This is a genomic window from Mesorhizobium prunaredense, from assembly GCF_900156895.1.
In the GTDB taxonomy this organism is placed as follows: domain Bacteria; phylum Pseudomonadota; class Alphaproteobacteria; order Rhizobiales; family Rhizobiaceae; genus Mesorhizobium; species Mesorhizobium prunaredense.
The window spans coordinates 1-54,537 of sequence record NZ_FTPD01000034.1; the positions used below are offsets into that span (position 1 = coordinate 1).

Consider the following 54,537-nt stretch of genomic DNA (forward strand, 5'->3'; position numbering starts at 1 on the left):
CCTAAATTCATCCCGCTCTAGTGTACCTAATGACGCGCAACTACGGTGAGGCGCGCGTCCATATCGAAAAGGCAGTGGAACTCAACCCAAACGACACCGAGGCAAGGGGCATCTATGGCGATTTTCTGACGTACGTCGGAGAGCCCGAAAAGGGGCTGGAGCAATTCGAGATTGCCAAGCGCCATAATCCCTTCGACATGTCCTGGCTACCTTGGGTGAAAGGCACGGCGTATTTCACAGCCCGCCGATATGTCGAAGCCATTAATACGCTCAACCAGATCCATGAGCCGAACCACGAGATCAATTATTGGCTGGCGGCGAGTTACGCCCACGCGGGCCGCTTCGACGAGGCAAGTGCTAAACTGCGAGAGTTCCTGCGCATCGCGAAGCGCGATATGGCGCAATTTCCTGACCGAGACTCACAAGCATGGATGAATTTCTTCGATCGCTCGGTTCCGTATAAGGACCGGCGGTACCTGGATCATCTCTGTGAGGGTCTTCGAAAGGCTGGCCTCCCCATATAACCGCGCAGGGTATGCGTGTCTGCTGAAGCCCGCTATCGATAGTGGCAGCCGGCACACGCCTGACTTTGCCAGAGAGTGCTTGTCGCCTCCGATTTGGTGCAGCTGCATAAGCGCGACCCATCAGATTGTCCCATTGGACCTGGACCCGCGGCACATTTTCGAAAGCGACGGCCGGCACAAGTCCCGTTTATCGACCAAAAGATCGCGCTTTCTGCACCCGGGTTCAAAGTCGTTGTTTCACAACGACCGGGCGTGGCGCTCTTTGCTCGTTCAGGTGGGTAAAACAAACAGCCGCTTTCCACCCTAAGCGGGCTTACGGCCCCCGGCGTCGGATTACTGGCTCAAAGCGAGCGCGACCAGAGCAACTGCAGCGGGCACGGTCTGGATGTAGAGGATTTTCCTGCCGACCGTCGCCGCGCCGTAGAGGCCGGCGATGGCGACGCAGAGCAGGAAAAACACCTTGATCTGGAAACCGGCCTCGCCGAGGTAAAGCCCCCAGATCAGCCCGGCCGCGAGAAAGCCGTTGTAATGCCCCTGGTTGGCGGCAAGCACTTTCGATGCGCTGGCGAATTCCGGCGTCGCTTGACGCCTTGTGGCCGCGCAGCGTGTCCCACAGCACCATTTCCAGATAGACGATGTAGAGGTGGATCAGCGCCACCAACCCGACCAGCACATTGGCGATCATGCTTCGTCTCCCGTTGCGACACGGCGCCGCCTCGCGATATTGATCACGCACGCCAGCGTTCCCGCAAGAGCCATTGCGGCGTGCATCCTGGCCAGCAACCAATGTGCCCTATCGCCGACGGCCCTTCAGGGTTGCCAATATCAGCGCATTGGTATCTTTTCCCGCCGTTCAAATTCAGCGGAAGCCACAATGTCCTTTCAAAAACTCGACGACCTCGGCCACAAGCTCGAAGCACTGGAGCATGCGCTCGCCATTCTCGGCGCCGACGAGGCGACCCACATGGCCGTCGGCGGCGGCGAAAAGCGCGCTGAGGCGATGTCGGCGCTGGCCGGCATGCATCACGCCAGAGCGACCGCGCCGGAGATCGCCGACTGGATCGCAGCGGCCGAACAGGAAACGCTGAACGAAGAACAGCAGGCAGCGGTCAAGGAGTTCCGGCGGCAATACACCAACCTGACCTGCCTGCCGGTCGAATTCGTCGAACGCCAAACCACCGCCCGGATGCGCTCCGAGCAGTTGTGGCGCGACCTGCGCGCGAAAAACGACTGGGCCGGGTTCTTGCCGGCGCTCGAAGGCGTCGTCGCGCTGGTGCGCGAGGAAGCAGCCCTTCGCGCCGACGTGCTCGGCCTTGATCCGTACGACGCGCTGATGGAGCAATATGATCCCGGCAACCGCGCTGCCGACATCACGCCGGTCTTCGCCGAGTTGAAGACCTTTCTCAGGGATTTCGTGCCGGAGGCACTGGCGGTGCAGGAAAGGCGGCTGGCGAAACATCCGCTGAAGCCGCTTTCGGGCAGCTATGCGATCGAAAAGCAGCGCGAGCTTGGCCTCGCCATGATGGCGGCGGTCGGCTTCGATCTCACCCACGGCTCGCTGTCGGTATCGCATCATCCGTTCTGCGGCGGCGTGCCGAGCGACGTGCGCATCACCACCCGCTACAAGACCTCCGACTTCCTGTCGGCGCTAATGGGCGTGCTGCACGAGACCGGGCACGCGCTTTACGAACAGAACCTGCCGCAGGCGTGGGCGCACTGGCCGCTCGGCAAGGCGCGCGGCATGGCTGTGCATGAAAGCCAGAGCCTGTTCGTCGAGAAGCAGATCGGCCGCAACCCCGAATTCTGGCGCTGGGCGCTGCCGGTGGTCGAAAAGCACCTCGGCGAGGCCTGGTCGATCGAAGACATCCTGCCGCATGTACACCGGGTCGAGCGCGGCCTGATCCGCGTCGACGCCGACGAGGTCACCTATCCGCTGCACGTCATCCTGCGCTACGAACTGGAGCAGGAGCTTGTCTCGGGGCGGCTGGAGGCCGCCGACCTGCCGGAGGCCTGGGACGCCAAGATGCGCGACTATCTCGGCCTGTCGACCATCGACAACCCGGCCGACGGGCCGATGCAGGACGTGCACTGGCCGGGCGCCGCCTTCGGCTATTTCCCGTCTTACACACTGGGCGCGATGATGGCGGCGCAGCAATGGGCGGCGCTGACCAGAGACCATCCTTCGGCCGACGACGACCTCGCCAAGGGAAATTTCGCGGCGATCAACGACTGGCGCCGTGAAAGGATCTGGTCGCAAGGCTCGCGCTGGTCGACGCCCGAACTGCTCGAACGCGCCACCGGCGAGAAGCTCAACGCCACGCATTTCACCGAGCATTTGAGGAGGAGGTATGGGGAGGTGCTGAAGGGCGCCTGACATATCCTCAAGCGCATCGAACGCGGCGGCACTTTCGTCACTGCCGACCAGCGCCATTTGCAAAAGACGAAGCCGTTTGGCAGCGTCGTGCTACTACTCCGCGGCGCCCCTGAAAGCGTTCGCCCCGGTTTCGAACTGCAGCTTGGCCAGCCGCGCATAGATGCCGCCCTTGGCGACGAGGCTCTGGTGGGTCCCTTCCTCGACGATGCAGCCGCCATCCATGACCAGGATCCGGTCCGCCTTCAGCACCGTCGCCAGCCGGTGGGCGATGACGATCGTGGTGCGGTCCTGCATCAGCCGTTCCAGCGCCGTCTGCACCAGCGTCTCGCTTTCGGCGTCGAGGGCCGAGGTCGCCTCGTCAAGCAAAAGGATCGGCGCATCGCGCAGGATCGCGCGGGCAATCGCCACGCGCTGGCGCTGGCCGCCGGACAAGGTCACGCCGCGCTCGCCGACCTGGCTGTCATAGCCTTTCTCGAGTCTTAGGATGAACTCGTCGGCAAGCGCATCCCTGGCCGCCGCCTCGATCTCGGCCTGGCTGGCGTCTGGACGGCCGAAGCCGATATTGTCGCGCGCGCTGGCCGCGAAGATGGTGACGTCCTGCGGCACGATGGCGATGCGTTCTCGGATGGCGACGGGGTCGGCCTCGCGCACATTGACGCCGTCGATCATGATCTTGCCGGTCTCGGGGTCGTAGAAGCGCAGAAGCAGCGAAAAGACGGTGCTCTTGCCGGCGCCCGACGGGCCGACGATCGCTACCGTCTCACCGGGCTTGACCTCGAAGCTCAGACAATGGACCGCAGCACGGTCGGGTCCGGCCGGATAGGAGAAGGACACGCCGTCGAAACTGATTGCGCCTCTGGCCGTCGCCGGCAGCGGTTTCGGATGCGCCGGGGCCTGGATCGCGGGCTTCTCGGCCAGGATCTCGGTCAGCCGTTCGGCAGCGCCCGCCGCCTGGGAAAGCTCGCCCCACACTTCCGACAGCGCGCCGAGCGCGCCGGCGGCGAACACCGAATAGAGCAGGAACTGGCCGAGCGTGCCAGGCGAGAGCGTGCCGTCGAGCACGTCGCGCGAGCCGAACCACAGCACCGCCACCACCGAGGAGAAGATCATGAAGATGGCGAAGAAGGTGAGGAAGGAGCGGGCAAAGATCGAGGACCGCGCCGCCGCGAAAGCGGCTTCCACGGCCGATGAAAAATGCCCGGTGACCAGCTTCTCGTTGGTGAAGGCCTGCAGCGTGCGCACCGCGCCGATCTGCTCGCTGGCATAGGCCGTGGCGTCGGCCAGCGTGTCCTGTGCCAGCCGTGATTTGCGCCGCACCGAGCGGCCGAAGGCGACCAGCGGCAGCACGATCACAGGTATGGCGGCGATGACGAGGCCCGACAGTTTCGGGCTGGTGAAGACCATCATCGCCACGGCGCCGAGGCCAAGAATGGCGTTGCGCAGCGCTACCGACGCGGTGGCACCGACCGCTGACTTGACCTGCGTCGTGTCGGCGGCGAGCCGCGAGACGATCTCGCCCGACTGTGCAGTGTCGAAGAATGATGGCGACAGCGTCGTGACATGGCGGAACACGTCGCTGCGGATGTCGGCGACGACGCGCTCGCCGAGCGTGATGACGAAATAATAGCGGCAGGCCGACGCCGCAGCGAGCAAGGCAGCCATCACCACCAGCATGGCGAAATACTCGGCGATGAAACTGGAATCGGAGGCGGAAAAGCCGTGGTCGATCATGCGCCGCACGGCCAGCGGCAGCGCCAGCGTCGTCGCCGCAGCAATTGTCAGCGAGACAACCGCGCCAACGACCATTTTCCGGTAGCGGGTGATGTACGGAAACAGGCGCCGCAGCGGCTTGAGCGAGCGCCTGCGCTCGTCTGCATCGCCGCTGGTGTGCGCCATGACCGTTTCCTCTGGCCGCCTTCTGGGCATGCGCCTCAATATGCGCTTACCGCGGCCTTGTGATTCAATTCCGGCTGATGTATAGGCTCGCCGACCGTTTTCAAAAGCCGTGGCTCCTCAATAGCTGCGGCTTCGAGTTTTAAAAAGGGGCGCATCGACGCAGGCTTTATGCCCGTCAGTGGCGCCAGCGAACCAGGAATAGCACAATGAAGACCGATATCCATCCCGACTACCACGCCATCAAGGTCGTCATGACCGACGGCACCGAATACATGACCCGTTCGACCTGGGGCAAGGAAGGCGATACGATGAACCTCGACATCGACCCGACCACCCATCCGGCCTGGACCGGCGGCCAGCAGACCCTGCTCGACCGCGGCGGCCGTCTTTCGAAGTTCAAGAAGCGTTTCGAAGGCTTTGGCCTCTAAACTGCAGGCCTTCGCATCAGAAAAAACCCGCCCTCGAGGCGGGTTTTTTGTTCATGGAGCCTCTCGTTCCAGGTCTGCGCTGCCCCTCTCCCCATATAGATACGGGGAGAAGGTGCCGGCAGGCGGATGAGGGGCGGCGCTCGCTTCGGCGATTAGCCAACGTTACATGGGCCGGCCTGCTGGTCGAGCAACTCGCGCAGCGCTATCCGCTTATAGGCGGCGACCAGGTCGTCGCCTTCCTTTCGACCGACCGAGATCGCCAGCCGCATGGTGGCTTCGCCCATCTGCCAGATGAGAAGCGCCGTCGTTTCGAGCGTCGCCGGATCGGCGGCGGGCCGCAGCCGCTTCAGCACCGCGGTGAGGAATTCGGCGTTGGCCCGGCTGTCGGCGAGCTCGAGTTCCCGTAGCGCCTTGTCGGCCTGTGTGCCCGACCAGATGTCGCGCATCACCGGCTCGGCCAGGAACAGCCCGTAATAGATATCCACCAGCTCGGAAAATGCCCGCCGCAGCCCTTCGGCGTCGCTAACCTGTGCAAGCGCTGCCGCGATGCAGGCCTGGCTTTCAGCGGTGTAGCGCTCGGCCAGCGCCCAGATGATCGCCCGCTTGTCCGCGAAGAACTGGTAGAGCGAACCGATCGACACGCCGGCCCGTTCCGCAACCTCGCCCATGCGCATGGCGTCGCTGCCTTGCTCGGCGATCAGCGCAGAGGCGGCGGCCAGCATCCGCTCGACCCGCTCACGGCTGCGTTGCTGGCTTGGCGCCCGGCGCGGCGATGCGATCTGGCCATCCTGTGAACCCGCTACGCTCGAGCCTTCCATCATTGTCTCCCGGCGAATGATCAACAAATTGGCTTGACTCACAAAATACGAGGGTTTATCACGTTTTGCAAATGCGAGGATTACTCATGTTTGTGAGCAAAGGAAAATCACCATGATCGACACAGCAACAAAACCGACTTTGATCCTCGGCGGCACCGGCAAGACCGGCCGTCGTCTCGCAGACAGGCTGATGGCGCAGGGCTTGCCGGTACGGATCGGCTCGCGCTCGGGCACGCCACCGTTCGACTGGGAAAACAAAGCCACCTGGGCCTCCGCGCTTGATGGTGTCGGTGCCGTCTACATCAGCTACTATCCCGATCTTGCGGTTCCCGGTGCGGCCGAAGCGGTCGGCAGCTTCGCCAACCTTGCCGTGGCAAGCGGTGTGCACCGGCTGGTGCTGCTGTCGGGACGTGGCGAAATCGAAGCGCAACGTGCCGAAGAGATGCTCAAAGCCTCAGGCGCCGACTGGACGATCCTGCGCTGCGCCTGGTTTTCCCAGAACTTCAGCGAGAGTTTTTTGCTCGAACCGCTGCTCGCCGGTGAGGTGGCTTTGCCGGTCGGCACTGTCGGAGAACCGTTCGTCGATGCCGACGACATTGCCGACGCCGCCGTTACGGTGCTTACTCAGCAAGGTCATATCGGCCAGCTTTACGAGCTGACCGGGCCGCGGCTGCTGAGCTTCGCCGACGCGGTCGCCGAGATCGGCAAGGCTGCCGGCCGCGACATCCGCTTTATCAGGATTTCGCATGCCGAGTTCACCGCAGCTGTAGCCGGGTACGAGTTGCCGGCCGAGTTCGCCTGGCTGCTCAACGAGCTGTTCACCGAGGTGCTCGACGGCCGCAACGAGGCGCTGACCGACGGCGTCGAGCGCGTGCTCGGCCGCGCGCCAAAGGACTTTTCCGCCTATGCAAACGAAACCGCTGGTACGGGCATCTGGAGTGACTGACATGATCATGAAACTGCTTCCCAGCCTCATCTTCATCGCCGCGCTCGGCTCGGGCGTCGTCGCTGGTGTCTTCTTCGCCTTCTCCAGCTTCGTCATGCCGGGCCTCGCCCGCATGCCGGCTGCGGGCGGCATCGCCGCCATGAATTCGATCAACGTCACTGCGGTGACGCCGATGTTCATGACTGCGCTTTTCGGCACCGGGCTGATCTGCCTTGTCCTCGCCGCCGGCGCTGTCATCGGATGGGGCCAACCGGGCTCGTTGTGGCTTCTCGCCGGCGCCCTGATCTATGTCGTCGGCAACCTGTTCGTGACGATGATCTTCAATGTGCCGCTCAACAACACGCTGGCCGCCGTCGATCCGGCAAGCGCCAATGGCGCCGCTGTGTGGACCACCTATCTCAGGGACTGGGTGATGTGGAACCACGTCCGCACCATTACCGCCATCGTCGCGCTGGCCTGCTTCATCAGGGCGTGGCGGTGAATGCAGGGACCCTGCGTCAGGCAGGGTCTTTTGACGTGGTATCTTTTGACTTGTCGCTCTTGCGATCGGCATGACCGAGATCGCGATCCGGATCGATCACGTCGCGAACCAGCTGCTTGAGCCTTGCGGCATCGGGAAAGCCGCCGTCGCGCTTGCGGTCCCAGACCAGCGTCTCGTTGCAGGAAATGGTGAAGATGCCGCCGGTGCCGGGCACCAGCGTGACCTCGCCCAGATCCGCTGCGAAGGTCGACAGCAGCTCCTGCGCCATCCAGCCGGCACGCAGCAGCCAGTGACACTGTGTGCAATAGGTGATGCGGACCTGGGGCAACGGCTTTTCGGTCATGTCAGATTGAGCTCCGCTCATATCTCGGGCTGAGTGTGCTCATGCAGCGCTGAGTTTCGCCATGGTCTCGTCGTCGACCTCGAAATTGGCGTAGACGCTCTGCACGTCGTCATCGTCCTCAAGCGTCGCGACCAGCTTCATCAGCGACTGTGCCCGCTCCTCGTCGACCGCAATGTTGGTCTGCGGCTTCCAGATCGGCTTCACTGACTCTGCCTCGCCGAGCGCGCCTTCCAGCGCCTTCGACACCTCGCCGAGATTCTCGAAGGCGCAATAGATCGTGTGACCTTCCTCGTCCGACTGGACGTCGTCGGCTCCGGCCTCGATCGCCGCATCCATGACCTTTTCGGCGCTGCCGACCGATGCCGGATAGAAGATCTCGCCGACACGGTCCCACATGAACGACACCGAGCCGGTTTCGCCCATTGCGCCGCCGGCCTTGGTGAAGGCGGCGCGCACATTCGACGCCGAGCGGTTGCGGTTGTCGGTCAGCGCCTCGACGATCAGCGCAACGCCGCCTGGCCCGTAGCCTTCGTAGCGCACGGCTTCGTAAGTCTCGGCGTCACCCATCGACGCCTTGTTGATGGCGCGCTGGATGTTGTCTTTCGGCATCGACACCGCCTTGGCGTTCTGCACGGCAAGACGCAGGCGCGGGTTCATCGACGGATCCGGCGTGCCGCTCTTGGCGGCGACGGTTATTTCGCGCGCCAGCTTGGAAAACATTTTCGACCGCACCGCGTCCTGGCGGCCCTTGCGGTGCATGATATTCTTGAACTGTGAATGGCCAGCCATGGCACCCCTGTCGTCTTCTTGGCAGAGCATCCTGCAGCGAGGTAGTCACCTCGCCTTTGCCAAAATGCTCGAATTCAAAATTTCAGAACGTCCCTGCTGCGTCCGGATGGACGTACGGCGCTCTATCTCGGAATGGCCGGCTTATAGATAAATCGGCTCAATTCGTCCAGCCGCGCCGTAAGGGCGGTGCGGCAACGCAACCGCCAGCTGCTTTCCTGCGAACGCTCACCCCTCCAGATCGGATTTCAGCCGGTCGAGAATGTTGATCGCATGCGTGGCGTACTGGCTGATCCAGCGGTCGTGGATCTGCTTGATCGGCAGCGCATTGAGATGGTTCCAGCGTTCGCGCCCCTCGCGCCGCGCCACCACCAGGTCGGCTTCCTCCAGCACTTTCAGATGCAGCATGACGGTGCAGCGGTCCATGTCGGGAAAGGCGTCGCACAGCATGCCGGTGGTCCGCGGCGCGTCCTTCAGCTCGTCGAGCAGTGCACGTCGGCGCGGATGCGCCAGCGCCTTGAAAACATTGTCATCCTGCGCTTTGCTTGACATGTTATATTTTTATAACATAATATCGATCCGATCAAGGAAGGAGCTGTGGATATGTCTCTTGGATTCAGAGTCTCGGGCCGCATCGGCAAACCGGTTGCCGAAGTTTTCGATGCGGTCGTCAATCCGAACAAGCTCAGTGGCTATTTCACCACCATCGGCGGCGCCAGTGCCCCGCTGGTGGCCGGCGCCAAGGTCGTCTGGTGGGGCAAGGTCCCGGTCGAGGTTGACGAGGTGGAGAAAGACAACCGCATCGTGCTGCGCTGGGACGCCACCGACGCCGACGGCAAGCCGGCTTACAAGACGCGCATCGAGATGAATTTCGAGCCGCTGGACGACGGCGGCACCTTCGTCACCATCGCCGAGGCCGGCTGGCACGAGGACGCGCTCGGCCTGAAGAAGTCCTACCTCAATTGCGAGGGCTGGTCGCAGATGCTGGCCTGCATGAAGGCCTATGTCGAATACGGCATTAATTTGCGCGACGGCTACTATCGCAGCGAGATGAAGGGCGAGCCCGCGAGCGAAGACAATATCTGAGAAGACGGAGGAAAGAATGGCTGCGAAAATCACCGGCGGCATCAACATCGCCATGAAAGTGCCGTCCCACCAACACCAGGAGACGATCGCCTTCTACCGCGATGTGGTCGGCCTAAAACCGTTCACGGCCAAGGCGCCGGCCATCGGTTTCGAACTCGGCCCCAATCGCCTATGGATCGACGAGGCGCCGATGCTGAGCCAGGCCGAGATCTGGCTGGAGCTGTTCACCGATGATTTTCCGGCCGCCGCCGATCATCTCGCCAAGGCCGGCGTTGTGCGCTGTGACGCCATCGAGGCGCTCGGCGAAGGTTTTCGTGGCGGCTGGATCACCAATCCGGCCAACATCATTCACCTGGTGCGCGAACCCGACGCCTGGTGACGGAGACCTGTTCGGAAGGAGGACGAAATGGACATCCGTGAGACACCGGCCGCCGAAGCTGGCATGCTGATCCGGCGGCCGGTCGCAGAAGTGTTCGAAGCCATCGTCGATCCGGCGATCACGACGAAATTCTGGTTCACCCACGGCAGCGGCAGGTTGGACAGCGGCAAGGAAGTTCGCTGGGAGTGGCGCATGTATGGCGTTTCGACGCCGGTTACGGTCAGCGAGTTCGTCAGCAACGAAAAGATCGTCATGCAATGGAGCGATCCGCCGACCACCGTGGTCTGGACTTTTACCGAGATGCCCTGCGGCACGACCTTTGTCGAGGTTCGCAATTTCGGCTTTGCCGGCAGCCCCGATGAACAGGTCAAGCAGGCGATCGGCTCGACCGATGGCTTCGCGCTGGTGCTCGCCGGCGCCAAGGCCTGGTTGGAGCAAGGCTTGACGCTTGGCCTGATCGGCGACCGTCATCCGAAGGGCGTGCCGACCGCTTAAGTCGCCGGGTGCCAAAAGCCATTCTGCAGCGATCCTTCCCACCCCCCTCTGTCCTGCCGGACATCTCCCCCGCAAGGGGGGAGATCGGATGTCGCTGAGGCTTTCGCCAATCTCCAACGCTGCAGGACGAGCGGAGCGCTAAAGACGAGCGGAGCGCTAAAGCTGCCAATCTCCCTCCTTGCGGGGGAGATGTCCGGCAGGACAGAGGGGGGTCCTGTCCCTCCGACGTCTCAAAGGTTCTGCATGGCCGCGACAATTGAGGCAGAGCTCAGGCCTTCGCGCCGTCGCTTCGCTCCGCCAACCTCAGTGCCCCGCGCCGGCCTTTGCCTTCCTCCGACGTCGCGCCAGCATGTTGAGGCCCTCGACAAGGGCGGAAAAACCCATGGCGGCGTAGATGTAGCCCTTCGGCACATGGAAGCCCATGCCGTCGGCGATCAGCGTCATGCCGATCATCAGCAGGAAGCTCAGCGCCAGCATGACGATGCTGGGGTTCTTGGCGATGAAATTGGCGAGCGGCCCGGCCGCCAGCATCATCACGCTGACCGCGACGATCACGGCGATGTACATGATGGCGATCTCGTCAGTCATGCCGACCGCGGTGATGATCGAATCGATCGAAAAGACGAGGTCGAGCAGCAGGATCTGGAAGACGGCGCCGGCCATCGAAAGCTGCAGCGTCTCACCGATCATCGTGTCCTGATGGTCTTCGAGATCGACCGTGTGGTGGATCTCCTTGGTCGCTTTCCAGACGAGGAACAGGCCGCCGGCGATCAGGATCAGATCGCGCCAGGAAAAGCCATGGCCGAAAGCGGTGAACACCGGCGCCGTCAACTGGACGATGATCGAGATGGTGGCAAGCAGCACCAGCCGCATGATCAGCGCCGCAGAAATGCCGATTCGCCGGGCGCGGGCCCTTTGTGCCTCCGGCAATTTGTTGGTCAGGATCGAGATGAAGATCAGATTGTCGATGCCGAGCACGACCTCCAGCACGATCAGCGTCAGCAGCGCTACCCATGCCGTTGGATCGGAGACAAACGCGAAATGCGGCGCCAGGAATTCGATGAGCTGCATGGAGGTCGTCCCCTCTTACGATCTAGAGCAGTGTCGCCGGCAGTTAGGTATCGCAGGCGCTCATATCAATGTCACGACCAGAAAGACGGCGCCGTTTCCTCGAGCCGCGGGCCGCGGCGAAACGGCGCAATCCGCTCGGTCAGGCCGCTGCGATCCGAAATGTCGACGCCGACGCCGCACAATGTCGCCGGGCCGGTCGCCGCCTCGAAGCGTCCTTTCGGCACCTTCGACAGAAACCGGTTGAGCGGCTCCTCCTTGTCCATGCCGAGCGAGGAATCATAGTCGCCGCACATGCCGGCGTCTGAGATATAGCCGGTGCCGCCATTGAGGATATGGTGGTCGCCGGTCGGCTGGTGCGTGTGGGTGCCGACGACCAGGCTGGCGCGGCCGTCGACGAAATGCGCAAAGCACATTTTTTCAGAGGTCGCCTCGGCATGGAAATCGATGACCACCGCATCGGCCTGCTCGCCGAGCGGGCAGGCGGCAAGCTCGCGCTCGCCGGCTTGAAATGGATCGTCGAGTTCGGGATGCATGAACACCCGGCCCATGATGTTGGCGACCAGAACGCGCGCGCCATTCCTGGCGATGTAGACGCCCGAGCCCCGCCCCGGCGTGCCCTTGGGGAAATTGGACGGACGCAGGAAGCGTTCCTCACGCGGCGCGAAAGCCAGCGCATCGCGCTGGTCCCAGACATGGTTGCCGGTGGTGACGACATCGGCGCCCACCGCGATCGTCTCGCGAAAGATCTCTTCGGTGATGCCGAAGCCGCCGGCGGCGTTCTCGCCATTGACGATGACGAAGTCGAGTTTGAAATCCGAGATCAGGCCGGGCAGTTGTTCCCACACCGCCGTGCGTCCCGTCTTGCCGACCATATCGCCGAGGAAGAGAAGTCTCATCTAAAAATGATCCCGAACCGAAGGTCAGCGAAGCAAAAAGCTGCATGACTTCCGGAAAAGACCATGCGTCCAGGAACTTATCTACAATTTCGGCGCGAACCGGCGCAACCCGCTCTCAGTGAGTATTTCCGGAATGGTCACGTCATGCGGCTCGTCCGGCACCAGCGCCACCTCCTGGCAGTCGAAAGCAATGCCGATCAGCCGCGGCGGCTGCCCCTTGTCGACCAGCCGCGCGATGGCACGGTCGTAATAGCCGGCGCCATAGCCGATGCGGTGGCCGCGCGCGTCGAAAGCCGCGAGCGGCACCAGCATCACCTGGGGATCGAGCACCTCGGCCTCCTCATGCGGCCCGACGGTGCCGAACCCCATGTCGACCATCGGTGCGCCGCGCACCAGTTCGCGAAAGACGATGGTGGTCTTGTCGAGGATGGCAGGCAGGCAAAGCCTTGCTCCCTTTTCGCGCAAGGCGAACATCAGCGGCCGGACGTCGACTTCCGAGCGCATCGGCCAGAAGCCGGAGACGATCTGGCCCGGCTCTATCGCAAAGCTGTCCCGCGCCGTCTCGGCCATTTCGAGTGCTGCTTCCACCCGCCAGAACGGATCGAGCGCGTCGCGGCGCCCGAGCGCGTCGCGTCGCAAATGTTTTTTCAGGTCTTTCGAGGATGTCATGCGCCGACGATAGAAAAGGTCAGATTTGGATGGAGTTTTAGGAGCGACGTTTTCCACCGCATGATCCACCGAGGCGTGGACCCTTTGCGTCGAGTGACGATCCACACAACCGGTGGAGAGAGCGATCCCGGGAACCTACAAAGTAGGTGGGCGCCGTATGAGAAAACCCACGGGTCTTCCCAGGGACAGCTCCCTAGGGATCATTAAGGCCCCGGGGAAAATGTTCTCCTGCCGGGAAGCGCAGACCGTCACGCCCAATATAGGCCGATGGCCGGCCAAGCGCCAGAGAGACGGCCATGTTCGGCGGCTTTATTCGTCGTAAGGTCCTGCCCGGGAGCTGCGCGGCACATGGCTTCACCGCGCACTCGCCGCTGCGCCTTGCATGGGCTGGGCTGTCTCCTTACGGTTGCCATGAAAACCCAGGAGCAAAAATGCGTTTCGAAGGCACGGCGGCCTATGTCGCCGACAAGGATCTGATGGTGGCGGTCAATGCGGCGATCGCGCTGGAGCGGCCATTGCTGGTCAAGGGCGAGCCCGGCACCGGCAAGACCGAACTGGCCAGGCAAGTGGCGGCCGCGCTCGGCCTCGAGCTGATCGAATGGCATGTCAAGTCGACGACAAGGGCGCAGCAGGGCCTCTACGAGTATGACGCCGTCTCGCGGCTGCGCGACAGCCAGCTCGGCGACGAGCGCTTCAACGACATCAGGAACTATGTCAAGCGCGGCAAGCTGTGGGACGCCTTTGCGACGACCAAGAAAGTCGTGCTGCTGATCGACGAGATCGATAAGGCCGATATCGAATTCCCAAACGATCTGTTGCAGGAACTCGATCGAATGGAGTTCTTCGTCTACGAGACCGGCGAAACGATCCGCGCCGCCGTGCGCCCGATCGTCATCATCACCTCCAACAACGAGAAGGAACTGCCGGACGCCTTCCTGCGCCGCTGCTTCTTCCACTATATCCGTTTTCCCGACGTCGAGACGCTGCACCGGATCGTCGACGTGCACTATCCCGGCATCAAGCAAAACCTGGTGCGCGCCGCACTGACCCAGTTTTACGAGATCCGCGACGTGCCGGGCCTGAAGAAGAAGCCGTCGACCTCCGAGGCACTGGACTGGATCAGACTCTTGGTCGCCGATGACATCGCGCCCGAGGACCTGCGCGCAGACCCGAAAAACGCACTGCCCAAGCTGCACGGGGCGCTGTTGAAGAACGAACAGGACGTGCATCTGTTCGAGCGGCTGGCTTTCATGGCGAGAAGGCAGGGGTGAGGAGCGGTCGGCCAAAGGCCGACGAAAAGCCAACGATTTGGCTTTTCGAGCGACGAACGCCCGAAGGCATAGCGGAGGGCCGCGCATGCGGCGGACAGCGCTTTCCCGTTGCTGGACCGTTGCCGCCGGCCGGGCGCCGGGGCAGCCTGGGCCCGAAGCTTCGGAAGGAAATGAAATGACCGAGATCACCGTCCGCCCACTGGCACAATCCGACCACGCCGACTGGCAGCGTCTGTGGACCGCTTACCTCACCTTCTACGAAACCAAGCTGCCGGAAGAGGTCTACGCCGTCACCTGGAAGCGGCTGTTCACGGCGGGTGAGTTCGGTGAGTTCGAACCAAAAGGGTTCATCGCCACGCTCGACGGCAAGGCGGTCGGCCTGACGCACTATCTCTACCATCGCTCCTGCTGGTCCGAAAAAAACAACTGCTATCTGCAGGACCTGTTCGCCGACCCGGATGTGCGCGGCAAAGGCGTCGGCGCCGCCCTGATCGAGGCGGTCAAGCAGGAAGCCGGCAAGATCGGCGTCAAGAACGTCTACTGGATGACACACGAGACCAACACCACCGCGCGCAAGCTCTACGACCATGTGGCGCGCAGGACCGGCTTCATCGAATATGATCTGCTATAGATGGTGCCATGTTCATCCCCTTCTTCCTCGAACTGAAGGCTGCGCGGGTCCCCGTGTCGCTCCGGGAGTATCTGTCGCTGCTGGAAGGGCTGGAGGCGGGGCTGGTCGACTATGACGTCGAGGGTTTTTACTACCTCGCCCGCTCGGCACTGATGAAGGACGAGCGCCACATCGACCGTTTCGACCAGGTCTTTTCGCACATCTTCAAGGGCGTTGAAACGCTGGCTGGCGAAAACCCGATCGACGTCGAAAACATTCCGGAGGAATGGCTGCGGCGGCTTGCCGAAAAGCACCTGACCGACGAAGAGAAAAAGCTGATCGAGGCCTTGGGCGGTTTCGAAAAGCTGATGGAGACGCTGAAAGAGCGACTGGAGGAGCAGAAGGGCCGCCACCAGGGCGGGTCGAAATGGATCGGTACCGGCGGCACCTCACCCTTCGGCGCCTATGGCTACAATCCCGAAGGCGTTCGCATCGGCCAGCACGAAAGCCGCAACCGCCGTGCGGTGAAAGTCTGGGACAAGCGCGAATTCAGGAATTTCGACGATGCCGTCGAGCTCGGCACCCGCAACATCAAGATCGCGCTGAAGCGCTTGCGCCGCTGGGTGCGCGAAGGCGCCGAGGAGGAGTTCGACCTGCCCGGCACAATCCACGCCACGGCCGAACATGGCTATCTCGACGTGCAGACACGGCCCGAGCGGCGCAACGCCGTGAAACTGCTGATGTTCTTCGATGTCGGCGGCTCGATGGACGACCACATCAGAAGCGTCGAGGAGCTGTTTTCGGCAGCCCGCGCCGAATTCCGCCAGCTCGAATATTTTTACTTCCACAACTGCCTCTATGAGGGTGTGTGGAAGGACAATCGCCGTCGCCATGCGGAGGTGATTCCGACCTTCGATCTCCTCCACAAATACGGTCCGGACTACAAGGTTATCGTCGTCGGCGATGCCTCGATGAGCCCCTATGAAATCGCGCATCCCGGCGGCTCGGTCGAGCACTGGAATCCGGAGGCCGGCGTCGTCTGGCTCGGCCGTCTGCTGCAGCAATGGCCGAACGCGGTATGGCTCAACCCCGAAAGCGAAAAGCACTGGGGCTTTACCCATTCGATCGCCATGATCCGCGACATCTTTGGCGGCCGCATGTTTCCGCTGACGCTCGCCGGGCTCGAGGCCGCGACGAAGCAGCTTTCAAGGAAGCACTGAATGGATTCACGCAAAACAGGACGGCCGACCTGTTTCCTCTGCCTGCAATGTGGCGTCCAGTTCGCGGCGGCAGCGACGCCGCCGCAACATTGCCCGATCTGCGAGGACGAGCGGCAATATGTGCGCTGGGAGGGCCAGGCCTGGATCACGCCGGAACAGCTCGCCGCCAGGCATCGGGTCGTGATGAAGGACGACGCCGGCGTGCTCGCCTTCGGCATCGAGCCGCGCTTCGCCATCGGTCACCGGGCGCTGCTGGCACAGACGCCGCATGGCAATGTGCTGTGGGACTGCATCTCGATGGTCAGCGACGAGGCGGTGGCCGAAATCAACCGGCGAGGCGGCCTCACCGCGATCGCCATTTCGCACTGCCATTATTATTCGGCGATGATCGAGTGGAGCGAAGCGTTTGGCGGCGTGCCGATCTATCTGCATGCCGATGACCGCAAGTGGATCATGCGGCCGCATCCGGCTGTTGTCAGTTGGCAGGGTGAGACGCGCACCCTGAACCCCTCGCTGACACTTATCCGTTGCGGCGGTCACTTTGCCGGTGGCCAGGTGCTGCACTGGAAGCGCGACGGCGGCGACGCCATCCTGGCCGGCGACATCCTGCAGGTGACGCCAACCCGCCGCCATGTCAGCTTCATGTACAGCTACCCGAACTACATCCCGCTCAATGCGCCGAAGGTACTCCGCATCGCGTCGGCACTGGAGCCTTTCGCGTTCGACCATATCTATGGCGCATGGTGGAACCAGAACGTCATCGGCGATGCAAAGACGGCATTTGCAAGGTCTGTTGCGCGCTATCTCGCAGCGATCGCCTGAGGAATTCTTCGCGGCAACATCGGAAATACGGGCAAACGCCGTAACAAAAGCCTATTTTAGGCGAACTTGGGAAAGCAGCCCAATAGCGGCGTGAACTAAGAGGCAAAAAATGGATAGTCACACCTACCCAGTCACCCGCACCGATGCCGAATGGCGCGCCCGGCTGACGCCGGAGCAATATGCGGTGATGCGCAATCACGGCACCGAGCGGCCGGGCAGCTGCGCGCTGCTCCACGAGAAGCGCGCCGGCACTTTTTCCTGCGTCGGCTGCGACCAGCCTTTGTTCGAATCCAAGCTGAAGTTCGAGAGCGGCACCGGCTGGCCAAGCTTCAACGATCCGGTGCCCGGTTCGGTCGAGACGACCGTCGACCGCAGCTACGGCATGGTCCGCACCGAATGCCACTGCGCCCGCTGCGGCAGCCATCTCGGCCACGTCTTCGAGGACGGCCCGCCGCCGACCGGCCTGCGCTATTGCATCAACGGGGTCGCGCTGAAATTCGAGCCGGCTGCCTGACTGGAATTCAATATTGTCAAAGGACGGCTTCCGCCGGCCTTTGCCGGCACCACTGTCCCGTCAGATCACCACCACCAGTATCAGCCACAGCACAGCCCCCAGCGTCATCAGCGAAGCCTTGATGCCGCCGGATTTCTCTGCGGTCCGCCACACCGCAAAAGTCAGAAAGAAATTGTACGGCACCGGCGCGAAATGCACCGCCAGAACGAGAGCGAGCGGCAGCTTCAGCCCGAGCAGGATCAGCGCCAGCACCGACACTGCGATGTTGATCGCCGTGCCGACAAGGACAAGATCGCGCCAGAACAGCCGGTCTAGCGGCGCCGTGCCTTGCCAGCGCGAGCGGAAGAAACCCGCCGCACGGCCTGCCTTGCCGTCTTCGCCTTCGAAAGTCTCCGGCGCACTCATCGATGCGACTTTCTCTCATTCGACAGCCGCAGAGATTTCCAAAGCAGCAAGCCTGTCAACGCAAATCGATCATCGGCACGCAAGCGTATGATTTGACAAATTGTCATCAAACGGTCGTGAAACCTTTCTACGTCGCCCTTGTCGGCGTCTCGGCAAAGACACCTTGCCGGAATCTGCCGCTCCCATCATCCAGTCGCCTGCCAAGGGAGGTCTTGAGATGAGCGATAATGTCTACAACGTGCTGTTTCTTTGCAACGCCAATTCGGCGCGATCGATCATGGCGGAAGCCCTCCTCAACCGGATCGGTGGCGGCAGGTTCAAGGCCTTTTCCGCCGGTTCGCAGCCGAAGGGCGAGGTCAATCCCTACGCACTGCAGCTGCTCGAAAGCCTCAGCTACGATACGAGCTTCGCCCGTTCGAAAGGCTGGGACGAGTTTGCCGAGCCCGCAGCCCCGGAAATGAATTTCATCTTCACGCTTTGCGACAGCACCGCGAATGAATCCTGTCCGATCTGGCCGGGTCATCCGATGACCGCGCTCTGGTCGATACCGGACCCAGCCAAGGCAGACGGCACTGAAGCCGAACTGCATCTTGCCTTTGCCGATGCCTATCGCATGCTCAACAACCGCATCTCGCTGTTCACCAATCTGCGGGTGGATGCGCTCGACCATCTGGCGCTGCAACAGCATCTCGATCAGATTGGCCGTGACACGGCGAAGCCGAACTAACTCAAGCCACTGCGACGCGAATTGTCGAACCGGCTTCGCCACCCTCGCCCAACACCTCGGCAACGGCGCGCTCGAAACGCGATGCTTCCGTCACCAGCCAGTCGGCCATGGCCGGCCAATTGTCCTCGGCAAAACAGTTCACGCGCCACAGCGAATTGATGCCGAGGCCCTCGCAGCTCTGTTCCGGCCTGAGCTTCAACTTGTCTTCAATCGCCGGCTGGAACGGCTTCAACCGCGACCAGGCTTCCGTGGCACCGAACTTCTCGTTGCGGCCGAAGAAGACGCCGACATGGTTCTGCGCCGGCGCGACATACATGGAAAGGACCAATGCGAAGTCGGGCAGCCCGCGCTGCCAGAACCAGGGTCCGCGCCGCGCCATCAGAGGCCTTTCTTCCGGATGCCGTTCTGCGAACAGCGTCCAGAAGCCGCGTTGGCGGAACTCAGAGGCGCGGCGGCCGCCAAAGTCGAATTCGCTCATGGTTCGACCCGTTGCGGGCGCAACCGGCGCCCAGGGCTGTTACCAGCCTTACACCATGCCGAGTGCGGCTTTGTAGAGGTCGAGGATGGTTTCCTCCTCTTGCCGCTCAGCCTGGTCCTTCTTGCGCAGCCGGATGATCGACCGCATCGCCTTGGTGTCGAAGCCGGTGCCCTTGGCCTCGGCGAACACTTCCTTGATGTCGTCGGCGATCGTCTTCTTCTCTTCCTCGAGCCGCTCGATGCGCTCGATGAAGGCTCGCAGCTGGCCGGCGGCAACAGTCTGGCTGGTCTCGGTGATGTCGTCGGCCATTTTTTCTCCGCGTCGTTTTCCATGCCGCGACTCACGAACCGTCGCGGCGAATTTGCAGCGGTTCGATGCCCGACCGGAGCCGACCGGTCAAGCTGTTATCGATGCGGCATGAAGGGTTAGGCACGCCCCAAGGTGTGTTGAGATTCAGGTCAGGCCGAGCCGAAAACGGCGGCTGCCGAGAACCGGAGCGGAGCGTACTTAAGTACGTGAGCACCGGAAGCGCAGGCAGCCGGCGTTTGCAGGCCGGCATCACCTGAATATCAACACACCTTATCCGAAGGCGATCAGCAAATCCTTCGCGTCGATCTGGTCGCCGGTCTTGACCAGCACTTCGGCGACAACCCCATCACGCTCGGCATGCAATGCCGTCTCCATCTTCATCGCCTCGATCGACAAAAGCACGTCGCCGGCCTTGACCGACTGGCCGGCGGCAACGGCGAGCGCCGAGACGACGCCCGGCATCGGTGCGCCGACATGCGCCTCATTGCCCGGCTCGGCTTTGCGCCGCGCCTTGGCGGCGGAAGCGCCGTGCGCCCGATCCGGCACTTTGACCCGGCGCGGCTGGCCGTTGAGCTCGAAGAACACGGTGACCATACCCTTCTCGTCGACATCGCCGATGGCCAGGCAGCGCACCACCAGCGTCTTGCCCTTCTCGATGTCGACAAAGATCTCGTCCTCCGGCTTCATGCCGTAGAAATAGGTCGGAGTCGGCAGCACGCTGACCGGCCCATAGGTTTCCTGCGCTGCGGTAAAGTCGGAGAAGACCTTCGGGTACATCAGCCACGAGGCGAATTCGAATTCGCTGAGCTTGCGCTCGAGCTTGTCCTCGATCTCCTTGCGGCTGGCCTTGAGATTGGCTGCTTTCAGCAGCGAACCGGGCCGCACGGTGATCGGTTTGTCGCCTTTCAGCACCTTCTTCTGCAGTGCCTCCGGCCAACCGCCGGGCGACTGGCCGAGATCGCCGCGCAGCATCGACACGACCGAGTCCGGGAAGGCGATATCCCTGGCCGGATTTTCGACATCGGCAACCGTCAGGTCCTGGCTCACCATCATCAGCGCCATGTCGCCGACGACCTTGGACGACGGCGTCACCTTGACGATGTCACCGAACATCAGATTGACGTCGTGATAGGTCTGCGCCACTTCGTGCCAGCGCGTCTCCAGCCCGAGTGAGCGCGCCTGCTCCTTGAGGTTGGTGAACTGACCACCCGGCATTTCGTGCAGGTAGACTTCCGAGGCCGGCCCCTTCAGGTCGCTTTCGAAGGCAGCATACTGGTTGCGCACCGCCTCCCAGTAGAACGAGATGTTCCTGATCCATTGCGGGTCGATGCCCGGATCCCGCTCGGTGCCCTTCAGCGCCTCGACGATCGAGCCCAGGCAAGGCTGCGAGGTGTTGCCGGACAGGGCATCCATCGCCGCGTCGATGGCGTCGACACCGCTGTCCACTGCCGCCAGCACCGTCGCCGCCGACAGGCCTGACGTGTCGTGCGTGTGAAAGTGGATCGGCAGGTCGGTCGCCTCGCGCAGCGCCTTGAACAGTGCGCGGGCGGCATTCGGCTTCAAGAGCCCGGCCATGTCCTTGACCGCGATGATATGGGCGCCGGCCGCCTGCAACTCCCTGGCCAGCGCGACGTAGTATTTGAGGTCGTACTTGGCTCGGGCCGGGTCGAGTATGTCGCCGGTGTAGCAGATCGCTGCTTCGATCAGCTTGCCTTCGGCGCCGACCGCGTCCATGGCGACGCGCATGTTGTCGACCCAGTTCAAACAGTCAAAGACGCGGAACAGGTCGATGCCGCCGCTTGCTGCCTGTTTGACGAAATGCTGGACGATATTGTCCGGATAGTTGGTGTAGCCAACGCCGTTGGCGCCGCGCAAAAGCATCTGCAGCAACAGATTGGGCGCTGCCTCGCGCACCAGCGCCAGCCGCTCCCACGGGTCTTCGGTGAGAAAGCGCATGGCGACGTCGAAGGTCGCCCCGCCCCAGCATTCGAGCGACAAAAGCTGCGGCAATGCGCGTGCATAGGTGCCGGCAATGCCGGCGATGTCATAGGTGCGCACGCGCGTCGCCAGCAGGGATTGGTGTCCGTCGCGCATCGTCGTGTCGGTGACCAGCACCTCTTTTTGTGCGCGCATCCAGGCCGCGAATTTCTCCGGCCCAAGCGCATCGAGCTTCTGCTTGCTGCCATCGGGCACATTGCCGTTGAGATAGGGCACCATGGGTGCCGCCGCATCGGCCTTCGGCTGCGGCCGGCCGCGGGTTTCGGGATGGCCGTTGACGCTGACATCGGCCAGGTAGTTGAGCAGCTTGGTCGCGCGATCCTGCCGCTTCACACTCGCGAACAGTTCCGGTGTCGTATCGATAAACTTGGTCGTATAGGAATTTTCGGCGAAACTTGGGTGATTGATGATCGCCTCGAGGAAGGTGAGGTTGGTCGCCACCCCACGAATACGGAACTCGCGCAGCGCCCGGTTCATGCGGGCGATGGTTTCGGCCGGCGTCGGCGCCCAGGCCGTCACCTTCTCCAGCAGCGGATCGTAAAAGCGGGTGATGACCGCGCCGGAATAGGCGGTGCCGCCATCGAGGCGGATGCCGAAACCGGTGGCGCCGCGATAGGCGGTGATGCGGCCATAGTCGGGAATGAAATTATGTTCGGGATCTTCCGTGGTGATGCGGCACTGCAGCGCGTGGCCGTTGAGCCTGATATCCTCCTGCGCCGGCACGCCCGATTCCGGCGTGCCGATGGCAAAGCCATCGAGGATATGAATCTGCGCCTTGACGATGTCGATGCCGGTCACCTGCTCGGTGACGGTGTGCTCGACCTGGATGCGCGGATTGACTTCGATGAAGTAGAATTTTCCGGTGTCGGCATCCTGCAGGAACTCGACCGTGCCGGCGCCGATATAGCTCGTCTCGCGCGCGATCTTGAGCGCGTAGCCGCAAAGCTCTTCGCGCTGCGACATTTCGAGATACGGCGCCGGCGCGCGCTCGACCACCTTCTGGTTGCGGCGCTGGATCGAGCAATCGCGCTCGAACAGGTGCACGGCGTTGCCGTGTGTGTCGCCCAGCACCTGCACCTCGACATGGCGGGCGCGCTCGATCAGCTTTTCGAGATAGACCTCGTCCTTGCCGAAGGCGGCTTTCGCTTCGCGCTTGCCCTCCGTCACCTCGCGGGCGAGATCGGCCTCCGAGCGGATGGCGCGCATGCCGCGGCCACCGCCGCCCCACGACGCCTTCAGCATCACCGGATAGCCGATCGTCCTGGCGAGGGCCTTCACCTTCTCGATGTCGTCCGGCAGGGGATCGGTGGCGGGGATTACCGGCACGCCGACCTCGATCGCCAGGTTGCGTGCGGCGACCTTGTTGCCGAGCCTGCGCATCGTATCCGGCTTCGGTCCAATGAAAATAATGCGGGCCTTGGCGCAGGCTTCGGCGAATTCAGGGCTTTCCGACAACAGCCCATAGCCCGGATGGATGGCATCGGCGCCCGAAAGCCTGGCGACGCGGATCACTTCCTCGATCGACAGATAGCTTTCGATCGGCCCCATATCCCTGTTCAGATGCGGCCCGCGCCCGACCTGATAGCTTTCGTCGGCCTTGAAGCGGTGCAGCGAGTATTTGTCCTCCTCGGCCCAGATCGCAACGGTTTTGAGGCCGAGTTCGTTGGCCGCGCGGAAGACGCGGATGGCAATTTCGGAGCGGTTGGCGACAAGGATCTTCGTGATGGCCAAGGACAAGGCTCCGGACGCTGGTGGGAAGGGAACTGGGAGCCATGATTAACGCGAAAATGCTGCAGCGCAAACGAAATCAGGTTGGGGCAATTAAACCGATTTAGTTTAATCTATCGCTATCACATTGCGTGTCGGTCCGGACAGCGCATTGCAGTCCCGATCCAGGCTTTCGGAAACTCCCATGAAAAATGCCCGGCGCGAGGCGCCGGGCATTTTATGCAGCAACGGTCCGGTTATTTGCCGGGTGCGTTCTCGACATAGGTGTACTTGCCGTCGTCACCCTTCTTCCAGGTGTACATGACGTAGTCCGGGCGGGTGATGTCGCCTTTCGCATCATAGCCGATCTCGCCGATCGTGGTCTTCCAGGGGCCGGCCGACTTGATGGTCTCGGCAACCTTCTGAGCGTCATCAGCTGAACCGGCCTTGGCGATGGCGGCCGCGATGATTTCCATCGCCGCGTAGGAGTAGAGGGTATAGGCCTCAGGCTCGAAGCCGGCCGCGCGGAACTTCTCGACGAGTTCCTTGGCGTTCGGATTCTTGCGCGGATCCGGAGCGAACGTCATCAGTGTGCCGTCGACGGCGTCGCCGGCGATGGAGGCCAATTCGTTTGACACGATGCCGTCGCCGGACATGAAGGTTGCCTTGAGGCCCTGGTCGGCGAGTTGGCGTATGATCAGGCCGGCTTCGGTGTGCAGGCCGCCATAGTAGACGACGGAGACGCCCGCGTCCTTCATCTTGGCGATGAGGGCCGAGAAATCCTTGTCGCCGACATTGATGCCTTCATACATGGCCTCGGTCACGCTATTGGCTGCAAGCGCCTTCTTGGTTTCGTCGGCGAGGCCTTGGCCATAAGGCGTCTTGTCATGGATGACAGCGATCTTGGCATCCTTGAAGTTCGCGGCGAGATAGTCGCCAGCAACCTTGCCCTGCTGATCGTCGCGTCCGCAGGTGCGGAAGGTGTTCCACATGCCGCGTTCGGTGAACTTCGGATTGGTCGCAGCCGGCGTGATCTCGAGGATACCGTTCTCGGCATAGACTTCCGATGCCGGGATCGAAACGCCCGAGTTGAAGTGACCGACCACATACTTGACGCCGTCGGCGACGAACTTGTTGGCGACCGAGATGCCCTGCTTCGGATCGGAGACGTCGTCGCCGACCGTGAGCTTGACCTGCTCGCCGTTGATGCCGCCGGCCGCATTGATGTCGGCGACAGCCTGTTCGGCGCCCTTTTGCAGCTGCGCGCCGAAGGCGGCGTTGGGACCGGTGATCGGACCGGCAACGCCGACCAGGATGTCAGCCCACGCGCTTCCGCTGAACGCGACAAGCGCGGTCAGGGCGACGGCGGACAAAAGTGATTTTCTCATGTAAAACGCTCCCATTTACAGAGTGGGCGTGGATGATGCTTTCATGCGATGCCCACCTTTACTCGCAGAAAACGTACTTTGCCGATTTTCAGGCACTTGTCACGCCGATTCATCCCCGGAACGGCGTTAATGGTGAACGTCAACCCTTTGGTTTCCAGCTCAAAAGCGATGCTCTTTCGTAGAGCCAGTTATACTGTGTCACCATCTGGTTGGTGCGCGTATATTGATAGCCGATGAACCCCAAAATCATCAGGACGATGGTGTCGACGATGTAGTAGTGCAGCGAGAACATCGTGCCGCCGAACAGTGCGTGATGGATGAACCTTACGGCGATGCCGAGGCCGAGCAAATAGGCGAACAATTGGACGACGCTGCGCCATGTCTGGGCGCAGGCCTTGCCCGTCATCCATGCCGCCCAGCCGCCAAGCAGGCAGGTGACGAAGAAGAACTGCCAGACCGAGGGTTCCTCGTAGAGAATGCCCTGCATGATGAAGACTCCTGAACTCAGTGATGGCCGCCTTCGAGATAGGCGGCGCGCACGTCCGGATCGGCGAGGAGCTCCTTGCCGGTGCCGCTCATCGTCACATTGCCGTTGACCATGACATAGCCGCGCGTGGCGAGCTTCAGCGCGCCGAAGGCGTTCTGCTCGACCAGGAACACGGTCAGCCCCTGCGTGCGGTTCAACTCGCGGATCGCGTCGAAGATCTGCTTGACGATCAGCGGCGCCAGGCCTAGCGACGGCTCGTCGAGCAAGAGCAGTTTCGGCCGCGCCATCAGCGCACGTCCGATCGAAAGCATCTGCTGCTCGCCGCCCGACAGCGTGCCACCGCGCTGGGCAATGCGTTCCTTCAGGCGTGGAAACAGCGTGAACACCTTCTCGACGTCCTCGTCGTAGTGCTTGAGGTTGTCGAGGCTGGCGCCCATCTGCAGGTTTTCCATCACTGTCATGCGCGGAAAGATGCGACGGCCCTCCGGCGACTGGGCGATGCGCATGCGCGCGATCTCATGGGTCGGCAACTGGGTGATGTCGGTGCCGGCGAAGGTGATGGTGCCGGCCCGAGCCCGTGGTGCACCAAAAATGGTCATCATCAGCGTCGACTTGCCGGCGCCGTTGGCGCCGATCAGCGCCACGATCTCGCCCTGCTTGACGGTGACATCGACGCCGTTCAGCGCCCTGATGTTGCCGTAGTAGGTCTGGACGCCCTTGATGTCGAGCAGCGTTGTGCCGGCCATCATTCATTCCCTCCGCCCCGGTTGGAGTCGCCCGGTGTCTTGGGCTTTGCCGGAGCCTTGGCGGCCGGCTTTGCCGCGGAGGATTTCGCTGCGGAAGGTTTCGCCGCCGGTTCGGCTTCGGCCGGCGATGCGGGCCTTGCCGCCGCGCCCGACCTTGCATCGACCTGACCGGCTTTCGATGCGCCCTTCGACACCGTGACCCGTTCGCCCTCGCTGTGTCCGACCGTGTCGCTCACCGGTCCGGCGAAATACGAGGATGACGAATCCGGACCGTGCGTCGAATCCGGGCCGGTGTCGAGTTGCTCGATGACGTCTTCGTCGCCGACCTCGATCAGCACCGTCTCGACGTCCTCGTCTTCGACCCCGAGATAGGCGGCGATGACACGCGGATCGGTGCGCACCGCATGCGGGCTGCCGTCCGAGATCTTGCGCCCGTATTCGAGCACCACGACATGGTCGGAAATCTGCATGACCACCGCCATGTCGTGCTCGATCAGCAGGATGGAGGTGCCGGTGTTGTCCTTGATGTCCATCAGCAGCGCGTTGAGCGCCATTGATTCCTTCGGATTGAGCCCGGCCGCCGGCTCGTCGAGGCAGAGCAGCTCCGGACCCGTGCACATGGCCCGCGCGATCTCCAGGCGCCGCTGCGCGCCGTAGGGCAAGTCGCCGGCCGGATCGTCGGCTCGATTGACGAGGTCGGCCTTTTCCAGCCAGTGCCTGGCGAGGTCGATCGACTCGGCCGACGCGGTCCGGTAGCCGCTGAAGCCAAACAGGCCGAGGATAGTGTAGCCGGACGCCTTCATCAGCTTGTTGTGCTGCGCCACCAGCAGGTTCTCCAGCAGCGTCATGCCGGAGAACAGACGAATGTTCTGGAAGGTCCGCGCCACCTTGGCGCGCGCCGGAATCTCATGGTTCGGCAGCCGTTCGAGCAGATAGCTCGAGCCGTCGCGCCGGTTGAGCGTGATCATGCCTTCCGACGGTTTGTAGAAGCCGGTGATGCAGTTGAACACGGTGGTCTTGCCGGCGCCGTTCGGCCCGATCAGCGCGGTGATCTCACCGCGCCTGGCCTGGAAGGACAGGTCGCCGATGGCGACCAGACCGCCGAACTTCATCGACAGATGATCGACCTGCAGGATGGCATCGTTCACGCCCGGGTTGGCTTTCTGAATCGAGCTCGCATCGCTCATCAGCCGTGACCCTCCTTGGTGAAGGAGCCGGACACCGCCCTGCTCTCCTTGAGGAAGGCGGTCGGTTCACGACTGCCGACGAAGCCGCGCGGCTTCCACAGCATGACGATGACCATGGCCATGCCGAACAGCAGCATGCGGTAGAGTTCCGGCGTGAAGTCGGGACCGAAGACCTGCTTCAGGAAATCGAGCTCGCGCAGCACCTCGGTGCCGCCGATCATCACCATGGCGGCGACGGCGATGCCGACCAGCGAACCCATGCCGCCGAGCACGACGATGGCGAGGATAATGGCCGATTCCAGGAAGATGAAGGATTCGGGGCTGACGAAACCTTGCCGAGCGGCGAAGAACGAGCCGGCGAAGCCGCCGAACATGGCGCCGGTGGCAAAGGCGGTGAGCTTGGTGGTGGTGGTGTTGATGCCGAGCGAGCGGCAGGCGATCTCGTCCTCGCGCAACGCTTCCCAGGCGCGACCGACGGGCATGCGCCTAAGCCTTATGGTGACGAAGGCGGTGAGCAGGCAGAGCCCGAGGATCAGGTAGTAGAGGAATATCTTGTAGTAGGCGCTCGACGTGGCGATGTCGAAAACCTTGGCGATATAGTTGGGATCCGAGACGTTGAACGTCATCAGGCCGAAAAACGTGACCTTGGGGATGCCGGAGATACCGGCCGAGCCGTTGGTAACCTCACGCCAATTGATCAGCACGAGACGGATGATCTCGCCGAAGGCCAGCGTCACGATCGCCAGATAGTCGCCACGCAGGCGAAGCACCGGAAAACCGAGCAGCACGCCCCAGAAGGCAGCCATGGCGCCGGCGGCAGGCAGCAGGATCCAGAACGACAGGCCATACTGCGTGCCGAGCAGCGCATAGGCATAGGCGCCGACGGCGTAAAAGGCGACATAACCAAGGTCGAGCAGGCCGGCGAGGCCAACGACGATGTTCAACCCCCAGGCCAGCATCACGTAGATCAGGATCTGGATGCCGAAATTGTCGACCCATTTCAGAGAACCCTGGAAGCCGGCGGCCATCGAGCCTCCGTACACAGCAAGCACCAGCACGACAATGACCGGGTAGAGCGCCAGTGCGGTTATGCCCAGCGCCGAAAAATGGGCATGGATGAAGGTTCGGAAATAAAACATCACCGAGGCCAGGGCGTAGATGATCGCCAGCGCCCTCAGGAACCGTGCATAACCGGCCAGGCCGGGTCCCAGCAATCCGTCAAGGGAGCCGGCAAGGAAAGCCAGCACGGCCACTATGACGATGGCAGCAATGAAATACGGCAAGCGGAAGAACCGCGTCGCCATGCTCTCCGGCAGCAGGCCGGTGGCGACATCGACGATCTTCTGATTTGCCAGGAAGGGCTGTCCGTAAGCGACGTAGAGAAAACGGCCGGCCATGGTCAGCACGACCACGATGGCGAGCAGGCCCCAGCGCTGCACCAGGATCAGTTCGTTCGAGATGTTCTGGTCGGTTCTCAGGCCGATGAACAGCACGAACAGGCCGAGCGCGATGGCGCCGGCATAGAGCGCTTCGCGGGTGGCGCGCTGCATGGGGGTGGCGACGATGTCGCGCTCCGGAGATGCGGTGACCGCCATTGTCTCAGACCTTTTCGACTTCTGGCCGGCCGAGAATGCCGGAAGGCAGGAAGATCAGCACGATCGCCAGGATCGAGAAGGCGGCGACGTCCTTGTAGTCGATCGAGAAATAAGCCGACCACATGCTTTCGATGAAGCCGATCATCAGCCCACCGAGCACGGCGCCGGGCAGCGAGCCGATGCCGCCGAGCACCGCGGCAGTAAATGCCTTCACACCGGGCGTAAAGCCATCGGAAAACACCACGACACCGTAATACATCAGGAACAACGTGCCGGCGACGGCGGCAAGGGCGGCGCCCATGATGAAGGTGATCGAGATGGTGCGATCGACATCGATGCCGAGCAGTGCGGCCATCTTGCGGTCCTGCTCGCAGGCCCTTTGGGCTCGACCCAGCGAAGTCTTGTTGACTAGGTACCAGAACAGCGCCAGCAGGACTATGGTGACCAGGACGATGATGATCTGCTTCAGCGACACGCTGATGCCTTCGATGTTGTAGACCTTGGACACCATCGGCGGGACCGGCTTGTTGCGCGGCCCTTGCGTCACCTGGACGAAGTTCGACAACGCGATCGACATGCCGATCGCGGTGATCAGCGGCGCCAGCCGGAACGAACCGCGCAAAGGCCGGTAGGCCACCTTCTCGATCGTCCAATTGTACAGGCTGGTCAACAGCATCGCGACGATCATCATGACCAGCAGCGCGATCACCACCGGCACCGAATAGAACAACGCGCCGAGGATGAGGAAAACGATGAGGGCGGTGAAGGCGCCGATCATGAAGATGTCGCCATGGGCGAAATTGATCATGCCGATGATGCCGTAGACCATCGTGTAGCCGATCGCTATCAGCCCATAGATCGATCCCAGCGTCAGCCCGTTGATAAGCTGCTGGACAAAATACTGCATGCTGTCGTGGCTCCCCTGGAATGTCGCCCATGCAGACGCATTCCTTTTCGTATTTCCCCTAGTCGTAAAGTTTCGAGCCCGGATTGCAACGTCATTCTTTAATCGGCATGCGTGATTTTGAAGCACGCAATCGGATTGCCCGTTCTTTCCCTTCCCGGCCTCTGGACTATCGCGGACCCTATCATTGGCATAACGCAATGTCTTTGGCGATTCGTCGTCAAAATGCACGCCGTTTCGAAGGAATCGCCGTCAAAACAAGTTGATGAGCGGGATCGTTGCGCCGTCGCAGCGTCAATCTTTTGCGTTCCGTTCGTTTCCCTGGGTCAGGATTCTTTCTACTTGACGACGAATCCATGCGCGAACGGATCGCGATCGTCGATGAAGATCGTGTTCAACCCGGTCATGCGCGACCAGCCGCCGATCGAGGGAACGATCGCCGGCTTGCCCGCCACCGTGACTTCCTTCTCGACCCTGCCCTTGAACAGCGAGCCGATGATCGATTCGTGGACGAATTCGTCGCCGGTCCCAAGCTTGCCCTTGGCGTGAAGCTGCGCCATCCGCGCCGAGGTGCCGGTGCCGCAAGGCGAGCGGTCGATCGCCTTGTCGCCGTAGAAGACAGCGTTGCGCGCATCCGCCTGGCTGTCGGTCGGCGCACCTGTCCACAGTATGTGGGACAGCCGGTCGATGCCGGGATTCTCGGGATGCACGAAGGAATACTTCTCGTTGAGCCGCTGCCGCACCACCGGGCTCCAGGCGATGAGGTCGCCGGCGGAATGGTTGGCCATGTCGCGATAGGTCTTCTGCGGCTCGACGATGGCGTAGAAATTGCCGCCATAGGCGACATCGACGCTGATCTCGCCGAGCTGCGGGCATTCGACCGTCAGTCCCTCGGCGTAGAGGAAGGACGGCACGTTGGTAATGCGCACTTCCTCGACATATTCGCCGACCTGCTTGTACTCGGCGGTGACCAGGCCGGCCGGCGTGTCCAGCCTGAGCGAGCCCGGCGTCCTCGGCTTGACCAGCCCGTGCTCGATGGCCATCGTCACCGTGCCAATGGTGCCGTGACCGCACATTGGCAGGCAGCCCGAGGTTTCGATGAACAGGATGGCGACGTCGCAATCGGGCCGCGTCGGCGGATAGAGGATCGAGCCGGACATCAAATCATGGCCGCGCGGCTCGAACATCAGCCCGGTGCGGATCCAGTCGTATTCGGCCAGGAAATGCGCGCGCCGCTCCATCATCGTCGCGCCGTTGAGCAGCGGTCCGCCGCCAGCGACCAGCCGCACCGGATTGCCGCAAGTGTGGCCGTCGATGCAAAAGAAGGAGTGGCGCGCCATTGCTAGATCCCGTCAGAAGCGGTTCGGAGAAAACGGAGACAGATCAAACACCGGATTTTGGCCAAGAATGAGATCGCGGACCAGGCGTCCGGTGGCAGCCGCCTGGGTCAGGCCGAGATGGCCGTGGCCGAAGGCATAGACTATCGTGTCGGCCTGCCTGGCGCCACCGATCACCGGCAGCGAATCCGGCAGCGACGGCCGCAATCCCATCCATTCGCGGCCGCCGGCCGGGTCAAGCCCCGGCAAGAATTTTTGTGCCTTGTCGAGCAGCGCTTTCGAGCGGGCGTAGTTGGGCGGCCGCTCGATGCCGCCGAGCTCGACCGCGCCGCCGACGCGAACGCCGGTTTCAAGCGGGGTGACGACGAAGCCGTGGCCGGAGAAGATCAGTTGCCGCTTCACGTCGAAGGCTGTCTTCGGCAGCGTCGTGTTGTAGCCGCGCTCGGTCTCGAGCGGGATGCGGTCGCCAAAATGTTTTGCCAGGAGATGCGACCAAGCGCCGGCGGCGATGACGAGGCATTTTGCCTGCCGCACCGTGCCGTCGGCCAGCGTCAATGTCGCGCCGACCTGTCCCGCCCCGACGTGGTCGATCCGAGCCTTTTCGAAACGCGCGCCGTTCCTCTCGGCATAGGCCCAGATCGCCTTGCCCATTAATTTCGGATCCGTAACGGTCTTCCATCCCGGCACGAAAGTGCCCTTGACGAAACGCGGCGACAGGCCCGGCTGCAGGGCGACGAGCGCATCGCCCTCGACATGGCTGAAGCCGATGCCGAACCGTTGCCTCGCCGCCCAGCCGGGCAGCGACGCCTTGAACTCGGCCTCGCTCTCGTAAAGTTCGAGCGAGCCGTCCTCGCGCAGCATGTTTTCGGTGCCCGAGCGCGCCATCAGCCCGGCCCATTCGGCCTCGGCGAGCCGCATCATCCCGGCCTGCGCCGCGAGGCTGGCCTGGTAGCGGTCGCTTCGTCCGGCGCGCCAGAAGCGGATAAGCCAGGGCAGCAGCTTCGGCAGATAGGCGGGCGGGATGCTGAGCGGGCCGAGCGGATCGGCAAGCCATTTCGGCAGATGCCTGATCATGCCCTTGTGGGCCAGCGGCAGCACATCGGAAAAGGCCAGGGCGGCGGCATTGCCGGAACTCGTTTCCTCACAGATCCCCGTCCGATCGAAGATCGTGACGTTTCGCCCCGCCTCGGCCAGATAGGCGGCGACACAGATGCCGATGATGCCGCCGCCGATAATGGCGATGTCCTCACCTTCTCCCCGTTCACGGGGAGAAGGTGCCCGAAGGGCGGATGAGGGGCGGCGCCCCGCTTTTGCCGACGTGGAAATTCCTTGCACGTGGGTGCTGCCCCTCATCTGGCTGCCGCCATCTTCTCCCCGTAAAACGGGGAGAAGAGAGCTGCCTCAAAACCTCGGCAGCTCCGGCCGCGCCGCCAGCGCATCCCGGACGATCTTTTCGACCGTCTTGCGGCGCTCGCCCGACAGCGGCTGACGCGGCATGCGCACGCGGTCGTTGGTGTTGATCGCCAGGACTTCGGCGAGCTTGATGTTCTGCACCAGATAGGTCGACACGTCGAGGTCGAGCAGTGGCCGGAACCAGCGGTAGATTGTCAGCGCCTCCTCGCGGCGGCCCTGCTTCATCAATTGGTAGATCGCGACCGTCTCGCGCGGGAACGCGGTGACCAGCCCCGCCACCCAGCCGATGGCGCCGACCGACAGCGCCTCGAACGCCAGATTGTCGACGCCGGTGAACAAATCGTAGCGGTCACCGAAGCGGTTGATGATTTCGGTCGAGCGGCGGATGTCGTCGGAGGATTCCTTGATGGCGACGAAGCGCTTGTCCTTCGCCAGTTCCTCCATCTGATCGACGGTGACGTCGACGCGGTAGGCAAGCCGGTTGGAATAGATCATCACCGGCAGGTCGCCGGCCTCGGCGACGGCGCGCAGCGCGGCGACCGTCTCCGCCGCATTGGTGTGGTAGATCGGGCTCGGCACCACCATCAGCCCGTTGGCGCCCTCTCTGGCGGCGCGGCGCGCGATCGCCGCCGCCTCCCGGGTGCCAGGTTCGTTGACCGTCAGCAGAACCGGCTTGCCGCCGGCGATCTTCTGCGCGGTATTCAGCACGTCGATCTTCTCGTCATGCGAGAGCATCGGCCCCTCGCCGAGCGAGCCGCAGACGATGATGCCGTCGCAGCCAGCCTGCATCTGCAGCGCAAAGCAGCGCTCCATCTCGGCATGGTCGAGGCGGTCGTCCTCGGTGAATTTGGTCGTGACGGCGGGGAAAACTCCGGTCCACATAGCGGTCGCTCCATCTGATATATCAGTCGTATATTTATTAAGAAACGGACTGTCAACACGGATTTTGCTATGATATATCAAAAATATATCAGGAGATCGCCTTTGATATTCAATGAAACAAGCCCGGCATTCGAGCCGGTGGCGGCGAAAGCCTACCGCGTGCTCGAGCACATGATCGTGACGCTCGAACTGGCGCCGTCAAGCTTCATCACCGAAGGCGCGCTGATCGACAGGCTGGGGCTCGGCCGCACACCGGTGCGCGAGGCGATCCAGCGGCTGGCGTGGGAGGGACTGCTGGATGTCCGGCCGCGTGCCGGCATCGCCATTGCCCCGCTGCATCCCGGCGACTGGTTGCGCGTTCTCGATGCACGGCGTGGCGTCGAGGTGGTTCTTGCCCGCTCGGCCGCCCGCTTCGTCACCCGCGAGGCGGCCGACCTGTTTCACGACTCGGCGCTGGCCATGCAGAAGGCGGTGATATCGGGCAATGTGCTGGCCTTCATCCAGGCCGACAAGGCGCTCGACGAGGCGCTGGCGCTGGCGGCCGACAATCCCTTCGCCGCGCGGCTGGCGGCCCCGTTGCAGACCCACAGCCGCCGCTTCTGGTTCCGCTACAAGGCCGATACCGGGCTTGCCGAATCGGCCGAGCACCATGTCGCGCTGATCCGCTCGATCCTCGGCGGCGACGAGGACGCCGCCGCCAAGGATGCCAAGCGCCTGATGGCGCTGCTGCGCGGCCATGCCGAGGCGGCTGCGACGCGCTAGGAGATCGGCAGCAACCTTCGGCCGGCTCTTTAAGTTCCGCCCACAGGCCGCTGAGCATCGCTCAATTCGTCATGCGTCCTGGTCGGTCGGAATCACCACGTTTTCCCAATGTTCGCCGGCCGCGACGATGCAGCTTCTGCCGGCGACGTCGGTGACGATGATCGTCCAGCTTCCGCTGTCGGCGACATAGACTTCCATAATCGCCATCTGACCGATCAGCCCGAAAGCAAACTGTCTTTCCTGGAACTGCTCGCTCAGGTGGGCGACGAGATCGCGATGTTCAACGCAGTATTGATATTGGGCGCTTGCGGCGTTCGTCCCCACCGCCAATGCACCAGCAAGAATCAGGTTTTTCAACCCAACCAACAGCGATTTGCGCGTCATAGGGCATCTCCTTTGCCATCACGTCCGGCAAAGGCAGAGCCCTCATTTTGCCGGAACGATCCAGGCCGGTTCCGACGTCATCACCATCGCGTCGTTCCTTTCCGTGTTCCGGTCTGTCATCAGCGGGGACGATTCCAGATGTTCCCACTATGTTCCATATATGGTGGAGGCGACAAAAAAGCGCAAGCAGGCGCCCGCTGGGGCGCCTGTGGATCCGTTTCATGATCATCGCCGAGAACCGCGGCCTGCGCGCGGCTAGCTGCCACCCGCTAGGCGGCTCAGGTACCTGGCAGCGCTGCTGTCGTCACCGCGCTCTCCCAGCCTTCACCCACCGAAACCACGCAGCTTTGACCGCGTGTGTCGCTGGCGAGGATGGCCCAGGTGCCTTGATCGGAAACGAAGACTTCAACAATCACATTCGGATTGACGACGCCGAGCGCGGTTGGATTTTCCCGGAACTTCTCGCCGAGCGCCTTGATCATGTCGGCTCGTGGCGCGCATTGTTCGGCCGCTGTTGCCGGGGCGGCGGAAAGCGCCGCAACTGCCAGGAATATCGTCGCTATTAGACGTGTCATCCGACACCTCCTTGCGCCGGCCGCCCCCGAAGCTGTTGCCAGCGCCGTTGGTTGGTCTGCCGCGCCTGCTTCGCTGCAGGATTGCAGATTAAGGTTTCTGCTGCCCGCCTGGTTCCATCACATCAGCGTTCACGCACATACGGGCCGCCACGGTCAACAAAAAGGCCCGGTTTCTGGCCAGGCCTTTGTTGTTCAATCTTAGAGCTGGACCCCGGATCCGGCCGGCTAGTTCATCGTCGGGATGACGAATTCGGCGCCGTCCTTCACGCCTGCCCGCGCGCCCGCAGCAAAGGCGAGGACGCGCAGACAAAAACCGGCCGGCTAGTTCATCGTCGGGATGACGAATTCGGCGCCGTCCTTGACGCCGGACGGCCAGCGCGAGGTCACCGTCTTGGTCTTGGTATAGAAACGGAATGCGTCCGGTCCGTGTTGGTTGAGGTCGCCGAAGGAAGACGCTTTCCAGCCGCCGAACGTGTAGTAGGCGATCGGCACCGGGATTGGCACGTTGATACCGACCATGCCGACCTGGACCCTCGAGGCGAAGTCGCGGGCGGCATCGCCGTCGCGGGTGAAGATGGCGACGCCGTTGCCCATTTCGTGATCGTTGGCGAGCTTGATCGCGTTCTCGTAAGTCGGCGCGCGCACCACCGAGAGCACCGGCCCAAAAATCTCTTCCTTGTAGATGCGCATATCGGCGGTCACGCTGTCGAACAGGCAGCCGCCCATATAGTAGCCGTTCTCATAGCCCTGCATGGAAAAGCCGCGGCCGTCGACGACCAGTTTGGCGCCTTCGCTGACGCCGATGTCGACATAGCCCTTGACCCGCTCCAGCGCCTGCGCCGTCACCAGCGGGCCGAAATCGGCGGACGAATCCGTCGACGGGCCGACCTTCAGACTTTCGACGCGCGGCACCAGCTTTTCCATCAACCGGTTGGCGGTGTCGTTGCCGACCGGGACAGCCACCGAGATCGCCATGCAGCGCTCGCCGGCCGAGCCATAGCCGGCGCCGATCAGCGCGTCGACGGTCTGGTCCATGTCGGCGTCGGGCATGATGATCATGTGGTTCTTGGCGCCGCCGAAGCACTGCACGCGCTTGCCGGCCGCGCAGCCGCGCGAATAGATGTACTGGGCAATCGGTGTCGAGCCGACGAAGCCGATGGCCTTGATGTCGGGATCGTCGAGGATGGCGTCGACCGCCTCCTTGTCGCCGTTGACGACGTTGAGAATGCCCGCTGGCAGGCCGGCCTCGATGAACAGCTCGGCGATGCGCATCGGCACGCCCGGGTCGCGCTCAGAAGGCTTCAGGATGAAGGCGTTGCCGCAAGCGATAGCCGGCGCGATCTTCCACAATGGGATCATCGCCGGAAAATTGAACGGCGTAATGCCGGCAACGACGCCGAGCGGTTGGCGCATCGAATAGACGTCGATGCCGGGGCCGGCGCCGTCGGTGAACTCGCCCTTCATCATGTGCGGCGCGCCGATGCAAACCTCGACCACTTCCAGGCCGCGCTGGATGTCGCCCTTGGCGTCAGCGATGGTCTTGCCGTGTTCGCGCGCCAGAATGTCGGCCAGGGCATCATACTCCCGGGCGACCAGTTCGAGGAACTTCATCAGGACGCGCACGCGCCGCTGCGGATTGGTCGCCGCCCAACCGGGCTGCGCCGCCTTGGCGTTTTCCACCGCCGCGCGCAGTTCCGCCTGCGAAGCCAGCGCCACGGTGCCGCGCACCGTGCCGTCCATCGGCTGCATGACGTCCTGCTTGCGGCCGCTGGTCCCAGCGACACGCTTGCCGCCGATGAAATGACCGTTGTCGATCATGGTCTCTCTCCCTGTATTTGTGATGCGTCATTGTCCGCCTTTGCGCGGCCGATGGCAACGCGAGCGAAAACGCAACCGTTGTGCGGGAAATAGAGTGCAGTGCGCGACTGTGCATCAATTGCCGCAAATGATAAGTTGCAGGTCCCAGCAGCAAGGATTGAGAAGTTGAGTTCCTTCGCGCCCCCCTCTGTCCTGCCGGACATCTCCCCCACGAGGGGGGAGATTGGCTGTCATCCCCGCTTTCGCCAACCCGCAACGTTGCAAGAAAGTCGCCGCCGGAGCGGCCGGCCGGCCTCCCCCCTCGTGGGGGAGATGTCCGGCAGGACAGAGGGGGGCGCCCTAGAGCACTCCCGTAATCATCATCCGGACCCTCCTCATGAACTGGGATGACGTCCGCATCTTTCTGGCGGTGGCGCGTGCCGGCCAGATCCTCGGCGCGGCCAAGCGGCTGGAGCTCAACCACGCCACCGTCTCGCGTCGCGTCGCCGCGCTCGAGGATGCGCTGCGCACAAAACTCTTTCGCCGGCTGACCACCGGCAGCGAGCTGACGCCGGCGGGCGAGCGCTTCCTCGACATCGCCGAGCGCATGGAAGGCGACATGATCGCCGCGCGCGCGACCGTGGCGGGCGAAGGCGACGACGTCTCCGGCACCGTGCGCGTCGGCGCGCCTGATGGTTTCGGCGTCGCCTTCCTGGCCAAACGCCTCGGCGCGCTGACGGCGCTTCACCGCGAACTCACCATCCAGCTGGTGCCGGTGCCGCGTTCCTTCTCGTTGTCCAGGCGCGAGGCCGACATCGCCATCACCGTGGAGCGACCGACCGAAGGCAGGCTGGTGGCGGGAAAGCTGGTCGACTACACGCTCGGCCTGTTCGCGTCCCGCGCCTATGCCGACGCGCATGGCCTGCCCCAGACGCCGGCCGAGCTTGGCCGGCACACGCTGATCGGTTATGTCCCGGACCTCATCGTCAGCCCCTCGCTCGACTATGCGGCCGAGTTCAGCGCCGACTGGCGCACGAGCTTCGCCATCTCCTCGGCGCTCGGCCAGGCCGAAGCGGTGCGCTCCGGCGCCGGCATCGGCATCCTGCACACCTTTGTCGCCCGTTCGATGCCGGAACTGGTGGCCGTCGACATCGTCGCGCCCATCCGCCGCGCCTACTGGCTGGTTTATCACGAATCGGTCAGGCCGCTGCGCCGCGTCCAGATCGTCGCGAGCTTCATCACCAGGGCGGTGGAACGGGAGCGAAGCCTGTTCGCCTGACGATATTCATCTGACGCGACGAAGTGTGCTGCAGCTTGATCCCAAATTGCGCGGCAAGTTTCTCACCCCGCTCAAATGGCGTGAAGGATCCTTCCGATCCTACCGCTGATATCGCTCCGGTCCGAGGTCGCGGACATCGATGTCCGGCACCCGGCTGGAAATGATGTCGGCGAGGACCTTGGCCGAGCCGCAGGCCATGGTCCAGCCGAGCGTACCGTGGCCGGTGTTGAGATAGAGGTTGGAAAACTCGGTGCGGCCGATCAGCGGCGGCCCGTCCGGCGTCATCGGCCGCAACCCGCACCAGAAGGTCGCCGACCGCATGTCGCCGCTGCCTGGAAAAAGGTCGCCGAGTGAATGTTCTAGCGTGCGCCGCCGCGTTTCATGCAGCGTCAGGTCAAAGCCGGAAATCTCCGCGGTGCCACCGACTCGGATGCGATCGCCGAGCCTGGTGATCGCCACCTTGTAAGTCTCGTCCATCACCGTCGAGACCGGTGCTGCGGCAGCATCCTTGACCGGCACGGTGATCGAATAACCCTTGACCGGATAGACCGGGATGGGTCGTTTCAGGTAGCGCATGAACTTTGCCGAATAGCTGCCCATCGCCATCACATAGGCGTCGGCGGCCTTCCATCCCTTGCTCGTATTGATGTTGGCGATCTGATTGCGCTTGCGCACGATGCGCCTGATCGACGTGTCGTATTCGAAGGTGACGCCGCGCGCCACGCAGAACTCGGCCAGACGGTCAGTGAACATCTTGCAGTCACCGGTCTCGTCGCCCGGCAGCCGCAGGCCGCCGACGAACTTTTCACGGATCCCTGCCAAGCCCGGCTCGGCCGCGATGCAGCCGTCGGGATCGAGGATCTCGTAGGGAACGCCATATGTCTTCAGCACCTCGACATCGCCTGACGTGCCGTCGAGCTGCTGCTGCGTGCGAAAAAGCTGCAGCGTACCCTTGGTGCGCTCGTCATAGGCGATGCCGGTCGCCTGGCGCAGCGCTTTCAGCGTGTCGCGGCTGTATTCGGCCAAAGGCACCATGCGCGCCTTGTTGACTGCATAGCGCTCAGCCGTGCAGTTGCGCAGCATCCTGACCAGCCATACCCACATATGCGGATCGAGAGTCGGCCGCACCACCAGCGGACCATGCTTCATCAGCAGCCATTTGATCGCCTTCAGCGGGACGCCGGGACCGGCCCAGGGCGAGGCGTAGCCTGGCGAGATCTCGCCGGCATTGGCAAAGCTGGTTTCCAGCGCCGGGCCCTTCTGCCGGTCGATCACCGTCACTTCATGACCGGCCTCGGCCAGGTAATAAGCAGTGGTGACCCCGACGACGCCGCCGCCCAGCACGAAGATCTTCATCGCATAGCTCTCCAGAACGATGTCTTGTCAGCGGGCGGCATCGTGGCTTTCTGTCTGCCGGATTTTACGGCGTCCGCCAAGTGCCCAAGCATGTCGCCCAAAAGTACGCAGGAGGCTTTGGGACGACGACACATGCCTAAAAAAGCCCGCGCGCTATCCATTCACATAGCGCCAGTGAAAGCGGTGTCCGAGGCTGGTCAGGATTTCATAGCCGATGGTGCCGGCATGGCCGGCCGCCTGGTCCACCGTCTGCGACGGGCCGATCAGTTCGACGAGGTCGCCCGCCTTCAGCCTGCCGGGCGGCAGGGCCGAAATGTCGAGGACGATCGAATCCATCGACACACGGCCCAGGAACGGCAAGCGCACATTTTCGAACCAGGCCGCCGAGGCCGCGCGTCGATGCCAGCCATCGGCATAGCCAAGCGAGATCGTTGCGGCGATCAGCGAATCGGTGACGTGATAAATATGACCATAGCCGACGCCGGCTCCCCTATCGAGGCTGCGCGTCTGGATGATTTTTGCTTGAAGCCGCACCACCGGCAGCATCGGATTTTCCTGCGCTGGCGTCGGATTGATGCCGTAGAGCGCCGCACCGGGCCGGGCGAGGTCGTAGTGAAAGGGCTGCCCAAGAAAGATGCCGGAGGAATTGGCTAACGAGGCCAGCGCCTTTGGCAGCATCCTGCGCAGCCGCTCGAATTCCAGCCGCTGCTGCTCGTTGGCCTGATGCTCGGGCTCGTCGGCGCGAGCGAGATGGCTCATCACGAAGGTGACGTCGATACCGTCGAAAGCCTGCGGGTCGGCAGCGACGGCCTCCACCTCGGCTGCCGCCATGCCGAGCCGCGACATGCCGCTGTCGACCTGGATTGCAGCCTCGAGCTTGCGGCCGGCGCGCTGCGCCGCCGCGCGCCAGGCGGCGAGCTGGCCGGCGCTGTTGATGACCACGCCCAGCTCTGCTTCGACGGCTTCGCTTTCGGCGCCCGGCTGAATGCCGTTCAGCACATAGATCGCCGCCCGTGCGCCGAGCGCCTGGCGCAGCAAGGCGCCCTCGGCCAGATGCGCGACGAAAAAAATAGCACAGCCTTCGGCCGCCAGCGCCGCGGCCACTTGCGGCCCGCCGAGCCCGTAGCCGTCGGCCTTGACGACACCGGCGCAGCCGACACCGCCCAACCGCGCCTTGAGCCGCCGGTAATTTTCGCGGATGGCGCTGAGATCGACGGTCAATATGGCGCCGGCCGCCGCTTCGCTGATCGGCACGGCTTTGACGGCGACCGTTTCAGAAAGAGATTTTTTGGAAGTGCCGTTCATGCCAATCCCGTCTGCAGCGGATTGGCCATCAATAAGGCCACCGCGCCGATGCGGCAACCGTGGTCGGCGCGAGCGCGGCTTGCGCCAAGCTACGCAACCAGATGCCGGAATGCCGCAACTACATCCTCATAGACCTGACGCTTGAACGGAACGATCAGGTCGGGCAATTCCTCCATTGGCCGCCAAGCCCATCTGTCGAACTCGGCGGTGTGGCCGCCCGGCGGCGGATTGATCTCAATCTCGCTCACGTCGCCGTGAAAGCGGAAGGCGAACCATTTTTGCGTCTGGCCGCGATACTTTCCCTTGAAGGCGACGCCGACCAGATGGGCCGGCAGGTCGTAAAATATCCAGTTCGGCGCCTCATCCAGCAACGAGACGCTGCGCATCCCGGTTTCTTCGTAGAGTTCCCGCTGTGCCGCCTGCAGCGGCTCTTCGCCCTTGTCGATGCCGCCCTGCGGCATCTGCCAGAGCTGCGTCGTGCCGTCGAATTCGCTGTCCGGCTCGGCAATGCGATGCCCGATCCAGACCAACCCCTCTTCGTTGAGGACCATCGCTCCGACGCAGCGACGATACGGCAGCGTCTCGGGGTCGACCGGATTTTTCTTCGCCATGCTCAACCTTTTTCCGGATCCACCGCCACTGCCGAAATCGGCACGATCTCGATGCCGCGCTTCTTGGCCTCGATCACCCAGGACGACACGGTATCGACCGTCAGGTCGAAGGCCGAGCCGATGCCGACGGCAAAGCCTTTCGCCCGCGCGGTGGCTTCCAGTTCGTCCAGCTTCTTCAGTATGGCACCGCGGTCCCGCACGGCGTCGATCGACGTGTCGCCCGCGGCGAACGGCACGCCGTTCTTCAACGCCAGTTCGGGCGCCAGGCTGCGTGCCGACGAACCGTCGTCGACATAGGCCAGGCCGCGCCGGCCAAGCTCGGCCATCAGCGGCCCCATCGCCGCAGCATCGGCCGAGAAACGCGCGCCCATATAGTTCATGACGCCGGTGTAATTGGTCGTCCGCGACAGCGCCCAGCGCAAATTCTCCAAATTCTCGTCCGGTGTCGCCACGACCGTCAGCGTGTTGCGGCCGGGATTGACATTCGGATAATCGAACGGTTCGAGCGGCACCTGCATGACGATCTCATGGCCGCTCTGCCGCGCCGCCTGCATCCAGCGGCCGATGCTGTTGCCCTGCGGCGCGAAGCCCAGCGTCACTTCGGCCGGCAGCTTGGCGATGGCCGCCTGCGTGCCGGTCTGAGACACGGCAAGCCCGCCGATGATGATCGCCACGCGCGCACCGCGCGCACCGGACCACGGTCGCGCATAGACATCGAACGGCCGCCTGCCGTCGGCAGCACGAACCGGCAATGGACCGGTTTCGCCGGACTCGACCAGCGCCCTGTCGGCAACATGCGCGATCCTCAGGTTCTGGCCGGTCGTCGAAGGGTCGTGGATGACGATGGCCCCGGGTGGACCGTCGCCCGCTTCGGTCTGCATGTGGATGATCTGCGGCCCGCCCGTCTTGGGTATGCTCGCCTTGGAGGATGCTTCGGCCTTCGGCGCCGGCTCAGTGACCGGCGCTGCGGGTTCGACCACGGCCGTCGCCTTCGGCGTCGAAACGGCGACTTCTTCCGGCTTTCGAAACGGCCTTTCACGCAGCGCAATCGCCCCGGAGACGCCGATCACGGCCAGCACCACCAGAGTGGCCGCGACCACGCCAGCGCTGATCCTGCGGGCGGCGCGCGGCGGCCGGACGGCCTGCCCGAGTGGGCGTTCGATGTCACTACCGATGTCAGCCAAGCCGCATCCCCCAGCCGCGGTCCCCCGAATCAAACTGCCGAGGCCTTGCGGCCCCGGCAGCATTACATCGCTTCGATCAGGCAGCCAGACCTGTTGTCCGGCTGATCGACGTTTACTGGCTCAACACAGTCCTACTGGTTCAGCACGGCCCTACTGGTTGAGCACAGCCTTGTCCGGATTCGGCGGGAACGCCGGATCGGTCTTCTCGCCGCGCAGCAACTGCTGGGCAAAGATGAGTTGCAGATCGTCCTTCGGCTCCGGCGGCACATAGGCTGCCGAGCCCGAACCGGTATCGCCCTCCTCGCTGCCCTTGATGTGGCCCTTGAGGTCCGACTCACCGCGCGTCAGATCCCTGCCCTGCAGATCCGGCGGCAACGGCTGGTCGACCTTGATGTCGGGCGTGATGCCCTTGCCCTGGATCGACTTGCCGGACGGCGTGTAATAGAGCGCCGTCGTCAGGCGCAGCGCGCCATTCTCGCCGAGAGGGACGATGGTCTGCACCGAACCCTTGCCGAACGACTGCGTGCCGACCACCGTGGCGCGGCGCAGGTCCTGCAGCGCGCCGGCGACGATTTCGGACGCACTGGCCGAGCCGCCATTGACGAGCACGACCAGCGGCTTGCCGTCGATATCGTCGCCCGGCCGCGCGTCGAAGCGCGTGACGTCCTTCGGATCGCGGCCACGCGTCGAGACGATCTCGCCACGGTTGAGGAAGGCGTCGGACACGCTCACCGCCTGATCGAGCAACCCGCCCGGATTGAGGCGCAGATCGAGCACGTAGCCCTTGAGCTTTTCGTTCGGCACTTGCTTCTCGATGGTTTCGATGGCGTTCTCGAGATCATCATGGGTCTTTTCGGTGAAGGAGGTGATCTTGATGTAGCCGATGTCGTTCTCGACCCGGAACTTGACCGCCTTGACCTTGATGATGTCGCGCACCACCGTCAGCTCGATTGGCTTATCGGCGCCCTGACGCAGGATGGTGAGCTTGATCGGCGTGTTGACCAGCCCGCGCATCTTCTCGACCGCATCGTTGAGGCTCAGGCCGCGAACCTCCTCGCCGTCGATCTTGGCAATATAGTCGCCGGCAAGCACGCCCGCTTTGGCAGCCGGCGTATCGTCGATCGGCGTGATCACCTTGACCAGGTCGTTCTCCATGGTGACCTCGATGCCGAGGCCGCCGAACTCGCCCTTGGTCTGCACGCGCATGTCCTGCGCCTCTTCGGCGTTCATATAGGAAGAGTGCGGGTCGAGCGAGGTAAGCATGCCGTTGATGGCGTTTTCGACCAGCGACTTGTCGTCGGGCGGCGTCACATATTGCGCCCGCACCCGCTCGAAAATATCACCGAAGATCGCCAGTTGCTTATAGGTCTCGGAGCCCGCAGCGTTCGCCGTCGAGCCGGGGGCGCCATAGACCAGGCTCATCGCGGATGCGCCCATCAGCGCACCGGCAAACAGAAGCGACAGTTTCCGCATCATCTCACGTCCTTCCAGACAAACGGTCCGCCCACCATGGGGTCGGATCGACGGGTTTTCCATCCTTGCGGAACTCAACATAGAGTTCCGGCGTGGCATTTCCATTCTTCGATGCCGAGGTGCTCGCCACCCGGGCCTCTCCCATCGCGCCGACCGGCTCTCCTGCGAGCACCGACTGGCCAGACGCGACGCTGATTCTGCTCATCCCCGCGAGAACGACATGATAGCCGTCACCTGCGTTCAGGATCAAGAGTTGACCATAAGAGCGAAAAGGTCCCGCATAAAGTACATTTCCGTCCGCCGGCGCGGTGACGATGGCTCCCGATTGTGTCGCAACCATGTCACCGAGCATCACTGCGCCGTTACCGTCGCTGGCCCCGAACCGCCGCTTGATCTTGCCGGTGACGGGCAACGCGATCTGCCCCCGAAGCGCCGAAAACGGCGCCGCGGCGGTGAGCCGGTTGGCTTCCGGCACCGGCAGGGCCGCCAGTTCCGTCTGTTCCAGGGCCTTCTGTGCCGGAGCCGTCTGCGCCGGGGCCTTGTCGGCGCCCGCTGCCTTCTGCTTCGCGGCTTTCTGCTCGGCGGCCTTCTGCTCGGCTGCCTTCGCCGCGTCCGCGGCCTTGCGGGCCTTGTCGGCCTCGAGCGAGGCGATCAGTTCCTTCAGGCTGCCGGCCTTGGCCGCCAGTGCTGCGGATCGCTGCTTTTCCGCCGCCAGTGCCGTTTGCGTCTCGGCCTCGAGCTTCTGCTTGGCTTCGAGCAGCATGCCGAGCCGCTTCTTTTCCGCCGTCTGCTCGGCGACTGCCGCCGTCAGCCGCGCCCGCTCCGCCTCGATCGAGGCCGTCACGCGTGACTGCTCCTTGAGCTCCGCCAGCAATATCTCGGTCTGCTGGCGCAGCTCCGGCACCACGGCGCCGAGCAGGATGGCGCTGCGCACCGACGACAGCGCGTCCTCCGGCTTGACCAGGATGGCCGGCGGCGGATTGAGCCCCATGCGCTGCAGCGCGGCCAGCACCTCGGCCAGAACGTCGCGTCTGGCAGCCAGCGAGGCGCGGATTTTCTGCTCGTCGCCCTTAAGCCCTTCCAGCTTGGCACCGATGTCCTCGATGTCCTGGCCGAGCTTCTGCTCGGTCATCGCCGACTGGATCAGCGCCGCGGTGATCGAGGCATGGTCCTTCTTGACCGTCGCCATGTCGGCGGCGAGCTTGGCCAGCCGCTCCGACGACAGTGTGATCTCCTGCGATATCCGTTCGTATTCGACGCGGCTCTGGTCCGGGTCAGGCGCCATGTCGAGCCTGCTCTGCGCCCGCGCGGCACCGAGCGACAGCATAAGCACCGCCGCTGCCAAGCCGCAGCCTGCGCGCCAAACGCCCGTTCGCGATTTCCAACCTTCAGCCATTGAAGCCCGACTCTATGCGTGGCTTCGTTAACGAACCATCAACCATGTTCGAGAGCCCGCCGACCGCAAAACAGCCTCGTGACGCATTGAGGCGAAAATCCGGGCGGCTCACGCCAATCCACCGGTTTCGGTTGAACCTGCAACGGCTCACGAGCGATGATAGGGATGGCCGGACAGGATTGTGGCCGCCCGGTAAAGCTGCTCGCCCAACATGACACGGACCAGTTGGTGCGGCCATGTCGGCGCGCCGAACGACACCATCAGATCGGCCTGATCGCGCAGCGACTGGTCATGACCGTCGGCGCCGCCGATGGCGATGACCAGCGCCTTGCGGCCGCTATCACGCAACAGGCCGATGCGCCCGGCGAAATCCTCGGACGAAAAACTCTTGCCGCGTTCGTCGAGCAGCATCAGCGCAGCACCAGGTTGCAACTGCGCCTGCAGTTTCTGGCCCTCTTCGCGGCGACGCTCGTTGGCGGTCTGGGCGCGACCCTCCGGGATCTCGACGACCCCTGAGAATTCGAGCCCCACGGCCTGCCCGCTCCTGGCGAAGCGCTCGAAATATCGGTCGGCGAGCAGCTTCTCGGGGCCGGCTTTCATCCGGCCCACGGCATGAACTGTGATTTTCATCCCTGCCTCGAAGAGCCGCTAATGCATGTCACCAAAGCATGCCCTCGGCCTGACCCGAGGGTGGTCACCGGTTTTGGTAAACATGCATCAACCAATACCGCTCAGTGGAGGGTCTCTTCCTCGAGATCCGGCGCCTGCCACATCTTTTCGAGATTGTAGAAGTCGCGGACTTCGGGACGGAAGACATGGACGATGATGTCGCCCGAATCGATCAGGACCCAGTCGGCGCCGGCCAGTCCCTCGACGCGCGCCGTGCCGAGCCCGGCATCCTTGAGCGCCTTGAGGAGATGATCGGCGACAGCCGAGACATGACGGTGCGATCGGCCGGACGCGATGACCATATAGTCACCGAGGCTCGATTTTCCCTGAATGTCGATTGAGACGATGTTTTCGGCCTTGGAGTCTTCCAGACTGGCAAGGACTGTCTTGATGGCGCGGGACACGGCGTCGTTTACGCTGATCCCGGCCGGCGAAGGCACGATGTCGGCCTTCTTCCAAAGTGCTGTTCTCAGTGTATTTCCTTTCGCAGCAAGAACAACCAAATCACCCTTCAAAGCAGGTGACACCCCTTAGATAGGCAGAGTTGCGTTGCAGTTTCAAGACGGCAGCCCTGCCGTAGCCAACGAAGAACCGTTCTTCCGCTTCCGCAGTTGAAGAAAAAACGGAACTCTTGCCGCCCGGCGAGGGTTATCGGCGCATTGACCAACCGGATCCCCCCTCATGCCTATCGACCCTCAGAACGCTCTCCTCACCGTGCAGTCCGGCCTTGCGCAGCTCAGCGCGCTGATCGTCTCGTACTCCTTCTCGGCCATCGGCGCCGTCATCCTGCTGGTCCTCGGCTATATCGTCGCCGGCCTTGCCCAGCGCTCGATCTACGCCGGCCTCGGCCATATCCATGGCTTCGACACGACGCTGCGCCACTTCTTCTCGAGGATCGTCCGCTACGCCATACTGATCCTCGTCGTCGTCATGGTGCTCGGCCAGTTCGGTGTGCAGACGACCTCGATCATTGCCGCCATTGGCGCCGTCGGACTGGCCATCGGCCTGGCGCTGCAGGGCACGCTGCAGAACATTGCCGCCGGCATCATGCTGCTGGCGCTGCGACCATTCCGCATCGGCGAATATGTCGAGGTCGGGGTCATTTCCGGGACTGTTGAGGAAATCGGGCTGTTCGCCACCACGCTGAGAACGGTCGAAGGCGTTTACGTGCTCGCCCCCAATTCGACGCTGTGGAACCAGCCCGTCCGCAACTTTACACGCAATGGTGCCCGCCGCGCCGATATCACCCTGACCATCGGTTCGTGGAACGACATCGATCTCGCTCAAAAGACCATGCTGGGCGTCGCCGCCGCCGAGCGACGCGTCAGGCGGGAGCCGGCGCCGATTGCCTTTGTGGCGACCGTCGGCGACAGCAACGTCGCCATCACCTTGCGCTACTGGACCTCGGCTGCGGATTTCTTCCCCACCCAGATCGATCTCACCAAACGCGCCAAGCAGGCCTTCGACAGCGAAGGCATTTCTATACCCGCGCCACCGCCGGAAGCACCGCGGCAGGAAACCGTCACCAGACAGTGAGATGATCAATTCCCGGTGCAGGGTCTAGCTGTCCGCGCGGCGCTGCTCTTCGGATGGGAAAGCGAGGTCGACGGGCAGCGGTGCCTGCGCCGTCATCGGCGCGAAATTGCCGGTCTCGGCGGCGGGAACAGGCGACATCGCCACCACGCGCCACAGCACGAACAGGCAAAAAACGGTGGCAATGACGATGGCCACATGGATGAAGGCCTGCGTTCCGTAGACGGCGGAAAGCCCGGTCACGATGCCGGGCACGATGAAGCCGGACAGCGACCACGCGAACAGCAGTGAACTGGACAGCGCCACCATGTCGTCCTTGCCGGCGCGGTCGGCGGCATGTGCGCTGGCCAGCGAATAGATCGATTCCGACGCGCCGGCCCAGACCACATAGATGACGACCAGCGCCGCCAGCGCACCACCATCGAAGCCCAGCGCAAACAGGCCTGCCACCATGGCAAGCGCCGAAGCGGCGACCAGCACAAAGCGCCGGTCGGTGCGGTCGGAAATCCATCCGAGCGGGATCTGCAGGATCAATGTGCCGATCGGCATCGCCGACAGCAGCAGTGCCACATCGGCCTGGCTGTAGCCCTTGGCCGTGGCATGGATCGGCGCAAAGCCTGAAATCGTCATCGACAGGCCGCCGACGGCAAGCATGCCGGCGACGCCGACCGGCGAAATCCGCCAGGCGCGGGCAAGCGCCACCGCCGCCGCCTGCGGCGGCGGCGGCTGGGCGAGCCGCGTCAACCCGACGGGGAGGATCGACAGCGCGGTGAAGGCGATGCCGACCAGCGGCGCATCCGCAGCCCTTATGTCGATCAGCGCCAGTGTGGAGTAGCCGACACCGAGCCCGGCGACATAGGCGACGTAGAAGAAGGCCATGACCCTGCCGCGTATGGTGTTGGCGATGACGTCGTTCAGCCAGCTTTGCGCAACGATGAACAGGCCGCATATGGCAAAGCCGTAGAGCGCCCGTGCCGCGATCCACGACAGCGGGTGCGGTCCAGCCCCAACGGCGGCGTTCGACAGCACGATCAACGCCGACAGCACCATGAATGCGCGCGCATGGCCGACGCGCCGTACCAGCGGACCGGTCAGGATGCAGCCTGCCAGGCCGCCGGCCGAGAGGCCGGTGACGATCAGCCCGGCCCAGGTCGGATCGAAGCCCGCGGCGCCGAGTCGGACCGGGATATAGGCGAACATCAGTCCGTTGCCGACCGCTACCAGCGCCATCGACAGGACAACGCTGGCGATGGCGATCGCCGGGGCCGGCAGGCTGCCCTGCGCCGGGTCGCGTCTGGTCTGGTTTCGCTCGAGAATCGCCATGCCTGCGCAGGATCGCTCACGGACCGGGGAAAGGCAGCCGCAAATGCGACATCAGCGATCTTCCCTTCTCCCACAAGGCGAGAAGGAAACTCCTATCCCTGCGCCATCTTGCGGATCGCGGTCGACGACAGCGACGAGCGCGGGCCGTGAATGAAGGTCCAGGCCGGCGCCTTCATGCGGGCGAGCCGCGGCGCGTCGCCCTCGTCGACACGCGCGTAGTCGAAGGTCTTGGCGACAACCGACGACAGGAACGACAGCGTCGCGCCAGGGCGATCGATCACCGCGATCGGAAACGTCATCACGATCTGGCGCCAGCGCTGCCAGCGGTGAAAATCGCGCAGCGAATCGGCGCCCATGATCCAGACGAAGTCGACGCCCGGGTTGCGCGCCTTGACCAGGGCCAGCGTGTCGGCGGTGAAGCGGACATAATGGCTCGCCTCGAAGGCGGTGACCTTGACCTTCGGGTTCCGGGCAATCTGCTCGGACAGGCGCAGCCGCTCGGCCAGCGGCGCCAGTTCGCGCGCGCTCTTGAGCGGATTGCCCGGTGTCACCATCCACCACAGCTGATCGAGCGCCAGGCGCCTGAGCGCGATCTCGGCGACCAGCGCATGGCCGGCATGGGCAGGATTGAACGAGCCGCCGAACAACCCGACGGCCAGGCCCTTTTCGGCATGCGGCATATGAAGGTAGCGAGAGGGGACGGGTTGTTCGGACGGGGATAGCATCGTGCTAAGCACCCCCCTCTGTCCTGCCCTCTTTGCCAAAACTTGGCATCTCCCCCTCAAGGGGGGAGATCGGCGGCTTCACCCCTGGCGCCCCTACTGCGACGCCGGAGGTTGGCGAAAGTCTATGCGACATCCAATCTCCCCCCTTGAGGGGGAGATGTCCGGCAGGACAGAGGGGGGTGGCTGGGCGCAAACTTCAAGCCCTGGCAGCGAAAAAGCTCAAGGCCTCACCTGTCCCGTCCCGCGCACGCGGTACTTGAACGAGGTCAGTTGCTCGACACCGACCGGGCCGCGCGCATGCATCTTGCCGGTGGCGATGCCGATCTCGGCGCCCATGCCGAATTCGCCGCCATCGGCAAATTGCGTCGAGGCATTGTGCAGAAGGATCGCCGAATCGATCTCGTTGAAGAACCGTTCGACGGCGTCGGCATCCTCGGCGACGATCGCCTCGGTGTGGTGCGAGGAAAAAGTCTCGATGTGTTCGATCGCACCGGCAACGCCATCGACCAGTTTTACCGCGATGATGGCATCGAGATATTCGCTCACCCAGTCGGCGTCGGTCGCAGGCTGGGCGTCGGCAAAGACTTTCAGCACCTCGGCATCGGCGTGGATTTCGCACCCTGCCGCGCGCAACGCCCCGAGGATCGGCACCAGATGGGTGGCGGCAACAGCGCGGTCGACCAGCAGCGTCTCGGCCGCGCCGCAGACGCCGGTGCGCCGCATCTTGGCGTTGACGGCGATCCTGGCCGCCATGTCGAGATCAGCCGAGCGGTCGATGTAGAGATGACAGATGCCTTCGAGATGAGCAAACACCGGCACCCGCGCCTCGTTCTGGACGCGTTCGACCAGGTTCTTGCCGCCGCGCGGAATGATGACGTCGATATTGCCGGAAAGTCCTTTCAGCATCTCGCCGACGGCGGCGCGGTCGGCGGTCAGCACCAGCTGAATGGCATCCTGCGGCAAATTGGCCGCTTTCAGCCCTTCGACCAGGCAAGCATGGATCGCCGCCGAGGAGTTGAGCGAATCCGAGCCGCCGCGCAGGATCACCGGATTGCCGGCTTTGAGGCACAGCGCACCGGCATCGGCCGTCACGTTCGGCCGGCTTTCGTAGATGACGCCGACAACGCCGAGCGGCGTGCGCACGCGCTCGATATGCAGGCCGTTCGGCCGGTCCCATGCGGCAATGACATCGCCGACCGGATCGCGCAGCCCGGCGATTTCACTGATGCCGTCGGCCATGGCACGGATGCGCGCCGTATCAAGCTTCAGCCGGTCCATGAAAGAAGCCGAAAGCCCCGACTGCTCGCCATTTTTGATGTCGATGGCGTTGGCGTCGAGAATATCCTGCTCGTGGTGAAGGATCGCCTGCGCCATACCGATCAACGCGGCGTGCTTGCGCTCGGCTGTGGCGACGGCCAGCGGTCGGGCGGCGGCCCTGGCGCGGCGGCCGATGTCGGCCATCGTTGCTGCGGTATCGTCCCGGGATTTTTCATGCAGCTTCAGCATGGCTTACCCTTCGCTGGTTAGTTGGTCGCCGGCCTGTACTTGGTCGCCGGCCCCTACTTGGTCACTGGCCCGTACTTGGTCACTGGCCCGTACTTGGTCACTGGCCCGTACTTGGTCACTGGAATGGCTCACCACAAGGTCGTCGCGGTGGATCATCGCCGATCGCGCTTCATAGCCGAGCACCGTCTCGATCTCGGCTGTTTTCAAGCCAGCGATCCTTACGGCATCGGCGGCATCATAGGCAACCAGTCCGCGCGCGATCTCGCGGCCTTCGGGCGACAGGATCGCCACCGTGTCGCCGCGCGAGAAATTGCCGCTGACCAGCTTGACGCCGGCCGGCAGCAGCGATTTGCCCGACAGCAGCGCGCCGATGGCGCCGGCGTCGACTGTCAGCCGGCCTGCCGGTTCGAGCTGCCCGGCGATCCAGGTCTTGTAGCCCTTGACCGGATTGGCGCTCGGCCGGAAGAACGTCGCCCGCTCGCCACGCTCGATCGCCAGCAGCGGCGACAGCCGCGTGCCTGATGTGATGATCATGGCAGTGCCGGCGGCGGTGGCGATCTTGCCGGCGTCGAGCTTGGTGCGCATGCCGCCGCGTGAAAACTCCGAAGCAGCCGCACCCGCCATCGCCTCGATGTCGGGAGTAATGCGGTCGACGACAGCAACGAACCTGGCATGCTGGTCGCGCGCCGGCGGCGCCGTGTAGAGCCCGTCAATGTCGGAGAGCAGCACCAAAAGGTCCGCGCCCATCATCGTCGCCACCCGCGCCGCCAGCCGGTCATTGTCGCCATAGCGGATTTCGGAAGTCGCCACCGTGTCGTTCTCGTTGATGACCGGTACCGCCTTCATCTTGAGCAGCGTCGAGATCGTCGCGCGCGCATTGAGATAGCGGCGGCGCTCTTCGGTGTCGCCGAGCGTCAGCAGGATCTGGCCCGATTTCAGGCCGCCCTTGCCGAGCGCATCCGACCAGGCGCCGGCCAGCGCAATCTGCCCGACCGCGGCCGCCGCCTGGCTTTCCTCGAGCTTCAGCGCCCGCTTGCCGAGGCCCAAAATGGTGCGGCCAAGCGCGATGGCGCCGGACGACACGACGAGGATCTCGGCGCCATTCTCGGCCAGCACTGAAATGTCGTCGGCAAGCGAGGCCAGCCAGTCGCGCTTCAGGCCCGCGGTGCGGTCGACAAGCAGCGCCGAGCCGATCTTGACGGTGATGCGCCGGTATTTTTTCAGCGACTGCGCGGCCATCGCTATCTCCAGCGCGTCTCGACCGGAGCGGCGACAGCTTCGCGCGCCTCGGCGACGACCGTCATCAGCGCGCGCAGAACCGCTTCGACGCCTTCGCCGGTGACCGCGGACAAAAGCATCGGCGCGCGGCCGGCGGCGCGCTTCAACGAAGCGACCTTCTTCTTGCGTGCGTCGGCATCGAGCGTGTCGACTTGGGAAAGAGCCACGATCTCGACCTTCTCGACCAGTCCATGGCCATAGGCGTCGAGTTCGGCGCGCACGGTCTTGTAGGCCTTCCCCGGATTTTCTTCCTGCGCCGAGACGAGGTGCAGGAGGACCCGCGTGCGTTCGACATGTCCGAGGAAACGGTCACCGATGCCGACGCCTTCATGCGCGCCTTCGATGAGGCCGGGAACGTCGGCGATGACGAACTCGCGCCCGTCGATGCGGGCTACACCGAGGCCCGGATGCAGCGTGGTGAAGGGATAGTCGGCGATCTTCGGCTTGGCTGCGGTGACGGCGGCGAGGAAAGTCGACTTGCCGGCATTGGGCAGGCCGACCAGGCCGGCATCGGCAATCAGTTTGAGCCGGAGCCAGATGTTGAGCTCTTCGCCCGGCTGACCCGGATTGGCGCGGCGCGGCGCCTGGTTGGTCGAGGTCTTGAAATGCTGGTTGCCAAAGCCGCCATTGCCGCCCTTGGCCAGCAGGAAGCGTTGGCCGACGACGGTCAGGTCGCAGATCAGCGTCTCGTTGTCCTCGGCAAAGACCTGCGTTCCCGCCGGCACTTTCAGCGTCACGTCGGCGCCCTTGGCGCCGGTCATGTTGCGACCCATGCCGTGCGTGCCGGTCTTGGCCTTGAAATGCTGCTGATAGCGATAGTCGATCAGCGTGTTCAGCCCATCGACCGCCTCCACCCAGACATCGCCGCCGCGGCCGCCGTCGCCGCCGTCGGGACCGCCGAATTCGATGAACTTTTCGCGACGGAACGACACCGAACCGGCGCCACCGTCGCCGGAGCGGACATAGACCTTGGCTTGATCGAGAAATTTCATCGTATTGCTGAGTTTCTGCTAGTGGCCCTGCGGCATTGCTCTAACGTTCGGCACTGCTCTAAACCAAGGCGGGGCGAAGGGCGAGGCTGTTTATCAACATGGCCCGAGTCTGAACATCGCCGGAGTCGCAATGCAGCTTGTAACCTACAACATCCACTACGGCGTCGGTCTCGACGGCCGCTACGATGTCGGCCCCATCGCCGATGCCGTGCGCGGCGCCGACGTGATCGCGCTGCAGGAGGTCTCGCGCAACAACCCCAACAATGGCGGCCGCGACATGGTGGCCGAGCTTGGCGAGGCGCTGCCCGAATATTTCGCCGTCTACGGCAGCAATTTCGAGGCCAATGTCGGCTCGCGCCTGGAAAACGGCCGCGCCATCACCACCACCTTCCAACTCGGCAACATGGTGCTGTCGAAAACCCCCGTTCATCTGTCGCGCAATCTCCTTTTGCCGCGCAGCCGCAGTTTCGAAGTGATGAATTTCCAGCGCGGCGCGCTGGAGGCGCTGATCGAGACGCCGCTTGGCTTCGTCCGCTTCTATTCCACCCATCTCGACCATCGCAGCCCGGTCGAACGCGCCAGCCAGATCCGGTTTCTGCGCCGGCGCCTGTTGAACTATGCGATCGAGGGCGGCGCGCTGTCGGGCGTCGCCGAGGTCGGCCTGCCGGACCTGCCTTGTCCCGAAGGCTTCGTTGTCATGGGCGACTTCAACATGCTGGCCGGATCGCCGGAATATGTCGAATTCGCCGGCCGCCTGGATCACGAATTCGGCATGCCGGTGACCGCGGATCTTGCCGTCGATGCCGCCCTGCGCCTTGCCGCCGCAGGCGCCGATCTCGTCACCTGGGTCGACCCCAAGCGGCCTGACGACGCCAGCCGCCACAAGCGCACCGACTATGTCTTCACCAGCGCCTCGCTGGCCAGATCGCTGAAGCGCCTGTGGGTCGACCGGCAAGCAACCGGTTCGGATCACCTGCCGGTCTGGGTAGAGATGGTTTGACCTCATGTCCGGTCCGAATCTTTGGTTTCGGCGCAATGCGCTGAGGCGTGTTGAGATTCAGGTCAGGCCGTGCCGAGAGTGGTGGCTTCCGAGAACCGGAGCGGAGCGTACTTAAGTACGTGAACCCGCGCATGACCCCGAAATCGAGATCGATTTCGGAAAGGTCATGCGCAAATCAAAGTTCTACAGCGTCCTTT

The 54,537-nt window shown here is 63.4% G+C and carries 54 protein-coding genes, 1 other RNA gene and 3 pseudogenes; 18 read left to right on the forward strand and 40 right to left on the reverse strand.

Annotated elements, in window-relative coordinates; genetic code table 11:
- Window positions 1-29 precede the first annotated feature (29 nt).
- Entirely contained in the window at window positions 30-524 is a 495-nt protein-coding gene (locus BQ8794_RS21520; RefSeq protein WP_077380691.1) for a tetratricopeptide repeat protein, read from the forward strand.
- Window positions 525-857: 333 nt separating this feature from the next.
- Here the strand turns inward: BQ8794_RS21520 and BQ8794_RS21525 are convergent.
- Window positions 858-1,209: pseudogene (locus BQ8794_RS21525) on the reverse strand (DUF1304 domain-containing protein).
- Between the two features lie 189 nt (window positions 1,210-1,398).
- Here BQ8794_RS21525 and BQ8794_RS21530 point away from each other — a divergent pair.
- Complete coding sequence (locus BQ8794_RS21530) at window positions 1,399-2,898, forward strand: carboxypeptidase M32 (RefSeq protein WP_077380692.1); 1,500 nt, start codon at window positions 1,399-1,401, stop codon at window positions 2,896-2,898.
- Between the two features lie 93 nt (window positions 2,899-2,991).
- On the opposite strand, the gene BQ8794_RS21535 is transcribed toward BQ8794_RS21530, so the two are convergent.
- Window positions 2,992-4,794 carry an ABC transporter transmembrane domain-containing protein gene (locus BQ8794_RS21535; protein WP_077380990.1) on the reverse strand — a complete coding sequence of 601 codons (1,803 nt, stop codon included), beginning with the start codon at window positions 4,792-4,794 and terminating at the stop codon, window positions 2,992-2,994.
- 206 nt (window positions 4,795-5,000) lie between these two features.
- Here BQ8794_RS21535 and rpmE point away from each other — a divergent pair, with 206 nt between their 5' ends.
- Window positions 5,001-5,222 carry a 50S ribosomal protein L31 gene (gene rpmE, locus BQ8794_RS21540; protein WP_077380693.1) on the forward strand — a complete coding sequence of 74 codons (222 nt, stop codon included), beginning with the start codon at window positions 5,001-5,003 and terminating at the stop codon, window positions 5,220-5,222.
- A gap of 152 nt (window positions 5,223-5,374) precedes the next feature.
- On the opposite strand, the gene BQ8794_RS21545 is transcribed toward rpmE, so the two are convergent.
- A complete protein-coding gene (locus BQ8794_RS21545) occupies window positions 5,375-6,040 on the reverse strand; it encodes a TetR/AcrR family transcriptional regulator (RefSeq protein WP_077380991.1) in 666 nt (221 codons plus the stop codon).
- Window positions 6,041-6,152: 112 nt separating this feature from the next.
- Here BQ8794_RS21545 and BQ8794_RS21550 point away from each other — a divergent pair, with 112 nt between their 5' ends.
- A complete protein-coding gene (locus BQ8794_RS21550; RefSeq protein WP_077380694.1) occupies window positions 6,153-6,986 on the forward strand; it encodes a Rossmann-fold NAD(P)-binding domain-containing protein in 834 nt (277 codons plus the stop codon).
- Between the two features lies 1 nt (window position 6,987).
- Window positions 6,988-7,467 (forward strand): anthrone oxygenase family protein, encoded by a 480-nt coding sequence (locus BQ8794_RS21555; protein ID WP_077380695.1) that lies wholly within the window; start codon window positions 6,988-6,990, stop codon window positions 7,465-7,467.
- Window positions 7,468-7,483: 16 nt separating this feature from the next.
- Here the strand turns inward: BQ8794_RS21555 and BQ8794_RS21560 are convergent, their stop codons facing one another.
- The 3 genes from BQ8794_RS21560 to BQ8794_RS21570 form a co-directional block, all read right to left on the reverse strand.
- Window positions 7,484-7,810 carry an Rdx family protein gene (locus BQ8794_RS21560; RefSeq protein WP_143744646.1) on the reverse strand — a complete coding sequence of 109 codons (327 nt, stop codon included), beginning with the start codon at window positions 7,808-7,810 and terminating at the stop codon, window positions 7,484-7,486.
- Window positions 7,811-7,849: 39 nt separating this feature from the next.
- A complete protein-coding gene (locus BQ8794_RS21565) occupies window positions 7,850-8,599 on the reverse strand; it encodes a YebC/PmpR family DNA-binding transcriptional regulator (RefSeq protein WP_023800014.1) in 750 nt (249 codons plus the stop codon).
- Between the two features lie 225 nt (window positions 8,600-8,824).
- Entirely contained in the window at window positions 8,825-9,148 is a 324-nt protein-coding gene (locus tag BQ8794_RS21570; protein ID WP_077380697.1) for an ArsR/SmtB family transcription factor, read from the reverse strand.
- Window positions 9,149-9,199: 51 nt separating this feature from the next.
- Here BQ8794_RS21570 and BQ8794_RS21575 point away from each other — a divergent pair, with 51 nt between their 5' ends.
- The 3 genes from BQ8794_RS21575 to BQ8794_RS21585 are packed head-to-tail and all read left to right on the forward strand — an operon-like array spanning window position 9,200 to window position 10,556.
- Complete coding sequence (locus tag BQ8794_RS21575; protein WP_077380992.1) at window positions 9,200-9,682, forward strand: SRPBCC domain-containing protein; 483 nt, start codon at window positions 9,200-9,202, stop codon at window positions 9,680-9,682.
- A 16-nt stretch (window positions 9,683-9,698) separates the two neighbouring features.
- Window positions 9,699-10,061 carry a hypothetical protein gene (locus BQ8794_RS21580; RefSeq protein WP_077380698.1) on the forward strand — a complete coding sequence of 121 codons (363 nt, stop codon included), beginning with the start codon at window positions 9,699-9,701 and terminating at the stop codon, window positions 10,059-10,061.
- A gap of 27 nt (window positions 10,062-10,088) precedes the next feature.
- A complete protein-coding gene (locus BQ8794_RS21585) occupies window positions 10,089-10,556 on the forward strand; it encodes an SRPBCC family protein (protein WP_077380699.1) in 468 nt (155 codons plus the stop codon).
- A 303-nt stretch (window positions 10,557-10,859) separates the two neighbouring features.
- Here BQ8794_RS21585 and BQ8794_RS21590 read toward each other — a convergent pair whose 3' ends face one another.
- The 4 genes from BQ8794_RS21590 to ssrS all read right to left on the reverse strand — a co-directional run bounded on the left by BQ8794_RS21590 (window position 10,860) and on the right by ssrS (window position 13,442).
- Window positions 10,860-11,627 (reverse strand): TerC family protein, encoded by a 768-nt coding sequence (locus BQ8794_RS21590; protein WP_077380700.1) that lies wholly within the window; start codon window positions 11,625-11,627, stop codon window positions 10,860-10,862.
- 71 nt (window positions 11,628-11,698) lie between these two features.
- Complete coding sequence (locus tag BQ8794_RS21595; RefSeq protein WP_077380701.1) at window positions 11,699-12,523, reverse strand: TIGR00282 family metallophosphoesterase; 825 nt, start codon at window positions 12,521-12,523, stop codon at window positions 11,699-11,701.
- Window positions 12,524-12,604: 81 nt separating this feature from the next.
- On the reverse strand, window positions 12,605-13,192 hold the full coding sequence (locus BQ8794_RS21600; protein WP_077380702.1) for a 5-formyltetrahydrofolate cyclo-ligase: 588 nt from the start codon (window positions 13,190-13,192) through the stop codon (window positions 12,605-12,607).
- A gap of 94 nt (window positions 13,193-13,286) precedes the next feature.
- A non-coding RNA gene (ssrS, locus tag BQ8794_RS21605) (6S RNA) lies at window positions 13,287-13,442 on the reverse strand.
- A gap of 181 nt (window positions 13,443-13,623) precedes the next feature.
- Here ssrS and BQ8794_RS21610 point away from each other — a divergent pair.
- The 5 genes from BQ8794_RS21610 to msrB all read left to right on the forward strand — a co-directional run bounded on the left by BQ8794_RS21610 (window position 13,624) and on the right by msrB (window position 17,629).
- On the forward strand, window positions 13,624-14,463 hold the full coding sequence (locus BQ8794_RS21610; RefSeq protein ID WP_077380703.1) for an AAA family ATPase: 840 nt from the start codon (window positions 13,624-13,626) through the stop codon (window positions 14,461-14,463).
- 175 nt (window positions 14,464-14,638) lie between these two features.
- A complete protein-coding gene (locus tag BQ8794_RS21615) occupies window positions 14,639-15,094 on the forward strand; it encodes a GNAT family N-acetyltransferase (RefSeq protein WP_077380704.1) in 456 nt (151 codons plus the stop codon).
- 8 nt (window positions 15,095-15,102) lie between these two features.
- The gene (locus tag BQ8794_RS21620; RefSeq protein WP_077380705.1) at window positions 15,103-16,293 is read left to right on the forward strand and encodes a vWA domain-containing protein; all 1,191 of its coding nucleotides are present in this window, start codon (window positions 15,103-15,105) and stop codon (window positions 16,291-16,293) included.
- On the forward strand, window positions 16,294-17,115 hold the full coding sequence (locus tag BQ8794_RS21625; RefSeq protein WP_077380706.1) for an MBL fold metallo-hydrolase: 822 nt from the start codon (window positions 16,294-16,296) through the stop codon (window positions 17,113-17,115).
- Window positions 17,116-17,224: 109 nt separating this feature from the next.
- Window positions 17,225-17,629 carry a peptide-methionine (R)-S-oxide reductase MsrB gene (msrB, locus tag BQ8794_RS21630; protein WP_027152870.1) on the forward strand — a complete coding sequence of 135 codons (405 nt, stop codon included), beginning with the start codon at window positions 17,225-17,227 and terminating at the stop codon, window positions 17,627-17,629.
- A 60-nt stretch (window positions 17,630-17,689) separates the two neighbouring features.
- On the opposite strand, the gene BQ8794_RS21635 is transcribed toward msrB, so the two are convergent.
- A complete protein-coding gene (locus tag BQ8794_RS21635; protein ID WP_077380707.1) occupies window positions 17,690-18,034 on the reverse strand; it encodes a hypothetical protein in 345 nt (114 codons plus the stop codon).
- A 217-nt stretch (window positions 18,035-18,251) separates the two neighbouring features.
- Between BQ8794_RS21635 and BQ8794_RS21640 the strand changes: the two genes are divergently transcribed.
- Complete coding sequence (locus BQ8794_RS21640) at window positions 18,252-18,761, forward strand: arsenate reductase ArsC (protein WP_077380708.1); 510 nt, start codon at window positions 18,252-18,254, stop codon at window positions 18,759-18,761.
- Window position 18,762: 1 nt separating this feature from the next.
- Here the strand turns inward: BQ8794_RS21640 and BQ8794_RS21645 are convergent, their stop codons facing one another.
- The 13 genes and pseudogenes from BQ8794_RS21645 to BQ8794_RS21700 all read right to left on the reverse strand — a co-directional run bounded on the left by BQ8794_RS21645 (window position 18,763) and on the right by BQ8794_RS21700 (window position 33,192).
- On the reverse strand, window positions 18,763-19,239 hold the full coding sequence (locus tag BQ8794_RS21645; RefSeq protein ID WP_077380709.1) for a hypothetical protein: 477 nt from the start codon (window positions 19,237-19,239) through the stop codon (window positions 18,763-18,765).
- A gap of 48 nt (window positions 19,240-19,287) precedes the next feature.
- Window positions 19,288-19,548 (reverse strand): DUF2312 domain-containing protein, encoded by a 261-nt coding sequence (locus BQ8794_RS21650; RefSeq protein WP_023800031.1) that lies wholly within the window; start codon window positions 19,546-19,548, stop codon window positions 19,288-19,290.
- 270 nt (window positions 19,549-19,818) lie between these two features.
- Complete coding sequence (gene pyc, locus BQ8794_RS21655) at window positions 19,819-23,277, reverse strand: pyruvate carboxylase (protein ID WP_077380710.1); 3,459 nt, start codon at window positions 23,275-23,277, stop codon at window positions 19,819-19,821.
- 233 nt (window positions 23,278-23,510) lie between these two features.
- The gene (locus tag BQ8794_RS21660) at window positions 23,511-24,641 is read right to left on the reverse strand and encodes a branched-chain amino acid ABC transporter substrate-binding protein (protein WP_077380711.1); all 1,131 of its coding nucleotides are present in this window, start codon (window positions 24,639-24,641) and stop codon (window positions 23,511-23,513) included.
- A gap of 139 nt (window positions 24,642-24,780) precedes the next feature.
- A complete protein-coding gene (locus BQ8794_RS21665) occupies window positions 24,781-25,128 on the reverse strand; it encodes a DUF6867 family protein (RefSeq protein ID WP_077380712.1) in 348 nt (115 codons plus the stop codon).
- Between the two features lie 17 nt (window positions 25,129-25,145).
- On the reverse strand, window positions 25,146-25,874 hold the full coding sequence (locus tag BQ8794_RS21670; protein ID WP_029348958.1) for an ABC transporter ATP-binding protein: 729 nt from the start codon (window positions 25,872-25,874) through the stop codon (window positions 25,146-25,148).
- On the reverse strand, window positions 25,874-27,061 hold the full coding sequence (locus BQ8794_RS21675; RefSeq protein ID WP_077380713.1) for an ABC transporter ATP-binding protein: 1,188 nt from the start codon (window positions 27,059-27,061) through the stop codon (window positions 25,874-25,876). Before BQ8794_RS21675 ends, BQ8794_RS21670 begins: the two co-directional genes overlap by 1 nt.
- Window positions 27,061-28,167 (reverse strand): annotated as a pseudogene (gene livM, locus BQ8794_RS21680) (high-affinity branched-chain amino acid ABC transporter permease LivM); the annotation flags it as partial. The gene BQ8794_RS21675 and the pseudogene livM, both read right to left, overlap by 1 nt.
- Window positions 28,168-28,356: 189 nt before the next feature.
- A pseudogene (locus BQ8794_RS37440) lies at window positions 28,357-28,611 on the reverse strand (DUF3382 domain-containing protein); the annotation flags it as partial.
- A 49-nt stretch (window positions 28,612-28,660) separates the two neighbouring features.
- Complete coding sequence (locus BQ8794_RS21685) at window positions 28,661-29,563, reverse strand: branched-chain amino acid ABC transporter permease (protein WP_077380715.1); 903 nt, start codon at window positions 29,561-29,563, stop codon at window positions 28,661-28,663.
- Window positions 29,564-29,898: 335 nt separating this feature from the next.
- On the reverse strand, window positions 29,899-30,900 hold the full coding sequence (locus tag BQ8794_RS21690) for a 4-hydroxyproline epimerase (protein ID WP_077380716.1): 1,002 nt from the start codon (window positions 30,898-30,900) through the stop codon (window positions 29,899-29,901).
- 12 nt (window positions 30,901-30,912) lie between these two features.
- Window positions 30,913-32,250 carry an NAD(P)/FAD-dependent oxidoreductase gene (locus BQ8794_RS21695; protein ID WP_077380717.1) on the reverse strand — a complete coding sequence of 446 codons (1,338 nt, stop codon included), beginning with the start codon at window positions 32,248-32,250 and terminating at the stop codon, window positions 30,913-30,915.
- 48 nt (window positions 32,251-32,298) lie between these two features.
- Window positions 32,299-33,192, reverse strand: a complete 894-nt coding sequence (locus BQ8794_RS21700; RefSeq protein ID WP_077380718.1) for a dihydrodipicolinate synthase family protein — start codon at window positions 33,190-33,192, stop codon at window positions 32,299-32,301.
- Between the two features lie 69 nt (window positions 33,193-33,261).
- On the opposite strand from BQ8794_RS21700, the gene BQ8794_RS21705 reads away from it, so the two are divergent.
- A complete protein-coding gene (locus BQ8794_RS21705) occupies window positions 33,262-33,954 on the forward strand; it encodes a GntR family transcriptional regulator (protein WP_077380719.1) in 693 nt (230 codons plus the stop codon).
- Window positions 33,955-34,023: 69 nt separating this feature from the next.
- On the opposite strand, the gene BQ8794_RS21710 is transcribed toward BQ8794_RS21705, so the two are convergent.
- The 3 genes from BQ8794_RS21710 to BQ8794_RS21720 all read right to left on the reverse strand — a co-directional run bounded on the left by BQ8794_RS21710 (window position 34,024) and on the right by BQ8794_RS21720 (window position 36,731).
- Complete coding sequence (locus BQ8794_RS21710; protein ID WP_077380720.1) at window positions 34,024-34,338, reverse strand: hypothetical protein; 315 nt, start codon at window positions 34,336-34,338, stop codon at window positions 34,024-34,026.
- A gap of 278 nt (window positions 34,339-34,616) precedes the next feature.
- On the reverse strand, window positions 34,617-34,913 hold the full coding sequence (locus tag BQ8794_RS21715; RefSeq protein WP_077380721.1) for a hypothetical protein: 297 nt from the start codon (window positions 34,911-34,913) through the stop codon (window positions 34,617-34,619).
- A 321-nt stretch (window positions 34,914-35,234) separates the two neighbouring features.
- Window positions 35,235-36,731, reverse strand: coding sequence for a CoA-acylating methylmalonate-semialdehyde dehydrogenase (locus tag BQ8794_RS21720; protein ID WP_077380722.1), 1,497 nt, complete (start codon window positions 36,729-36,731; stop codon window positions 35,235-35,237).
- A 376-nt stretch (window positions 36,732-37,107) separates the two neighbouring features.
- Here BQ8794_RS21720 and BQ8794_RS21730 point away from each other — a divergent pair, with 376 nt between their 5' ends.
- Entirely contained in the window at window positions 37,108-37,989 is an 882-nt protein-coding gene (locus BQ8794_RS21730; protein ID WP_077380723.1) for a LysR family transcriptional regulator, read from the forward strand.
- Between the two features lie 99 nt (window positions 37,990-38,088).
- On the opposite strand, the gene BQ8794_RS21735 is transcribed toward BQ8794_RS21730, so the two are convergent.
- The 8 genes from BQ8794_RS21735 to rsfS all read right to left on the reverse strand — a co-directional run bounded on the left by BQ8794_RS21735 (window position 38,089) and on the right by rsfS (window position 46,423).
- Entirely contained in the window at window positions 38,089-39,345 is a 1,257-nt protein-coding gene (locus BQ8794_RS21735; protein WP_077380724.1) for a D-amino acid dehydrogenase, read from the reverse strand.
- Window positions 39,346-39,498: 153 nt separating this feature from the next.
- The gene (alr, locus tag BQ8794_RS21740; protein ID WP_077380725.1) at window positions 39,499-40,650 is read right to left on the reverse strand and encodes an alanine racemase; all 1,152 of its coding nucleotides are present in this window, start codon (window positions 40,648-40,650) and stop codon (window positions 39,499-39,501) included.
- An 89-nt stretch (window positions 40,651-40,739) separates the two neighbouring features.
- A complete protein-coding gene (locus BQ8794_RS21745) occupies window positions 40,740-41,261 on the reverse strand; it encodes an RNA pyrophosphohydrolase (RefSeq protein WP_077380726.1) in 522 nt (173 codons plus the stop codon).
- 2 nt (window positions 41,262-41,263) lie between these two features.
- Entirely contained in the window at window positions 41,264-42,445 is a 1,182-nt protein-coding gene (locus tag BQ8794_RS21750; RefSeq protein WP_077380727.1) for a divergent polysaccharide deacetylase family protein, read from the reverse strand.
- Between the two features lie 150 nt (window positions 42,446-42,595).
- Window positions 42,596-43,921: a S41 family peptidase gene (locus BQ8794_RS21755; RefSeq protein ID WP_077380728.1), complete on the reverse strand. Its 1,326-nt coding sequence runs from the start codon at window positions 43,919-43,921 to the stop codon at window positions 42,596-42,598.
- Window position 43,922: 1 nt separating this feature from the next.
- The gene (locus BQ8794_RS21760; RefSeq protein ID WP_077380729.1) at window positions 43,923-45,314 is read right to left on the reverse strand and encodes a murein hydrolase activator EnvC family protein; all 1,392 of its coding nucleotides are present in this window, start codon (window positions 45,312-45,314) and stop codon (window positions 43,923-43,925) included.
- 147 nt (window positions 45,315-45,461) lie between these two features.
- The gene (gene rlmH, locus BQ8794_RS21765; protein WP_077380730.1) at window positions 45,462-45,944 is read right to left on the reverse strand and encodes a 23S rRNA (pseudouridine(1915)-N(3))-methyltransferase RlmH; all 483 of its coding nucleotides are present in this window, start codon (window positions 45,942-45,944) and stop codon (window positions 45,462-45,464) included.
- 101 nt (window positions 45,945-46,045) lie between these two features.
- A complete protein-coding gene (gene rsfS, locus BQ8794_RS21770) occupies window positions 46,046-46,423 on the reverse strand; it encodes a ribosome silencing factor (RefSeq protein ID WP_023800052.1) in 378 nt (125 codons plus the stop codon).
- A 241-nt stretch (window positions 46,424-46,664) separates the two neighbouring features.
- On the opposite strand from rsfS, the gene BQ8794_RS21775 reads away from it, so the two are divergent.
- On the forward strand, window positions 46,665-47,519 hold the full coding sequence (locus BQ8794_RS21775) for a mechanosensitive ion channel family protein (protein WP_077380731.1): 855 nt from the start codon (window positions 46,665-46,667) through the stop codon (window positions 47,517-47,519).
- A gap of 24 nt (window positions 47,520-47,543) precedes the next feature.
- Here BQ8794_RS21775 and BQ8794_RS21780 read toward each other — a convergent pair whose 3' ends face one another.
- The 5 genes from BQ8794_RS21780 to obgE all read right to left on the reverse strand — a co-directional run bounded on the left by BQ8794_RS21780 (window position 47,544) and on the right by obgE (window position 53,340).
- Window positions 47,544-48,839, reverse strand: coding sequence for an MFS transporter (locus tag BQ8794_RS21780; protein ID WP_077380732.1), 1,296 nt, complete (start codon window positions 48,837-48,839; stop codon window positions 47,544-47,546).
- A gap of 92 nt (window positions 48,840-48,931) precedes the next feature.
- Window positions 48,932-49,519, reverse strand: a complete 588-nt coding sequence (locus BQ8794_RS21785) for a nicotinate-nucleotide adenylyltransferase (protein WP_027152843.1) — start codon at window positions 49,517-49,519, stop codon at window positions 48,932-48,934.
- Window positions 49,520-49,783: 264 nt separating this feature from the next.
- Window positions 49,784-51,070 (reverse strand): glutamate-5-semialdehyde dehydrogenase, encoded by a 1,287-nt coding sequence (locus BQ8794_RS21795; protein ID WP_077380734.1) that lies wholly within the window; start codon window positions 51,068-51,070, stop codon window positions 49,784-49,786.
- A gap of 3 nt (window positions 51,071-51,073) precedes the next feature.
- Window positions 51,074-52,309, reverse strand: coding sequence for a glutamate 5-kinase (gene proB / locus BQ8794_RS21800; RefSeq protein ID WP_077380735.1), 1,236 nt, complete (start codon window positions 52,307-52,309; stop codon window positions 51,074-51,076).
- Window positions 52,310-52,311: 2 nt separating this feature from the next.
- A complete protein-coding gene (obgE, locus tag BQ8794_RS21805) occupies window positions 52,312-53,340 on the reverse strand; it encodes a GTPase ObgE (protein ID WP_077380736.1) in 1,029 nt (342 codons plus the stop codon).
- Window positions 53,341-53,470: 130 nt separating this feature from the next.
- Between obgE and BQ8794_RS21810 the strand changes: the two genes are divergently transcribed.
- Window positions 53,471-54,340, forward strand: coding sequence for an endonuclease/exonuclease/phosphatase family protein (locus tag BQ8794_RS21810; protein WP_077380737.1), 870 nt, complete (start codon window positions 53,471-53,473; stop codon window positions 54,338-54,340).
- Window positions 54,341-54,537: the final 197 nt, after the last annotated feature.

What these genes read in the sequence shown, in the direction of transcription:
- BQ8794_RS21585 (WP_077380699.1), top strand. Translation starts at nt 10,089, where the DNA reads ATGGACATCCGTGAGACACCGGCCGCCGAAGCTGGCATGCTGATCCGG.
- BQ8794_RS21810 (WP_077380737.1), top strand. Translation starts at nt 53,471, where the DNA reads ATGCAGCTTGTAACCTACAACATCCACTACGGCGTCGGTCTCGACGGC.
- alr (WP_077380725.1), bottom strand. Translation starts at nt 40,650, where the DNA reads ATGAACGGCACTTCCAAAAAATCTCTTTCTGAAACGGTCGCCGTCAAA.
- BQ8794_RS21660 (WP_077380711.1), bottom strand. Translation starts at nt 24,641, where the DNA reads ATGAGAAAATCACTTTTGTCCGCCGTCGCCCTGACCGCGCTTGTCGCG.
- BQ8794_RS21635 (WP_077380707.1), bottom strand. Translation starts at nt 18,034, where the DNA reads ATGAGTGCGCCGGAGACTTTCGAAGGCGAAGACGGCAAGGCAGGCCGT.
- BQ8794_RS21555 (WP_077380695.1), top strand. Translation starts at nt 6,988, where the DNA reads ATGATCATGAAACTGCTTCCCAGCCTCATCTTCATCGCCGCGCTCGGC.
- BQ8794_RS21620 (WP_077380705.1), top strand. Translation starts at nt 15,103, where the DNA reads ATGTTCATCCCCTTCTTCCTCGAACTGAAGGCTGCGCGGGTCCCCGTG.
- BQ8794_RS21735 (WP_077380724.1), bottom strand. Translation starts at nt 39,345, where the DNA reads ATGAAGATCTTCGTGCTGGGCGGCGGCGTCGTCGGGGTCACCACTGCT.
- BQ8794_RS21665 (WP_077380712.1), bottom strand. Translation starts at nt 25,128, where the DNA reads ATGCAGGGCATTCTCTACGAGGAACCCTCGGTCTGGCAGTTCTTCTTC.
- BQ8794_RS21760 (WP_077380729.1), bottom strand. Translation starts at nt 45,314, where the DNA reads ATGGCTGAAGGTTGGAAATCGCGAACGGGCGTTTGGCGCGCAGGCTGC.
- BQ8794_RS21520 (WP_077380691.1), top strand. Translation starts at nt 30, where the DNA reads ATGACGCGCAACTACGGTGAGGCGCGCGTCCATATCGAAAAGGCAGTG.
- BQ8794_RS21560 (WP_143744646.1), bottom strand. Translation starts at nt 7,810, where the DNA reads ATGACCGAAAAGCCGTTGCCCCAGGTCCGCATCACCTATTGCACACAG.
- BQ8794_RS21610 (WP_077380703.1), top strand. Translation starts at nt 13,624, where the DNA reads ATGCGTTTCGAAGGCACGGCGGCCTATGTCGCCGACAAGGATCTGATG.
- BQ8794_RS21650 (WP_023800031.1), bottom strand. Translation starts at nt 19,548, where the DNA reads ATGGCCGACGACATCACCGAGACCAGCCAGACTGTTGCCGCCGGCCAG.
- BQ8794_RS21530 (WP_077380692.1), top strand. Translation starts at nt 1,399, where the DNA reads ATGTCCTTTCAAAAACTCGACGACCTCGGCCACAAGCTCGAAGCACTG.
- msrB (WP_027152870.1), top strand. Translation starts at nt 17,225, where the DNA reads ATGGATAGTCACACCTACCCAGTCACCCGCACCGATGCCGAATGGCGC.
- BQ8794_RS21685 (WP_077380715.1), bottom strand. Translation starts at nt 29,563, where the DNA reads ATGCAGTATTTTGTCCAGCAGCTTATCAACGGGCTGACGCTGGGATCG.
- BQ8794_RS21595 (WP_077380701.1), bottom strand. Translation starts at nt 12,523, where the DNA reads ATGAGACTTCTCTTCCTCGGCGATATGGTCGGCAAGACGGGACGCACG.
- BQ8794_RS21745 (WP_077380726.1), bottom strand. Translation starts at nt 41,261, where the DNA reads ATGGCGAAGAAAAATCCGGTCGACCCCGAGACGCTGCCGTATCGTCGC.
- rlmH (WP_077380730.1), bottom strand. Translation starts at nt 45,944, where the DNA reads ATGAAAATCACAGTTCATGCCGTGGGCCGGATGAAAGCCGGCCCCGAG.
- BQ8794_RS21705 (WP_077380719.1), top strand. Translation starts at nt 33,262, where the DNA reads ATGATATATCAAAAATATATCAGGAGATCGCCTTTGATATTCAATGAA.
- BQ8794_RS21695 (WP_077380717.1), bottom strand. Translation starts at nt 32,250, where the DNA reads ATGAGGGGCAGCACCCACGTGCAAGGAATTTCCACGTCGGCAAAAGCG.
- BQ8794_RS21590 (WP_077380700.1), bottom strand. Translation starts at nt 11,627, where the DNA reads ATGCAGCTCATCGAATTCCTGGCGCCGCATTTCGCGTTTGTCTCCGAT.
- obgE (WP_077380736.1), bottom strand. Translation starts at nt 53,340, where the DNA reads ATGAAATTTCTCGATCAAGCCAAGGTCTATGTCCGCTCCGGCGACGGT.
- BQ8794_RS21615 (WP_077380704.1), top strand. Translation starts at nt 14,639, where the DNA reads ATGACCGAGATCACCGTCCGCCCACTGGCACAATCCGACCACGCCGAC.
- BQ8794_RS21795 (WP_077380734.1), bottom strand. Translation starts at nt 51,070, where the DNA reads ATGCTGAAGCTGCATGAAAAATCCCGGGACGATACCGCAGCAACGATG.
- BQ8794_RS21755 (WP_077380728.1), bottom strand. Translation starts at nt 43,921, where the DNA reads ATGATGCGGAAACTGTCGCTTCTGTTTGCCGGTGCGCTGATGGGCGCA.
- BQ8794_RS21700 (WP_077380718.1), bottom strand. Translation starts at nt 33,192, where the DNA reads ATGTGGACCGGAGTTTTCCCCGCCGTCACGACCAAATTCACCGAGGAC.
- BQ8794_RS21545 (WP_077380991.1), bottom strand. Translation starts at nt 6,040, where the DNA reads ATGGAAGGCTCGAGCGTAGCGGGTTCACAGGATGGCCAGATCGCATCG.
- rpmE (WP_077380693.1), top strand. Translation starts at nt 5,001, where the DNA reads ATGAAGACCGATATCCATCCCGACTACCACGCCATCAAGGTCGTCATG.
- BQ8794_RS21710 (WP_077380720.1), bottom strand. Translation starts at nt 34,338, where the DNA reads ATGACGCGCAAATCGCTGTTGGTTGGGTTGAAAAACCTGATTCTTGCT.
- BQ8794_RS21550 (WP_077380694.1), top strand. Translation starts at nt 6,153, where the DNA reads ATGATCGACACAGCAACAAAACCGACTTTGATCCTCGGCGGCACCGGC.
- BQ8794_RS21575 (WP_077380992.1), top strand. Translation starts at nt 9,200, where the DNA reads ATGTCTCTTGGATTCAGAGTCTCGGGCCGCATCGGCAAACCGGTTGCC.
- BQ8794_RS21535 (WP_077380990.1), bottom strand. Translation starts at nt 4,794, where the DNA reads ATGGCGCACACCAGCGGCGATGCAGACGAGCGCAGGCGCTCGCTCAAG.
- BQ8794_RS21645 (WP_077380709.1), bottom strand. Translation starts at nt 19,239, where the DNA reads ATGAGCGAATTCGACTTTGGCGGCCGCCGCGCCTCTGAGTTCCGCCAA.
- BQ8794_RS21775 (WP_077380731.1), top strand. Translation starts at nt 46,665, where the DNA reads ATGCCTATCGACCCTCAGAACGCTCTCCTCACCGTGCAGTCCGGCCTT.
- BQ8794_RS21600 (WP_077380702.1), bottom strand. Translation starts at nt 13,192, where the DNA reads ATGACATCCTCGAAAGACCTGAAAAAACATTTGCGACGCGACGCGCTC.
- BQ8794_RS21730 (WP_077380723.1), top strand. Translation starts at nt 37,108, where the DNA reads ATGAACTGGGATGACGTCCGCATCTTTCTGGCGGTGGCGCGTGCCGGC.
- BQ8794_RS21780 (WP_077380732.1), bottom strand. Translation starts at nt 48,839, where the DNA reads ATGGCGATTCTCGAGCGAAACCAGACCAGACGCGACCCGGCGCAGGGC.
- BQ8794_RS21785 (WP_027152843.1), bottom strand. Translation starts at nt 49,519, where the DNA reads ATGCCGCATGCCGAAAAGGGCCTGGCCGTCGGGTTGTTCGGCGGCTCG.
- BQ8794_RS21570 (WP_077380697.1), bottom strand. Translation starts at nt 9,148, where the DNA reads ATGTCAAGCAAAGCGCAGGATGACAATGTTTTCAAGGCGCTGGCGCAT.
- BQ8794_RS21640 (WP_077380708.1), top strand. Translation starts at nt 18,252, where the DNA reads ATGAGCGATAATGTCTACAACGTGCTGTTTCTTTGCAACGCCAATTCG.
- BQ8794_RS21670 (WP_029348958.1), bottom strand. Translation starts at nt 25,874, where the DNA reads ATGGCCGGCACAACGCTGCTCGACATCAAGGGCGTCCAGACCTACTAC.
- BQ8794_RS21625 (WP_077380706.1), top strand. Translation starts at nt 16,294, where the DNA reads ATGGATTCACGCAAAACAGGACGGCCGACCTGTTTCCTCTGCCTGCAA.
- BQ8794_RS21690 (WP_077380716.1), bottom strand. Translation starts at nt 30,900, where the DNA reads ATGGCGCGCCACTCCTTCTTTTGCATCGACGGCCACACTTGCGGCAAT.
- BQ8794_RS21565 (WP_023800014.1), bottom strand. Translation starts at nt 8,599, where the DNA reads ATGGCTGGCCATTCACAGTTCAAGAATATCATGCACCGCAAGGGCCGC.
- BQ8794_RS21580 (WP_077380698.1), top strand. Translation starts at nt 9,699, where the DNA reads ATGGCTGCGAAAATCACCGGCGGCATCAACATCGCCATGAAAGTGCCG.
- BQ8794_RS21675 (WP_077380713.1), bottom strand. Translation starts at nt 27,061, where the DNA reads ATGAGCGATGCGAGCTCGATTCAGAAAGCCAACCCGGGCGTGAACGAT.
- BQ8794_RS21715 (WP_077380721.1), bottom strand. Translation starts at nt 34,913, where the DNA reads ATGACACGTCTAATAGCGACGATATTCCTGGCAGTTGCGGCGCTTTCC.
- BQ8794_RS21720 (WP_077380722.1), bottom strand. Translation starts at nt 36,731, where the DNA reads ATGATCGACAACGGTCATTTCATCGGCGGCAAGCGTGTCGCTGGGACC.
- proB (WP_077380735.1), bottom strand. Translation starts at nt 52,309, where the DNA reads ATGGCCGCGCAGTCGCTGAAAAAATACCGGCGCATCACCGTCAAGATC.